Annotated in this window: 42 protein-coding genes; 33 read left to right on the top strand and 9 right to left on the bottom strand. The window is 71.2% G+C overall.

Going from position 1 to position 44,445, the window contains the following annotated elements:
* The 4 genes from ABGB08_RS46520 to ABGB08_RS46505 form a co-directional block, all read left to right on the top strand.
* Positions 1-585, top strand: a 585-nt coding sequence (locus ABGB08_RS46520; protein ID WP_347604318.1) for an acyl-CoA dehydrogenase family protein, incomplete at its 5' end; no start/stop codon positions are given.
* Positions 582-2,144: an AMP-binding protein gene (locus tag ABGB08_RS46515; protein WP_347604316.1), complete on the top strand. Its 1,563-nt coding sequence runs from the start codon at positions 582-584 to the stop codon at positions 2,142-2,144. The genes ABGB08_RS46520 and ABGB08_RS46515, both read left to right, overlap by 4 nt.
* Complete coding sequence (locus ABGB08_RS46510; RefSeq protein WP_347604314.1) at positions 2,141-2,530, top strand: OB-fold domain-containing protein; 390 nt, start codon at positions 2,141-2,143, stop codon at positions 2,528-2,530. Before ABGB08_RS46515 ends, ABGB08_RS46510 begins: the two co-directional genes overlap by 4 nt.
* Positions 2,527-3,672: a thiolase gene (locus ABGB08_RS46505; RefSeq protein WP_347604312.1), complete on the top strand. Its 1,146-nt coding sequence runs from the start codon at positions 2,527-2,529 to the stop codon at positions 3,670-3,672. Before ABGB08_RS46510 ends, ABGB08_RS46505 begins: the two co-directional genes overlap by 4 nt.
* Before the next feature lie 90 nt (positions 3,673-3,762).
* Here ABGB08_RS46505 and ABGB08_RS46500 read toward each other — a convergent pair whose 3' ends face one another.
* Positions 3,763-4,236 (bottom strand): MaoC family dehydratase, encoded by a 474-nt coding sequence (locus tag ABGB08_RS46500; RefSeq protein ID WP_347604310.1) that lies wholly within the window; start codon positions 4,234-4,236, stop codon positions 3,763-3,765.
* Between the two features lie 8 nt (positions 4,237-4,244).
* Positions 4,245-5,480: an acetyl-CoA hydrolase/transferase C-terminal domain-containing protein gene (locus tag ABGB08_RS46495; protein ID WP_347604308.1), complete on the bottom strand. Its 1,236-nt coding sequence runs from the start codon at positions 5,478-5,480 to the stop codon at positions 4,245-4,247.
* Between the two features lie 154 nt (positions 5,481-5,634).
* Here ABGB08_RS46495 and ABGB08_RS46490 point away from each other — a divergent pair, with 154 nt between their 5' ends.
* The 14 genes from ABGB08_RS46490 (at position 5,635) to ABGB08_RS46425 (ending at position 21,067) form a co-directional block, all read left to right on the top strand.
* Positions 5,635-6,522: a branched-chain amino acid ABC transporter permease gene (locus ABGB08_RS46490; protein ID WP_347604306.1), complete on the top strand. Its 888-nt coding sequence runs from the start codon at positions 5,635-5,637 to the stop codon at positions 6,520-6,522.
* Positions 6,519-7,376 (top strand): branched-chain amino acid ABC transporter permease, encoded by an 858-nt coding sequence (locus ABGB08_RS46485; RefSeq protein ID WP_155355735.1) that lies wholly within the window; start codon positions 6,519-6,521, stop codon positions 7,374-7,376. Before ABGB08_RS46490 ends, ABGB08_RS46485 begins: the two co-directional genes overlap by 4 nt.
* Positions 7,373-8,179, top strand: coding sequence for an ABC transporter ATP-binding protein (locus ABGB08_RS46480; protein ID WP_347604304.1), 807 nt, complete (start codon positions 7,373-7,375; stop codon positions 8,177-8,179). The genes ABGB08_RS46485 and ABGB08_RS46480 overlap by 4 nt, the downstream gene beginning before the upstream one ends.
* Positions 8,121-8,840: an ABC transporter ATP-binding protein gene (locus ABGB08_RS46475; protein WP_218041169.1), complete on the top strand. Its 720-nt coding sequence runs from the start codon at positions 8,121-8,123 to the stop codon at positions 8,838-8,840. The genes ABGB08_RS46480 and ABGB08_RS46475 overlap by 59 nt, the downstream gene beginning before the upstream one ends.
* A 12-nt stretch (positions 8,841-8,852) precedes the next feature.
* Positions 8,853-9,746 carry an SDR family NAD(P)-dependent oxidoreductase gene (locus ABGB08_RS46470; protein ID WP_347604302.1) on the top strand — a complete coding sequence of 298 codons (894 nt, stop codon included), beginning with the start codon at positions 8,853-8,855 and terminating at the stop codon, positions 9,744-9,746.
* Between the two features lie 86 nt (positions 9,747-9,832).
* On the top strand, positions 9,833-11,092 hold the full coding sequence (locus ABGB08_RS46465; RefSeq protein ID WP_347604300.1) for an LLM class flavin-dependent oxidoreductase: 1,260 nt from the start codon (positions 9,833-9,835) through the stop codon (positions 11,090-11,092).
* On the top strand, positions 11,089-11,883 hold the full coding sequence (locus ABGB08_RS46460; protein WP_347604298.1) for an alpha/beta fold hydrolase: 795 nt from the start codon (positions 11,089-11,091) through the stop codon (positions 11,881-11,883). The genes ABGB08_RS46465 and ABGB08_RS46460 overlap by 4 nt, the downstream gene beginning before the upstream one ends.
* Entirely contained in the window at positions 11,880-13,064 is a 1,185-nt protein-coding gene (locus ABGB08_RS46455; RefSeq protein WP_347604296.1) for an acyl-CoA dehydrogenase family protein, read from the top strand. Before ABGB08_RS46460 ends, ABGB08_RS46455 begins: the two co-directional genes overlap by 4 nt.
* Positions 13,065-13,073: 9 nt before the next feature.
* Positions 13,074-13,880, top strand: coding sequence for an SDR family oxidoreductase (locus ABGB08_RS46450; protein WP_347604294.1), 807 nt, complete (start codon positions 13,074-13,076; stop codon positions 13,878-13,880).
* 8 nt (positions 13,881-13,888) lie between these two features.
* The gene (locus tag ABGB08_RS46445; RefSeq protein ID WP_347604292.1) at positions 13,889-15,064 is read left to right on the top strand and encodes a thiolase family protein; all 1,176 of its coding nucleotides are present in this window, start codon (positions 13,889-13,891) and stop codon (positions 15,062-15,064) included.
* A complete protein-coding gene (locus tag ABGB08_RS46440; protein ID WP_347604291.1) occupies positions 15,061-16,038 on the top strand; it encodes an amidohydrolase family protein in 978 nt (325 codons plus the stop codon). Before ABGB08_RS46445 ends, ABGB08_RS46440 begins: the two co-directional genes overlap by 4 nt.
* Positions 16,035-17,582 (top strand): AMP-binding protein, encoded by a 1,548-nt coding sequence (locus tag ABGB08_RS46435; protein ID WP_347604289.1) that lies wholly within the window; start codon positions 16,035-16,037, stop codon positions 17,580-17,582. Before ABGB08_RS46440 ends, ABGB08_RS46435 begins: the two co-directional genes overlap by 4 nt.
* On the top strand, positions 17,579-18,469 hold the full coding sequence (locus ABGB08_RS46430; RefSeq protein ID WP_347604287.1) for an LLM class F420-dependent oxidoreductase: 891 nt from the start codon (positions 17,579-17,581) through the stop codon (positions 18,467-18,469). Before ABGB08_RS46435 ends, ABGB08_RS46430 begins: the two co-directional genes overlap by 4 nt.
* A 360-nt stretch (positions 18,470-18,829) precedes the next feature.
* Positions 18,830-21,067 carry a hypothetical protein gene (locus ABGB08_RS46425; RefSeq protein WP_347604286.1) on the top strand — a complete coding sequence of 746 codons (2,238 nt, stop codon included), beginning with the start codon at positions 18,830-18,832 and terminating at the stop codon, positions 21,065-21,067.
* Between the two features lie 408 nt (positions 21,068-21,475).
* On the opposite strand, the gene ABGB08_RS46420 is transcribed toward ABGB08_RS46425, so the two are convergent.
* Positions 21,476-23,824, bottom strand: coding sequence for an AAA family ATPase (locus ABGB08_RS46420; RefSeq protein WP_347604285.1), 2,349 nt, complete (start codon positions 23,822-23,824; stop codon positions 21,476-21,478).
* Positions 23,825-23,923: 99 nt separating this feature from the next.
* Between ABGB08_RS46420 and ABGB08_RS46415 the strand changes: the two genes are divergently transcribed.
* The gene (locus ABGB08_RS46415) at positions 23,924-24,274 is read left to right on the top strand and encodes a GntR family transcriptional regulator (protein WP_347604320.1); all 351 of its coding nucleotides are present in this window, start codon (positions 23,924-23,926) and stop codon (positions 24,272-24,274) included.
* A gap of 42 nt (positions 24,275-24,316) precedes the next feature.
* On the opposite strand, the gene ABGB08_RS46410 is transcribed toward ABGB08_RS46415, so the two are convergent.
* Together ABGB08_RS46410 and ABGB08_RS46405 are read right to left on the bottom strand one after the other, a co-directional pair.
* A complete protein-coding gene (locus ABGB08_RS46410; protein ID WP_347604283.1) occupies positions 24,317-25,069 on the bottom strand; it encodes an SDR family oxidoreductase in 753 nt (250 codons plus the stop codon).
* A gap of 52 nt (positions 25,070-25,121) precedes the next feature.
* Complete coding sequence (locus ABGB08_RS46405; RefSeq protein WP_347604281.1) at positions 25,122-25,598, bottom strand: YbaK/EbsC family protein; 477 nt, start codon at positions 25,596-25,598, stop codon at positions 25,122-25,124.
* Between the two features lie 151 nt (positions 25,599-25,749).
* Between ABGB08_RS46405 and ABGB08_RS46400 the strand changes: the two genes are divergently transcribed.
* The 3 genes from ABGB08_RS46400 (at position 25,750) to ABGB08_RS46390 (ending at position 28,337) form a co-directional block, all read left to right on the top strand.
* Positions 25,750-26,559 carry a L,D-transpeptidase family protein gene (locus ABGB08_RS46400; RefSeq protein WP_347604279.1) on the top strand — a complete coding sequence of 270 codons (810 nt, stop codon included), beginning with the start codon at positions 25,750-25,752 and terminating at the stop codon, positions 26,557-26,559.
* A 360-nt stretch (positions 26,560-26,919) separates the two neighbouring features.
* On the top strand, positions 26,920-27,378 hold the full coding sequence (locus tag ABGB08_RS46395; protein ID WP_347604277.1) for an SAV_6107 family HEPN domain-containing protein: 459 nt from the start codon (positions 26,920-26,922) through the stop codon (positions 27,376-27,378).
* Positions 27,379-27,920: 542 nt separating this feature from the next.
* Positions 27,921-28,337 (top strand): hypothetical protein, encoded by a 417-nt coding sequence (locus tag ABGB08_RS46390; RefSeq protein ID WP_347604275.1) that lies wholly within the window; start codon positions 27,921-27,923, stop codon positions 28,335-28,337.
* Positions 28,338-28,776: 439 nt separating this feature from the next.
* Here ABGB08_RS46390 and ABGB08_RS46385 read toward each other — a convergent pair whose 3' ends face one another.
* From ABGB08_RS46385 to ABGB08_RS46375, 3 genes are all read right to left on the bottom strand, one after another.
* Positions 28,777-30,009: an arginine deiminase gene (locus ABGB08_RS46385; protein ID WP_347604273.1), complete on the bottom strand. Its 1,233-nt coding sequence runs from the start codon at positions 30,007-30,009 to the stop codon at positions 28,777-28,779.
* A 144-nt stretch (positions 30,010-30,153) separates the two neighbouring features.
* Positions 30,154-30,369, bottom strand: a complete 216-nt coding sequence (locus tag ABGB08_RS46380) for a DUF3040 domain-containing protein (protein ID WP_155356149.1) — start codon at positions 30,367-30,369, stop codon at positions 30,154-30,156.
* 144 nt (positions 30,370-30,513) lie between these two features.
* Positions 30,514-31,008, bottom strand: a complete 495-nt coding sequence (locus ABGB08_RS46375; protein WP_155352052.1) for a transcriptional regulator — start codon at positions 31,006-31,008, stop codon at positions 30,514-30,516.
* 377 nt (positions 31,009-31,385) lie between these two features.
* Between ABGB08_RS46375 and pyrR the strand changes: the two genes are divergently transcribed.
* The 11 genes from pyrR to rpoZ all read left to right on the top strand — a co-directional run bounded on the left by pyrR (position 31,386) and on the right by rpoZ (position 42,887).
* Positions 31,386-31,964 carry a bifunctional pyr operon transcriptional regulator/uracil phosphoribosyltransferase PyrR gene (gene pyrR, locus ABGB08_RS46370; RefSeq protein ID WP_347604270.1) on the top strand — a complete coding sequence of 193 codons (579 nt, stop codon included), beginning with the start codon at positions 31,386-31,388 and terminating at the stop codon, positions 31,962-31,964.
* The gene (locus ABGB08_RS46365) at positions 31,961-32,887 is read left to right on the top strand and encodes an aspartate carbamoyltransferase catalytic subunit (protein ID WP_347604268.1); all 927 of its coding nucleotides are present in this window, start codon (positions 31,961-31,963) and stop codon (positions 32,885-32,887) included. Before pyrR ends, ABGB08_RS46365 begins: the two co-directional genes overlap by 4 nt.
* Entirely contained in the window at positions 32,884-34,170 is a 1,287-nt protein-coding gene (locus ABGB08_RS46360) for a dihydroorotase (RefSeq protein WP_155356152.1), read from the top strand. The genes ABGB08_RS46365 and ABGB08_RS46360 overlap by 4 nt, the downstream gene beginning before the upstream one ends.
* The gene (gene carA / locus ABGB08_RS46355) at positions 34,167-35,273 is read left to right on the top strand and encodes a glutamine-hydrolyzing carbamoyl-phosphate synthase small subunit (RefSeq protein ID WP_347604265.1); all 1,107 of its coding nucleotides are present in this window, start codon (positions 34,167-34,169) and stop codon (positions 35,271-35,273) included. The genes ABGB08_RS46360 and carA overlap by 4 nt, the downstream gene beginning before the upstream one ends.
* The gene (gene carB / locus ABGB08_RS46350) at positions 35,266-38,544 is read left to right on the top strand and encodes a carbamoyl-phosphate synthase large subunit (RefSeq protein ID WP_347604264.1); all 3,279 of its coding nucleotides are present in this window, start codon (positions 35,266-35,268) and stop codon (positions 38,542-38,544) included. The genes carA and carB overlap by 8 nt, the downstream gene beginning before the upstream one ends.
* A 16-nt stretch (positions 38,545-38,560) precedes the next feature.
* Positions 38,561-39,421: a dihydroorotate dehydrogenase electron transfer subunit gene (locus ABGB08_RS46345; RefSeq protein WP_347604262.1), complete on the top strand. Its 861-nt coding sequence runs from the start codon at positions 38,561-38,563 to the stop codon at positions 39,419-39,421.
* On the top strand, positions 39,411-40,370 hold the full coding sequence (locus ABGB08_RS46340) for a dihydroorotate dehydrogenase (RefSeq protein WP_347604260.1): 960 nt from the start codon (positions 39,411-39,413) through the stop codon (positions 40,368-40,370). Before ABGB08_RS46345 ends, ABGB08_RS46340 begins: the two co-directional genes overlap by 11 nt.
* Positions 40,367-41,071, top strand: coding sequence for an orotidine-5'-phosphate decarboxylase (gene pyrF / locus ABGB08_RS46335; protein ID WP_155352059.1), 705 nt, complete (start codon positions 40,367-40,369; stop codon positions 41,069-41,071). The genes ABGB08_RS46340 and pyrF overlap by 4 nt, the downstream gene beginning before the upstream one ends.
* Before the next feature lie 197 nt (positions 41,072-41,268).
* Positions 41,269-41,592, top strand: coding sequence for an integration host factor, actinobacterial type (gene mihF / locus ABGB08_RS46330; protein WP_155335391.1), 324 nt, complete (start codon positions 41,269-41,271; stop codon positions 41,590-41,592).
* A gap of 453 nt (positions 41,593-42,045) precedes the next feature.
* Positions 42,046-42,606, top strand: a complete 561-nt coding sequence (gene gmk / locus ABGB08_RS46325) for a guanylate kinase (RefSeq protein ID WP_347604256.1) — start codon at positions 42,046-42,048, stop codon at positions 42,604-42,606.
* 17 nt (positions 42,607-42,623) lie between these two features.
* The gene (rpoZ, locus tag ABGB08_RS46320; RefSeq protein WP_155335393.1) at positions 42,624-42,887 is read left to right on the top strand and encodes a DNA-directed RNA polymerase subunit omega; all 264 of its coding nucleotides are present in this window, start codon (positions 42,624-42,626) and stop codon (positions 42,885-42,887) included.
* Between the two features lies 1 nt (position 42,888).
* Here rpoZ and ABGB08_RS46315 read toward each other — a convergent pair whose 3' ends face one another.
* A complete protein-coding gene (locus ABGB08_RS46315; RefSeq protein WP_347604254.1) occupies positions 42,889-44,304 on the bottom strand; it encodes a S8 family serine peptidase in 1,416 nt (471 codons plus the stop codon).
* Between the last annotated feature and the right edge of the window lie 141 nt (positions 44,305-44,445).

The following is a 44,445-nucleotide window of genomic DNA, read 5'->3' as shown; positions in this document are numbered from 1 at the left end:
GGGGTGGGTGGGAGATCCACGCCAACCAACGGCGAAGCCGAACTCGTAGTCGAACGCCAGGACGCGGTCGACCCGCTCTACCCTCTCTACCGAGTCACCGGAACAGGACAACAGGTAAGCCTGGACGCCCCAGCCGTGGAACGGGCCTGGACCCGGATGGTGGCGGGCTCCGCCTGTCTGCTCACCGGTGTCAGCACCCGGCTGCTCGACATGACCGTGGCATACGTGAAGACCCGCCACCAGTTCGACCGGCCCGTCGGATCCTTCCAGGCGGTCAAGCACAAGCTGGCCGACGTCGCCACCGGCGTGGACCTGTCGCAGGCCGCGTCCTTCGCCGCCTTCCGCGACACCGGCGCCCCGGACGCCCAGGTACGGGCCGCCGTGGCCAAGGCGTACGCGGGGGAGGCCGCCCGGCAGGCAGACGTGGAGGCACTCCAACTGCACGGCGGGATCGGGTTCACCCTGGAGTACGGCCTCCAGTTCTGGCTGAAACGCGCGATGGCCCTCTCGGCCGCCTACGGCACCGCCCGCGAGCACCGACGATCACTCGCCGTGCGTTTGCTGGCCAGGGAAGCGGCCCGATGAACCTGGAAGAGCTGGGCTTCTGGCGGATCGCCCGCCGGTCCCCCGAGAACGTCGCGGCCGTCGAGCCGGACGGCACCACGGTGACGGCGGGCGACCTGCTGGCCCGGGTGAACCGGATCACCCGCCTGCTGCGCGACCTCGGCCTGACCGGCGGGGACCGGGTCGCGCTGGTGGCCGCCAACGAGGTCGCCGCGCTGGAGACCGTGCTCGCCTGCCACCAGGCCGGGTGGTACCTGGTGCCGGTCAACACCGCGCTCAGCGCGGCCGAGATCGCCCACATCATCGGCGACTGCGCGCCGGGCGCGGTGGTGACCTCCGCCCGGTACGCCGACACCGTCCGGGCCGCCCTCGACCAGGCGGGCGTCGACGCGGAACGCCGGTTCGCCACGGGACCCGCCGACGGCTTCCGCGTGCTGGCCGAGGCCGCCGCGCCGTACTCGGGGGAGTGGGCCGAGGACCGCGCGCCCGGCGCGTTCATGGCCTACACCTCCGGCACCACCGGCCGCCCGAAAGGGGTGCTCCGGGCGCTCGCCGCCGGTGACCCCGACGACGTCTACGCCGCCGGGTCGGCCTGGCAGCTGGGCATGTTCGAGGTCGAGCCGTTCGCGGACGGCACCCACCTGGTCACCTCGCCGCTGTCGCACACGGCGGTGAACGGGCTGGCGCTGGCCTCCCTGCACCTGGGGCACCGGGTGGTGCTGATGGAGCGCTTCGACGCCACCGGGATGCTCCAGCTCGTCGAGCGGGAGCGCGTGACCACCACGCACGTGGTGCCCACCCAGATGCACCGGCTGCTCGCCCTCGACCCCGCCGTGCGCGGGTCCTTCGACGTCTCCAGCATGCGCAACCTGATCCACGGCGCGGGGCCCTGCCCACCGGCGGTCAAGCGCGGCGTCATCGACTGGTTCGGCCCGGTGATCTACGAGTACTACGGGGCCAGCGAGGCCGCGGGCACGGTCATCTCCGCCCGCGAGTGGCTGGCCAGGCCCGGCAGCGTGGGCCGCGCTCAGCCGGGGGCCGCCGTGAAGATCATGGACGAGCACGGGCGTGCACTCGGCCCCGGCGAGCGGGGACGGGTCTACCTGGAGCTGGGCCCCCGGGCCTTCGAGTACCGGGGCGACCCCGAGAAGACCAGGTCCAGCGTCCTTGACGGCTGGGTCACCGTGGGCGACCTCGGCCACCTCGACGAGGACGGGTACCTCTTCCTGCTCGGCAGGACCGCCGAGGTGATCGTCTCCGGCGGGGTCAACGTCTACCCGGCCGAGGTGGAGGCCGCGCTGCTGGAACACCCCGGCATCGCCGACGCCGGGGTCGTCGGGGTGCCCGACCGGGAGTGGGGCGAGATCGTCTGCGCGGTCATCCAGCCCGCGGACGACGCCAGGGAACGGGCCGCCGCGCCCGGCTTCCGCGAGGAGGTCGTCGCGTTCTGCCGGGAGCGCCTGGCGGGCTTCAAGCTGCCCCGGCGCATCGAGATCGTGGCCGTCCTGCCGCGCGGGGCCAACGGAAAGCTTCGCAAACATCTGCTGCTGCCGGAGACCGACGGGAGGCCGACCGGGTGAGACCCCTGCCCCTGCCCACGCCCGACACCGCCGCGTTCTTCGCGGCCATCGACGCGGGCCGGCTCACGGTGCCCCGATGCGGCGCATGCGGCAGGTTCTTCCTGTATCCGCGCGCCTACTGCCCGTTCTGCACGTCCGGCCAGGTGGCCCTGGAGCCGGTCTCGGGGCGGGGCACGCTGGAGTCGTACGTGGTCAACCACCGGCCCGCGCCCGGCTTCGAGGAGGACGCGCCGTACGTCGTGGGGGTGGTCCGGCTGGCCGAAGGCCCCACGCTGTTCGCCGGCATCGAGGGCGAACCCGTCGTAGACGGCGAGCTCGAAGCGTTCTTCGAACCCCGGGGCGAGCGAAATGTCCTGAAATTTCGGATGAGGAAGGCGGCCGGATGAGCCTCCGTGGCAAGGTCGCGATCGTCGGCGCGGCCGAGACCGACCGCATCGGCAAGGTGCCCGACATGTCGGCGCTTGAGCTGCACGCCCAGGCGGCCGTCAACGCCCTGCGCGACGCCGGCCTCACCCCGGCCGACGTGGACGGGGTCGCCTCGGCGGGGGAGTCGCCCGTGGACGTGGCCGACTACCTGGGAATCCTCCCCGGCTACCTGGACGGCACCAACGTCGGCGGCAGCTCGTCCATGCTGCACGTGCGCCACGCGATGGCGGCCATCGCTTCCGGGCTCTGCACCACCGTCCTGGTCACCCACGGCGAGTCCGGGCGGTCCCGGGTCGGCATGGTGCCGTGGGCGCCCGCCCCGCAGTCGTCCATGGCGCAGTTCGAGGTCCCGCACGGCCCGATCGGCGCGCCCGCGCTCTTCCCGATCGGCGTGCGCCGGTACATGCACCTGTACGGCATGACCGAGGAGCAGCTGGCTACGGTCCCCGTCGTCCAGCGGCAGTGGGCGGCGCGCAACCCCCGCGCCAAGCTCCGCGACCCGATCACGGTGGCCGACGTGCTGGCCTCTCCGGTGATCGCCGACCCCATCCACCTGCTGCACTGCTGCCTGGTCACCGACGGCGGCGGCGCGCTGGTGCTCACCTCGGCCGAGCGTGCCCGCGACCACCGCGCGCCCGTCCACGTGCTGGGCGCGGGGGAGTCCAGCGAGTCCTCGGTCGTCTCGGGGCTGCGCGACCTGACCTCCTCCCGCGCCATCGAGCGGGGCGGGGCGGCGGCCATGCGGCAGGCCGGGATCTCGCACGGCGACGTGGACCACCTGATGATCTACGACGCGTTCGCGCACGTCCCGATCTACGGCCTGGAGGACCTCGGCTTCGTGCGGCGGGGTGAGGCGCCCGCGTTCATCGCCGACGGGAACACCGCGCCCGGCGGGCCGCTGCCGATGAACACCAACGGCGGCGGCCTCTCCTACACCCACACCGGCATGTACGGCATGTTCGCCATCCAGGAGTCGGTGCGCCAGCTGCGCGGAACCGCGCCGGCGCAGGTCCCCGGGGTCGAGGTCAGCCTGGTCACCGGAGTCGGCGGCATGTTCATGAGCTCGGGCACGCTGGTGCTGGGCAGTGCCCGAGCGCTCTGACCTATTAATTAGAAAGTCGTGATCTGGACGGCCGCGGCGGTGAATGGCCTGGTCGGCGGCTATGCGGCTGTCTATGGGACGGGTTTCTGGTTAATACTCGTCCGGGAGGAACTTGACCAGGGCGGTCCGCCGCGCCCGGCAGACCACGACGTCGTTCTGGTTGAGGCCCCGGTGCTCCAGGGTCACGATGCCCTGGCCTGGGCGTGAGGCGGACGGCCGCTTGTCGATGATCTCGCTCTCGCAGTAGAGGGTGTCCCCGATGAACACCGGCGCGGGGAAGGCGATCTCGCCGAAGCCGAGGTTGGCCACCGTGGTCTTCTGGGTCAGGTCGCCGACCCCGATCCCGCCCACGATGGCCAGCGTGAGCAGGCTGTTCACCAGCCGCTGCCCGAACTCGCTCTCGGCCGAGCGCACCGCGTCCAGATGCAGGGTCTGGGTGTTCATGGTGATGCTGCAGAACAGCACGTTGTCAGCCTCGGTGATGGTTCGGCCGGGTTCGTGCTTGAAGATGTCACCGACGTGCATCTCCTCGAAGTAGAGCCCGCGCCTGGTGTGTACGGTCACGCTTGTTCTCATTTCGTTAGTTCGGCCCGGTGATCGGGGTGGGCGACGTGGGCGAGCGACTCCGCGCGCTCGGCCGTGGTTTTGCCGCGCAGCCAGGCGACGCCGTACTCGGTCACGACCGCGTCGGGCGTGTGCCGGGGGATGGTGGTCGCGGCGCCGGGGGCCAGCGCGGGCACGATCCGGCTGTGTTTCCCGTCGGGGGTGGTGGAGCCCATGGCGATGACGGACAGGCCGCCGGGGGAGCCGTGGGCGGCCTCGGCGAAGTCGGCGGCGCCGCCGACCCCGCTGACCTGCCTGCCTCGTACGGTCTCGGCGTTGACCTGGCCCAGCAGGTCGACCTCCACGGCCGAGTTGACCGACACCAGGCCGGACAGGCCGCCCAGCCGGCGCGGCGCGTGGCCGGTCCGGCTGTCGAAGACGCCGATCGCCGGGTTGCCGTCGGCGAACTCCATCAGCGTGCGGGTGCCCATGAGCTCGACGGCCGAGACGGCGGGGCACGGCATCATGTCCAGCGGGCTGAGCATGCCGTGCTGGAAGAGCGCCACCATGGCGTCGGTGGCCATGCCGACCACGCGGACGCCGCGCAGGCCGCTCGCGGCCAGGCCGTGGATGAGGGATTCGGGGACCGTGCCGAGGCCGAACTGCAGCACGGGGCGGTCCGGCAGCAGGTCGAGCACGTGTGCCGCGATGCGGTCGCCGAGCGGGTCGCGGGCCGCCTCGTGGTATTCGCACATCGGGGTGTCGGCCTCAACCAGCGCGGTGAGTTCCGAGATGTGCACGGCGGTGTCGCCGTGGGTGCGGGGGACCAGCGGGTCCACCTCGGCGAGCACGACCGTGGCCCGGCTGACCGCCGCCCGGACGTAGCTGGCCGAGGGGCCCAGGTTGCAGTACCCGTTCCGGTCCGGCGGGGAGACCCGTACCAGCGCGGCGTCGGTCTGCCAGTGGTCGAGCAGGGCGGGGACGGCCGAGGCGCGGGCGGGGACGTACTCCGACAGACGCCGGGCGGGACCGTAGGGGTGCCAGGTGAGGTAGCGCAGGTGGCCATGGCGCACCGCGTCGAGGAACGGGTAGCCGCCCAGCTGCAGTCCCGAGTAGAGGGTGGGGGCGGGCAGCAGGTCCGCGGTCTCGCCGAGGGCGCGGAGCAGGGTCTCCGGAGTGCCGCAGCCGGGGGAGCCCACGACGCGGGCGTTCGCGGGGAGCAGGCGAATGGCCTTGCCCGGCGGGAGCGTGGCGGGAAGTGGCATGAAGGGCAGCCAATCGTCGTACGGGCAACGCCTAACCGTAGTGTCGGCCAGCTAGTGAAGCAAGTGCTTGATTTACCTTGACACGGATCGCGGCACGTGGATAGCTTCCGGTAAAGCGAGCGCTTGATTTGTGGTGTTCCTGGAGGCAGCGGTCGTGACACTCGTCATCCAACAACTCGTGAACGGCCTCGCCCTCGGCGCCGTCTACGCTCTCTTCGGCGTGGGTTTCGCGCTGATCCTCACCAAGATGGGCATCCTCAACGTCGCCCACGGCACCTTCGCCACCTGGGGCGCGTTAGTCGCCTACTTCGCGGTGGCCGAGCTGGGCCTGCCCTTCCCCCTCGCGCTGGCGGCCGGCGTGCTGGCCGCCGGGATCATCGGCGTGCTGACCGACCTGGTGGCCTTCGAGCCGCTGCGCCGCCGGGGCGCCGGCACGTTCGCGCCCATCATCTCCTCCATCGGGATGTGGATCGTGCTGCTCACCGTGGCGCAGGCGGTCGGCGGGGGCTCCGCGACCAGCTTCCCCGACCACGCGATCCCGGCCGGGCCGATCCGGCTGGGCGGCCTGGTGATCCTCCCGGCGCAGCTGCTCAACATCGCCGCCGCGCTGCTGGTCGCCTTCGGGCTGCATCTGGCGCTGGCCAGGACCCGGTTCGGCGCCGCCGTGCGGGCGATCTCCGCCGACCCGAGGTCGGCCACCATCGTCGGCGTCAACGCGGCCCGCACGCTCCGGGTGGTGGCCTTCACCGCGGCCGCCATCGCCGGTCTCGCGGGCGTGCTCGCCGGGCTCTCCTCCAACAACGTCTCCTTCGACCTGGGCGAGGCGCTGCTGCTCAAGGGCTTCGCGGCGGTGGTCGTCGGCGGGTACGGCGACATCCGCGGGGCCGCCCTGGCCGGTTTCCTGATCGGCATCCTCGAAGTGGTCAGCGCCCAGTACATCTCCTCGGGCTTCCGGGACGCGATCACCTTCGGGGTGCTGCTGGTGATCCTGGTGGCCCGGCCCCAGGGCATGTTCGGCGAGCGCCGGCTGGTGCGCGCATGAACCTCGCGGCCTGGAACACGACCCTGCAGTTCGCGGGGGTCAGCGCGCTCTTCGCGCTCAGCATCTACGCCTCCCTGTGGACCGGCGTGCTCAGCCTGGCGCCCGTCTTCTTCGGCGCGGTCAGCGCCTTCACCTTCGGGTGGGCCACGATGACGCTGGGGCTGACCCCGGTGGCGGCGCTGGCGCTCGGCGCCGTGGGCGGAGGGCTGCTCGGGGTGCTCACCGCCTTCCTGGTGCTGCGGCTGGAGAGCCACTACCTGGCGATGGCCACCATCGCGCTGGTCCTCATCGGGCGGGTGCTGGTGATCAACATGGAGGGCTTCACCGGCGGCGTGGCGGGCACCCTGGCCCCCGGCGACCTGGGGACCTGGTTCTGGTGCCTCGGCTGCCTGGGCGCCGCCGCGTACGTGCTGGCCCGGCTGCGCGGCTCCCGGTTCGGGCTGGCGGCCTCGGCCGTACGGGAGGATCCGGCCGTGGCGCAGTCGCTGGGGATCTCCCCGCGCGCGGTGCAGCTGGTGGGCTTCACGCTCTCCGGCGTGTTCGGCGGGGTCGCGGGCGTGCTCCAGGCGAGCTTCCTCCAGTTCATCGGCCCGGACACCTTCTACACGCACCTGGGCTTCACCACCCTGGCCGCCGTCGTCCTCGGCGGCGCCTACCACTGGCTCGGCCCGATCATCGGCGCCGTCGTCTTCACCGCCCTGCCCGAGCTGCTGCGCGGCCCGCTGGGCGAGTTCGACTCCATCGTCACCGGCCTGCTGCTGGTCGTGATCATCGTCTACCTGCCCAGGGGGCTGGTCGACCTACGGCGGTTCCGCCTGCTGCGCGGCCGCGGGAAGGCGGTGGTGTCGGAATGAGCCTCGCGATTGAGATCGAGGGACTGGTCAAGACCTTCGGCGGGCTGCGCGCGGTCGCCGAGGTGGACCTGCGCGTCCCGCGGCGGAGCATCTACGGCCTGCTCGGCCCGAACGGAGCCGGGAAGACCTCCGTCGTCAACATCATCAGTGGTTTCCTGGCACCGGACCGGGGCGTGATCCGGGTGCACGGCCGGGAGACGCACGGGCTGCCGCCGTACCGGATCGCCCGGGAGGGGGTGGCCCGCACCTACCAGAACATCCGCCTGTTCCCCGGCATGACCGTGCTGGAGACGGTCGCCACCGGCGCCTACCACCGGCGGCGTTCCACCATCCTGGGGGCCGTGCTGCTCAGCCGCGCCGAGCGCAGGGAGCGGGCCGAGGTCGCCGAGAAGGCGCTCGCGCTGATCGAGCGGGTGGGCATCACGGCCTCGCCCGGCGCGCTGGCCGAGACGCTCTCCTACGGCGACCAGCGGCGGGTGGAGATCGCCAGGGCGCTGGCCGCCGAGCCGCGGGTGCTGCTGCTGGACGAGCCCACCGCCGGGATGAACGACGCCGAGTCCCGGCAGGTCGGCGAACTGCTGCTGGGCCTGCGCGCGGAAGGGCTGACGCTGGTCCTGATCGAGCACAACATGCGGCTGGTCGAGGAGTTCTGCGACGAGGTCACCGTGATGAACTCCGGCGCCGTGCTCGCCGTCGGCACGCTCGCGGCGTGCCTGGAACAACCCGATGTCAGGGAGGCCTATTTTGGCAAGCGATCCGATGCTCGCCGTATCGAAACTCTGCGCCGCGCACGGCGTGGTTGAGGCCGTCCGCGACGTCGACGTCCAGGTGCCCAAGGGGGCGCTGGTGGCGCTGGTCGGGGCCAACGGCGCCGGCAAGACCACCACCCTGAACTCGATCGCCGGGCTGCACAAACCGTCCTCCGGCACGGTCCTGGTCGGCGGCCGGAACGTCACGGGCTGGCCCTGCCACCGGCTGGTCAGGGCGGGCGTCGCGCTGGTGGCCGAGGGCCGCCGGGTGGCGCCCTCGCTCACCGTGCTGGAGAACCTGGAACTCGCCGCGTACGCCAAGCGCCGCGACAAGGCCGACTTCCAGCAGCAGATCGGCCGGGTCTACGACCTGTTCCCCGTGCTGGCGGAGCGGCGCGGCCAGTACGCCGGGCTGCTGAGCGGCGGCGAGCAGCAGATGCTGGCGGTCGGCCGGGCCCTGATGACCCGGCCGGACGTGCTGGTCCTGGACGAGCCGTCGATGGGCCTGGCCCCCTCGATCGTGGACGTGCTGTTCACCACCATCTCCACGCTGCACGAGACGGGCTCCACCATCCTGCTGGTCGAGCAGAACGCGGAGCTGGCCCTGGCCGTCAGCGACTACGTCTACGTCATGCACCGGGGCCGGATCGTCGCCGAGGGCGAGCCGGACGAGCTGCGCTCGCGTCCCGAGATCATGACCGCCCTGTTCGGCTAGAAAGGCACTCCTGTGAACGAGATCAGACTGGACGGGCAGGTCGCCGTGGTCACCGGCGCCGGTCGCGGGCTCGGCCGCGCGCACGCGCTGCTGCTGGCCGCGCGCGGCGCGGCGGTCGTGGTGAACGACGTCGGCGCGGCGCTGGACGGCGTCGGCGCCGAGCTGACCCCCGCCGGGCAGGTGGTCAAGGAGATCACCGAGGCGGGCGGCAGCGCGGTGGCCGACGCCACCGACATCAGCACGCCCGAGGGCGCCCAGCGGGTGGTCGACCTCGCGGTGGAGACCTTCGGGCAGCTGGACATCCTGGTCAACAACGCCGGGATCCTGCGTGACCGGACGATGGCCAAGCTGACCCGCGACGAGGTGGACCCGGTCCTCGCGGTGCACCTGGGCGGGACCGTCTGGATGACCAAGGCCGCCTGGCCGGTATTCACCGAGCGGCGGTACGGGCGGATCGTCAACACCACCTCCGCCGCCGGGCTTTTCGGCAACTTCGGCCAGACCGCGTACGCGGCGGCCAAGGCGGCCATCGTCGGCGTCACCAGGACGCTGGCCCTGGAGGGGGCCCGCCACGGCATCGCGGTCAACGCCATCGAGCCGGGCGCGCGCACCCGGATGACCGAGGACCTGCTGGGCGAACTGGCCGACCGGCTCGACCCCGGGCTGGTCTCGCCGCTGGTGGTCTGGCTGGCCGACCCCGCCTGCGACGTCACCGGCGAGGTGTACAACGTGGGCGGCGGCCGGGTGGCGCGGGTGGTCGTCGCGCAGACGCCGGGCTACTTCTCCCGGTCGGTGTCGCCGGAGGAGATCCGCGACAACTGGCACCAGATCAACGACCTGACCGAGGCGACCGTCGTCGAGACCTTCCAGCAGGAGCTGGACCTGCTGGTACGGCAGCTGTCCTGAGCTCACCCGGCACGATGTAAAGCAAGCGTTCGATGTAAAGTAAAGCAAGCGTTTGATAAACTTCAGCCCCGGACCTAAGGACAAGCGTGAAGTTCACCTATTTCCACCTGATGCCCTTCGACGGGCTGCCAGAGGATTTCGCCCAGAAGCATCGAAGCGTCTGGGTCGACATCGACCCCCGCCTCATGGACGTGCGGCGCATCCACCACCTCTACAACGACTACCTGGACGAGCTGGAGCACGCGGCGCGTACCGGCTTCGACGCCATCGGCGTCAACGAGCACCACAGCAACGCCTACGGCCTGATGTCGAGCCCGAACATGATGGCCGCCTCGCTCGCCCGCCGCACCGCCGACACCGACGCCAAGATCCTGGTCATGGGCGACGCGGTGCCGCTGTACAACCCGCCCATCCGGATCGCCGAGGAGCTGGCCATGCTCGACGTGATCAGCGGCGGCCGCCTCATCACCGGATTCCCCCTCGGCAGCAGCCAGGACACCAACTACGCCTACGGCATCAAGCCCGCTACCGTGCGCGAGCGGTACTACGAGGGCTTCGAGCTCATCCTCAAGGCCTGGCAGTCCCAGGAGGTGTTCAGCCACAACGGCCGCTACACCAAGCTCCGCTACGTCAACCCCTGGCCGAAGCCGCTCCAGCAGCCGCACCCGCCGATCTGGGTGCCCGGCAGCGGCTCCCTGGAGACCATGGACTTCGCCATCCGGCGCGGCTTCCCCTTCTTCTTCCTCTCCTACTTCGGCACCGAGTTCTCCGGCTCGATGTTGCGCCGCTTCTGGGAGCGGGCCGAAGCCGCGGGCGTGGACGACAATCCGTACCGGGTGGGCATGTTCCAGCCGATCCTCGTCGCCGACACCGACGAGGAGGCCGAGCGCCTCTACGCCGACCACGTGAAGTACTTCTACCGCCGGTGCACCCACACCTACCCCGGCTTCGCCGAGGCCCCCGGCTACAAGAGCGTCGAGTCGCTTCGCGCGGTGCTCCCGCCGCCCGGCGCCAAGTCGACCGCACGGCCGGACAGCTTCCGCGCGGCCAGGGACTACGAGTGGGCGGACTTCATCAACCTCGGCATCATCATCGCGGGCAGCCCCAGCACGGTCCGGGAGAAGCTGGAGCACCTGTCGTCGACCAATCGCATCGGCAACTGGATCGCCCTGATGCACATCGGCGACATGCCGCGCGAGAAGGCCATGAACAACATCGAGCTGTTCGCCACCAAGGTCAAGCCCGGCCTGTCCGGGGTCTTCTCCCAGTACGAGCACCACTGGTGGCCCAAACCCATCCCCGGCTTCGAACCGGCGGCCGTGGCTCCCGTGGCGGTGGCACGATGAGGCACACCTTCGAAGGCCCGCACCAGGGCGACGTCACCGTCGTCGACGAGCACGGCACGCCCGGCGGCCCTGTCGTGGTCTACCTGCACAGCGAGTGGGGCGCGTTGGAGGAGCCCCCGCTCTCCGGCGAGCTGCTGGACGGCGCCCGGGTCCTGGTCGCGCACCTGCCCGGCTGGGGCGTCTCCACCTCGGTCCGCGCCGCGTCCAGCCTGCCCGACCTGGCCCTGACCCTGTGGTGGGCGCTGGACCGGCTGGAGGTGGGTGCCGTGCGCCTGGCCGGGCACGGGCTAGGGGCCACCTTGGCCGCCGAGATGGCCGTCGCCCAGCCCGCCCGGGTCGACGCCCTCGCGCTGATGGCCCCCTGGGGCATGTTCGACGAGGCCGACCCCGGCGCCGACATGTTCGCGCTGCTGCCCAGGGACCTCAACCCGCTGATCTACGCCGATCCGGAAGGCCCGGTGGCGGCCGCGCAGCAGCCCAGGCCCGCCGACGCGCACGAGACCGGGCTGGCCGTCATCCGCCGGGTCCAGGTGCTCGGGGCGGCGAGCAACTACCTGTTCCCCATCCCGGACACCGGGATCGCCGAGCGGCTCTACCGGCTCGCCGGGGTTCCCGTACTGCTGGTGTGGGGGGCGCGGGACGGCGTGGTGCCGCCCTCGCTGGCCGGTCTGTGGTCGGACCACCTGCCGCACGCGCGCAGCGAGGTCGTGGCCGACGCCGCGCACATGGTCCCGTACGAGTCGGCGGACGCGCGCAAGCTCGTCGGCGAGTTCCTCACGGGCGCCCCGTGAGCGGTGCCCTCGGGAGCGGCTTCGACGACCCCGACCACACGCTGATCGCCGAGGCGGTCCGCGAACGCTGCGCCGAGTTCCCCGACGAGTACTGGGCCGCCTGCGACGCCGAGCACCGCTTCCCGTGGGAGTTCTTCACCGCCATGGCCGAGGGCGGCTGGCTGGGGATCGCGTTGCCGGAGGAGTACGGCGGCGCCGGCCGCGGCGTCACCGAGGCGGCGATCCTGCTCCGCGAGGTCGCCGCCTCCGGGGCGGCCATGAACGGCTGCACGGCCCTGCACATGAACCTGTTCGGACTCCAGCCGGTGCTCAAGTACGGCAACGAGCGGCTCAGGAAGACCTTCCTCCCGCCGGCCGCCGAGGGCAGGCTGCACGTCGCCTTCGCGGTCACCGAACCGGACGCGGGCACCGACACCTCCCGCATCAAGACGGCCGCGGAACGGGACGGCGACAACTGGGTGATCTCCGGCCAGAAGATCTGGACCAGCAAGGCGCTGGAGTCCGACGTCGCGCTGATCCTGGCCCGCACCGCCCCCGCGCCACCCGGCGAGCGGCACAGGTTCGAGGGCCTCAGCCTGTTTCTGATCGACCTGGACCGCGAGCACGTCGACATCCGGCCCATCCCCAAGGCCGGCCGCAACGCCGTCGCCAGCTGCGAGACCTTCTACGACCGGCTGCCGGTCGAGGGCTGGCGGCTGGTCGGCGAGGAGGGGAGGGGCTTCAAGCACATCCTGTCCGGGCTCAACCCCGAGCGCATCCTGATCGCCGCCGAGGCGGTCGGGATCGGGTACGCGGCGCTGCGCCGCGCCACCGAGTACGCCCGGGTGCGTGAGGTCTTCGACCGGCCGATCGGCGCCAACCAGGCCATCAGCCACCCGCTCGCCGACGCCTACGCCCGCCTGGAGGCGGCCTGGCAGATGACCATGGTGGCGGCCCGCCGTTACGACGCGGGCCTGCCTTGCGGGGCCGAGGCCAACATCGCCAAATACCTGGCCGCGCAGGCCGGCTACGACGCCGCCGACCGGGCCGTGCAGACCCACGGCGGGCTCGGTTACGCCCACGAGTTCCACGTCGAACGCTACTGGCGCGAGGCGCGGATCATGCGGCTGGCCCCGGTCAGCCAGGAGATGTCCCTGAACTTCATCGCGCAGCAGGTGCTCGACCTGCCGCGCTCGTACTGAGGGGCTTTCATGGCTCTTGAGGGCAGGCTGGCCGGGCAGGTGGCGTACGTGCTGGGCGGTGGCAGCCACGGCCCGGCCCGCGACGGCGAGGCGCTCCCGATGGGCAACGGCCGGGCCATCGCGCTCCGCCTGGCCGCGGAGGGCGCCACCGTGGTCGTCGGCGACATCGACCTCGGCCGGGCCCAGGCCACGGTGGACGCGCTGGCCGGGCCCGGCCTGGCGGTGGCGGTGGACGCCGCCGACGCCAAGTCCTGCCAGGCCGCCGTGGAGACCGCGCTCGGCGCCTACCGGCGCCTGGACGTCGTGGTCTGCAACGTCGGCATCTCCGGCCGGGAGCCGATCAAGGCGCAGAGCCTCGCGGAGTGGGAGCACTCCGAGGCGGTCAACGTCCGCTCCCACTGGCTCACCGCCCAGGCCGCGCTGGAACCGATGCTGGACCGCTCAAGCGGCGCGTTCGTCTTCGTCGGCTCCACCGCCGGGCTGCTGAGCAGCCGCCGGTCGTTGTCGTACGAGGCGACCAAGGCCGCGCAGCTCGCCGTCATGCGGCACATCGCCGTCCGGTACGCCTCCCGCGGCATCCGCTCCAACGCGGTCGTGCTCGGCGTCATCGACTCGGCCCTGGTCCGGCGCGAGTTCGGGGCGGAGGGGGCGCCCGCGCGGGCCGCCGTGGTCCCGATGGGCCGGGAGGGCCGCCCCGAGGAGGCCGCCGCCGCCGTGGCCTTCCTCGCCTCCGCCGACGCAGCCTACGTGACCGGCCAGAGCCTGATCGTGGACGGCGGCGTCAGCGCCTCCTGGCCCAGCCCCCTGAAGGGATAGACGTTCCCATGCGAAACGACGTGGTGATTCGCGGGGTCGGCATGACCCCGTTCGGCAAGTTCCTCGGCTCCTCCATGAAGGACCTGGGCCGGCAGGCGGCCCAGGCCGCGCTGGCGGACGCCGGCATGGAGGTCGGCGACATCCAGGCGGTGTTCTTCGCCAACGCGCTCGCCGGTCTCATCACCGGCCAGGAGAGCATCAGGGGCGAGACCGTCACCTACCCCCTCGGGTTCGGCACCATCCCGGTGCACAACGTGGAGAACGCCTGCGCCTCCGGCGGCAACGCGCTGCACCTGGCGTGGCTGGCGGTCGCCTCCGGTATGCACGACACCGTGCTGGCGCTGGGCGTGGAGAAGGCCAATCACGAGGACCGTACCCGGACGTTCCGCGCATTCGGCGCGGGCATGGACGTGGAGGACGGGTTCGCGGTCGGCGACGGCGCGGGGGAGGACCGCAGCCCCTTCGTGGACCGGCAGGCGCGCCTGGCCAGGACGCTTTTCGGCGAGCGCGGCGTGAGCATGGCGGGCCTGGCCAGGGTGACCTCGCGGTCGCTGGAGAACGCCCGGCTCAACCCGATGGCGCACCGCAGGTTCGGCGGCTCCCCGGAGGACGTGCTGAAGGCCCGGGTGGTGGTGGATCCGCTCACCGTGCTGATGAGCTCCCCGATCAGCGACGGCGCGGCGGCTGTGGTGGTGACCCGGGCGGGTTCCTCGCCGCGCGACGTCAGGATCCTGGCCTCCCGGCTGGCCACCCGCCCGCCCAAGGGCGCCGAAGGCGCGCCCGGTGCCGCCAAGGCCGCGGGGCTGGCGGCGTACGAGCAGGCGGGGCTCGGTCCCGGGGACGTCGACTTCGCCGAGGTCCACGACGCCTCCGTCGCGTACGAGCTGCTCACCTGGAGCGAGCTCGGGCTCTGCGCGCCCGGCCAGGAGGAGGAGTGGGCCATGACGGGCGTCACCGAACGTTCGGGCGCGATGCCGGTGAACGTCTCCGGCGGCCTCGTCGGGCGCGGTCACGCCCTCGGGGCCAGCGGCCTCGCCCAGATCCACGACATCACCCAGCAGATCCGGGGCGAGGCGGGCGAGCTCCAGCTACCCCACGTACGCGCCGGTCTGGCCCAGATCGGCGGGGGCGTCATCGACTGGGAGACCGCCGCCTCCACCGTGCACATCCTGGCCGCCGGATGAACGTCGTCGACGGCCACATGCACATCCTGGACGCCTCCTGGCTGCCGGAAGGGCTGCGCCGGGCGTGGGCACGGCAGGCGGCAGGGCGTACCCATCCCGAACGGGACCCGGCCGAGATCTTCCATCGGGTCGGAATGGGCCAGAGCGACCCGGACGGCGCGCTGACCATCGCCGCCTTCGACCGGGCCGGGGTCGCCGCCGGGGTGATGCCGGTCGTGGACTGGACGATCGTCGGCCGCCCGGCGGGGGAGCACCTGCCCATCCGCGACCTGCACGCCCGCAACCAGGCGCTGGCCGACGCGGTCCCCGGCAGGCTCTTCTTCTGCGCGGGGATCGACCCCCGCCACCCCGACGCCGCCGGGATCCTGGACCACGCGGCCCGGATGCCCGGCTGCCGGGGGGTGAAGCTCTACCCGGCGGCGGGCTGGGACCTGGGCGACCCGGCCCACGCGTGGCTGTTCGAGCGGATCCTGGAGCTGGACCTGCCCGTGGTCGTGCACACCTCCCCGCTGGGCGGCGACCCGCTGCAGACCGTGCGCTCCCGGCCCGCCGAGGTGGCCGCCCTGCTGGCCAGGTACCCGGCGATGACCGTCGTCTTCGCGCACGCCGGTCTCGAGGCCTGGTGGGCGGAGGCCCTGGACGCCGCCACCGGCTGGCAGCGGGCCTACCTGGAGCTGTCGTTGTGGCAGCGCTGCGCGCTCGCCGACTACCCCGAGTTCCGCCGGCGCGTCGCCAGGATGCGCGCCCAGCTCGGGGCGCATCGGCTCATCTTCGGCTCCGACATCATCCGCGGCGACCGGTCGGACCCCCGGGGCGAGGAGCTCATGACCTGGATCGATAGGGTCGCCAGCCTGGCGGAGCCGTACGCAGGGGAGCCGCCCGTCCTGGCCGCGGAGGAACTCGCACTGTTTCTGGCCGCCAACGCGGTCCGTGTCTTTAACCTCAACGTCTTCAACCTCAAGGAGCTGTCATGAGCGACACGATGGGAGAGATCTTCGAGAAGGCCGGCCGACGCTTCGGCCCCCGCGTCGCGGCCGAGTCGCAGGGCGCCAGCCGTACCTTCGCGGAGGTGGTGGCGGCGGGGCGGCGGCTGGCTCATGCGCTGCGCTCGCGCGGGCTGGCGCCAGGGACCCATGTCGCCGCGCTCCTGGAGAACCGGATCGAGTCCCTCGAGGTCTACGTCGGGCTGGCCCTCGGCGGCTACCCCGTGGTGCACGTCAACGACCGGCTCACCGCCGAGGAGATCGACTACGTGCTGACCGACTCGGGGGCGCGGGCCCTGGTGCACACCGACGGGGTCGCCGCCACGGTCGCGCGCACCCGGTCGGCGGCCGGGCTGGCGGCGTGGCTGGCCATCGGCGGGGCTGGCGGCGAGTCCTACGCCGAGGCGCTGCGCGGGTCGAGCGACGAACCGCTGCCGCCCACGGCCACCCCTTCGGATATCGCCATCATCGGCTACACCAGCGGGACCACCGGCTTCCCCAAGGGGGCGCTCGCCTCGCACCGCGCCGTCGTGGGCTGCACCAAGCTGGTCCCGTACGCCTACCGCCTGCCGTTGCACGGGCACTGCGCCTTCCCGGGCGGCTGGTCCTTCGTGTCCGGCATCTGGGGCGTGATTTTTCCGCATTTCTACACCGGCGGCACGGTCTCCTTCATCCCCGGCGCCACCCCCGAGCAATGGGGCGCGCACATGGCCGAGCGCGGCTCCACCTTCACGCTTGGCCTCACCCCGCTGATCCCGGGCCTCCTGGAGGCGCTGCGGCTCTATCCGCAGGTTCTCGACACCCTCCTGTCCGTGCTGCACTCGGGCGGACCGCTCCCACCCGAACTGGCCGGGACGCTGGTGGACGTGATCGGCGACCGGCTGGTCGAGACGTGGGGCATGACCGAGGTGGTCGGGCCGATCACCATCACCAACCGCGCCGACTGGACCGGCCGCACCCAGGCCAAGGACATCTTCGCCTCGGTGGGCCGCCCGCTGCCCACGGCCGCGGTCCGGGTGGTGGACTCCGACCGCGAGCCGGTCCCCGTGGGGGAGGTCGGCGAGCTCGTCATCGAGTGCGACACCATGTTCTCCGGGTACCAGGGCCAGCCGGAGAAGACCGCCGAGGTCTTCAGCGACGGCGAGTACTACACCGGCGACCTGGGCTACCAGGACGAGGCCGGGTACTTCTACGTCACCGGGCGCTCCAAGGAACTGATCATCACCGGGGGCGCCAACGTGTACCCGGCGGAGGTCGAGCGGGTCCTGCTCACCATGGACTCGGTGGCGGACGCCGCCGCCTTCGGCCTCCCCGACGACCGGTGGGGTGAGGCCGTCTCGGTCGCCGTGGTGGTGAAGCCCGGGGAGACGCTCACGGAAGAGCAGATCGTGGAGTACGTCCAGGAGCGGCTCGCCTCGTACAAGAAGCCGCGGAGGATCTTCTTCGTGGCGGCGTTGCCCCGCAATTCCAGCATGAAGGTGATGAAACACGTGCTGCGCGAGTCGTTCCTGAACCCCGAGGGGAGCACGCTGTGAAGATCGGCATCAGTGAGTGGTACCCGGGGGCCGGTCCCCGCGCCGGGCGCTGGTCCATCGAGTCGGCCCAGCTCATCGAGGAACTCGGTTTCCACTCGGTGTGGCTGCCCGAGCACGTGGTCTTCATGCCGCGTTACACCTCCAAGTACCCGTACGAGCAGGCGGGCGCGGTCGAGGTCAACGCCACCAGGGGCGTGCACGACCCGCTCGTGCTGGCGGGTGCCATCGCCGCCGCCACCTCGCGGATCCGCATCGGCACGTACGTGATGGTCGTCCCGCAGCGGAACCCCGTCGTGACCGCCCGCCAGATCGCCACCGTGGACCAGCTCTCCGGCGGCCGCTTCAACTTCGGCGTCGGCGTCGGCTGGTCCGCCGAGGAGTACGCGGTCCTCGACGTGCCCTTCGAACGCCGGGGAGCCCGCATGGACGAATACCTCCGCGCCATGAAAGCCACCTGGTCCGACGACGACCTAACCGAATTCCACGGCGAGTTCGTCGACTTCCCCCCGCTGTACGCCTTCCCCAAACCGATCCAGCGCCCCCACCCCCCGATCATCGTCGGCGGCAACAGCCCCGCCACCCTCCGCCGCATCGTCGAACTCGGCGACGGCTGGGCCGGCTACAGCCAGAGCTACGACGACATCGCCCGCTTCACCGAAGAACTGGAGAGCCGCCTGGTCGCCGCCGGTCGTAGCCGCGCCGACGTGTCCCTGCGGGTCGGCCGCCGCGCCAAGGGGAAAACGGAGAAGGACTGGGAGGACGACGCCGTCTACATCCGCCGCTGCGCCGAACTGGGCCTCGACGAGGTGGTGGTCTCCCCGCGAATCGGCGACGACGCCTACGAACGCGACATGACCAGATACGCCGAGATCGTCGGCCTCCGCTGACCTCGCTGGTCTGGAAATATCGCTTGAGTTCGTCGGTGCCACGCTGGCCCCTCTAACCGCAGGACCCGAACGTATCTGCTGAATGCCTCCCCCGCCTTGGCGTCCGCTGTCTCATGATCTTGTACAGCGGCGTTTGGCCGAGACGAGCGCTTGTTCCTCGCGGGTTGAGGGTCTGCGGGTTGGTGTGCTGCTCCTGATCGGGCGTGGCGGATGGATCTTCGGATGGCGGTGGGTGGGTAGATCTTTTCACGGGGGCTGTGACCTGCGGTTTTGTCGCGGAGCGAGGCTAAATGTCGTAGCCGCCCGATAGCGTGAGGGTGGTTGTTCGGATCCGCCGAAGCCGAAAGGGGGGCGCCTTCCATGCTCGGTTCTCCGATCGAGGTGCGGGATCCCTCCCGTGCGGAGGGCGTCCGCGGACGCGAACTGCCCGCGTTCCTCAAAGGCACGGTGCTGGACCCTGACTACGTCCCGCCCCAGCGTCCCGCCGACGACACCTACGACGACGCGCACAGCGACCCATACGGCGACGCGGGGCAGCAGAACACTCCGCAGCAGAACACACGGCAGCAGTTCCTCCACGGCCGCTCCCCCGACTCTGGTCCTTCCCCCGATCCTGGCCGCTCCACCGATCCTGGCCGCTCCCCCGACTCTGGTCGTTCCCCCGATCCTGGTCGTTCCCCCGATCCTGGCCGCTCGGCCGACGCTGGTCGCTCGGCGGGGTCGGAGGCCTGGGGCGAGCCGGTGGAATCGGGGGTGCTGGTGGCCCAGTTCCGGCAGCTCGCGTCCCGGATTGCGGTGACCGACCTGCCCGAGGCCTGCGGGTTGTGCGTGGGCGAGACGGAAGACCTGCTGTTCGCCCAGGACCGGCTGAGCTCGGCGATCGCCGCCCGGGTGGGACGCGTCCACGCCACCGGTGAGGCCAAAAGCGCCGGCAGCGGCGGGCACGCCTCCACCGGGACCTGGCTGCGCGCCTCGGCGGGGATGACCGGTGCGGGCGCTTCCCGTCTGATCCGGCTCGCCATGCAGCTGGCCCGGCTGCCCCTGGTCCGGGACCGGTTCGCGTCCGGCACGCTGGCCGAGGGGTCGGTCGAGGCCATCAGTCAGGTCACCGCCCATCTGGACGATGCGCAGGCGGCGCTAGCCGAGCCAATCCTGCTGGACCTGGCCGACAGCGCCTCCCCGGCGGAGATTCTCAAGGCCGGGCGATACCTGCGGGAGCTGCTGGACCCCGGCACGCTGGAGGATGACGCCGACACCGACTACGCCACCCGTTTCCTGCTGGTGCGCCCGTCCAGTACTGGCGGTGTGGAGGGGGAGTTCCGGCTGCCGCGGGAGGCCGGTGCCCGGCTGCGCGAGTTCCTGGCCGCCTACGCCCGGCCGAAGGGCAAAGACGAGGACCGCCCGCTCCGGGTCCGCCAGGCCGACGCGCTGTCGGCGCTGCTGACCAGGAAGGTCACCACCGAACTGCTGGTCCTGGTCCGCGCCGAATCCCTCCCCACCGACCACATCACCGGCCACCCCACACAGGACCACCCCACCACCGGCCACCCCACCACCACCGGCCATCCCACGCATGACGCCGACTCCACCCATGCGGCGTCCGGCACGTCCACCAGGCCCGCCACGCCCGCTAAATCCGCACCGCCCGCCATACCCGCCACGGGGGCGCCTCCATCGCAGAGCACAGCCGGACGCGCCGACACCGCCGCGGCCGACGCAGTCGCGGCCGACGCCTCCGACGCCTCCGACGCCTCCGACGCCGACACCGCTGACGCCGACACCACTGGCTCCAGCGATACCCGGCCCGGGACACCTCAGGCCAGTGACCGCTCGACCTGCCGCGCGGCCGGTCCCCGCCACACTGAAGGCACGGCCTCAGCCGCAGCGGGTGCCAGCAGCGTGGGCACCGATTCAGCCGGGATAGGTGCCGACAGCGCGAGCACGGGTTCAGCCGGAGCAGGTACTGGCAGCGCGGGCACCGGTTCAGCCGGAGCAGGTACCAGCAGCACGAGCACGGGTTCAGCCGGGACAGGTGCCGACAGCATTGACACCGGTTCAGCCGGAGCGGGCCCCGGCAGCGCGGGCACGGGTTCGGCCGGGGCGGGTGTCGGCAGCACGGACGCGGGTGAGAGGCCGGTGAGTGATGCGTGCAGGACCTGTGGGCACGCGCCGGACCGGCTCGCGCCCGGACTGCTGATCGCCACCGGGCAACTGCTGCCCATCTCCGACGTCCACCGACTCGCCCACACCTCACGGCTGGTCCGCATGGTCGTCAACGCGCACGGACGCGTCCTGGACATGGGCCGCGCCGTACGCCTGGCCACCCCCGCCCAGCGGCAGGCCATCCTGGCCCGCTACGCCACCTGCTACCGCGAGGGCTGCCCCATCCCCGCCGACATGGCCGAAATCGACCACGTCCAAGGCTGGGCCGAGGGCGGCACCACCGACCTCGACCAGCTTGCCCCCGCCTGCACCTGGCACAACCGCGACAAAGCAACCCACCCCGACCGCTACCGCACCCGCCGCAACCACGACGGCACCTGGACCCTCCTCTACCACGGCAAACGAAACCGCTACACCGGACGACTCCGACACTGAACCCAACCAGCACGAGCGCGCCACCCACCCGAACTGGTACGAGCGCGCCATCTACCCGGGCCGGGAACCGTCCGTGTCGACTTTGCGTGTCGACTCTCGTTTGGTCGGCGCCGACTTCGTCGGGTCCTTCGGCGTTGACAGCGCGGATGCCCTCGTCCGGATCTGCGGGGGATCGCGGCACTAGATCGCCGTCACTCCTCGTCGTCGCCCCCGCCACCTTCCCAAGGGACAACCCAAGGGACAATGCCTCGCAGTTCTCCCCGGCGGTTGACCCTGCGGACTCCGTGAAGTTGTCAGGACTCCTCAATTTGGGCCGCGGGTTAAGGGCAAGCCCGAGAAGGGCGGGGAGGACGACGCGATTCTGGGGCTGGGGCGTTGCGCCGACGTACCAGCTGGGAGGTGATCCGGTCATCCGAGCCCGGTGTCGCGTTCGCGCACTGTGCGGGCTATTTCGGCGGGTGCCGGTCCTGGGTGCAGGATACCGAGCCGTTGCGTGGCCCTGGTCAGGGCCACGTACAGGTCATTGCGTCCCCGGGGGGAAGCGCTCAGGATCGCGGCCGGATCGGCGACCAGGACCGAGTCGAATTCGAGTCCTTTGACCTGTTTGACGCCCAGGACCACGATCGGGGCCGTCAGATCGGGGTGCGGGCCGAAGGCGGCGTCGGGGAGGGTGGCCTGGATCGCGGTGGCCAGTTCGGCGGTCCGGTCGTCGGGGACAATCACGGCGAGCCGTCCGTCGCCCAGCAGCGCCGCTTCCTGAGCGGTGTGGTGGGCAAGACGTTCGGGCAGCGCGCGTGCGGAGGTGCTCATCCGCCATGGAGGCATGCCGGTCTCCCGTACGGACTTCGGCGGCGCCATCTCGGGATCGAGACCGGCCAGAAGGTCGGCGGTCGCTGCCATGATCTCGGCGGGGGTGCGGTAGTTGACCGACAGCCGGGCCAGCCGCCACCGGTCGCCGACGTAGGGGTGAAGCACCCGGTCCCAGGACGTGGTTCCGGCCGCGTCCGAGGTCTGGGCCACGTCCCCGACGAGGGTCATCGACCTGCTGGGGCAGCGCCGCATCAGCTGCCGCCAGGCCATCTGGGACAGCTCCTGCGCCTCGTCCACGATCACATGCCCGTAGGTCCAGGTCCGGTCGGCGGCCGCCCGTTCGGCCACCGTGGCCTGCTCGACCTCGTGGTGGCGGTCGGCGAGGCCGCGCGCGTCCAGCAGATCCCCGGCTGCCAGCGTCTCCCGGGCCTCGTCGTCGCCGAACCGCGCGATGTCCAGAACCCCCTGGGCGTACTCGATGTGCCGGGCACGTTCACGTGCCGCTCGCGCCCGGACGGCCCGGTCGTCCACGCCGAGCAGCTCGGCGGCCTCGTCCAGCAGCGGCACGTCGGCCGCGCTCCAGCCGCCCGGCGCCCGGACCAGCGACGCCCGCTCGGGCTCGCTCAGCTGGGGGGCACAGGCGGCCAGCCGGTCCGGGTCGGCGAACAGATCTTCAAGCAGTCGCTGCGGTGTCAGCGCCGGCCACAGCGCGTCGATCTCCGCGCGCACGTCGGGATCCGAGGCCAGTTCTCGACGCAGATCGTCCTCGTCGTCGACGATCTCCCGGGGGAGCACACCCTCCAGGCCCGCGAGGTCGTCCCGCACGGCTCTGTCCACGTCTGCCTCGGCCAGGACATCGGCTATTTCGGCTTCGAGGCGGTCGGCCAGCCTGCGGGTCTGTTCGGCCAGACCACGCGCGAGATGATCGATGATCGCGTCGGCGAATACCGGTCGCGCCCGGTTGTGCGGCAGGCCCGAGGCGCGCGCTCGTGCCGCCGCCTGAGCGCGGGCATCGCGGTCCAAGCGCGACAAGACGCCGGGCGGCGCCTGTCGCTCGCGTACGGCGGCGGCCAGCACCTCGGCCATCACCGCCCGGCCCTTGACCTCCGCCGCCGGCGCGGGCTCCGCGCGGTCCGTGCTGACGCCGGGGAACAGTTCGGCGATGGTGGCGAGCAGCACGCCGGTCTCGCCCAGGCCGGGCAGCACCTGCCCGATGTAGCTGAGGAAGGTGGTGTTCGGTCCGACGACCAGCACGCCCTGGGCGGCCAGCCGGGGACGGTTGTAGAGCAGATACGCGGCGCGATGCAGGGCGACCGCGGTCTTGCCGGTGCCTGGCCCGCCCTGCACCACCAGCACCCCGCGGTGGTCGGACCGGATGATCGCGTCCTGTTCGGCTTGCAGGGTCGCCACGACATCGTGCATCCGCCCGGTCCGCCCGGCGTTCAGCGCCGCCAGCAACGCGGCCTCCCCCGCCAGCGTCTCCGCGCCGGGCGCCCCGCCGCCGTCGAGGACCTCGTCGTCCACGCTCACCACGCGGCGGCCGCGGGTCACGATGTGACGCCGCCGGTGTACGCCCTCCGGGACGGCGGTGGTCGCCACGTAGAACGGCCGGGCGGCGGGCGCTCGCCAGTCCACGAGCAGCGGATCGCCCTCAGGGGACGGCAGCCCGATGCGGCCGATGTAGTGCCGCCCGCCGCCGCTGAGGTCCAGGCGCCCGAAGCACAGGCCGTTCTCCGCCGCGTCGAGCCGCGCGAGTCTGCCGGAGTACTCGCTGAAGGCGGCGTCCCTTTCCGCCCGGGCCTGCGCCGTACCGCCGACGCCCCGCGATATCGCGGCCAGCCGGGCCGCCGTATCCGCGCGAAGTGTGTCGAGTCGCCGGTAGAGCATAGACACGTACGCGTCCTCGCGCCTGATCGGATTCCCGGCTTCCGGGTCTGGCAATGTCACGTTCCGCCCTCTTGTCGCTGGTCTGAGGCCAGTCAAGAGTGCGGCTGGGATTAACGGAAAAACAGTCTTGTTCTTGCGGGTACGCGTCAGCCGCCCTGTATCACCGCAGGTCAGAACAGCAGAACCTGGGTTGCCGGTGACCCGCAGCGCCACCACCATGGCCATGCTGCGGCGGGAGACCAATTGCCTTCGGCGCGGAACGTGGCCGCCGCCCTCGGCATCAACCTGCACACCGTCCTTCGCGGGTACCAGCAGCTACGCGAAGAAGGGCTGGTCGACCTCCGCCGTGGCCGGGCTGCCGTCATCACCGCTGCGGCCGACCAGGTGCGACTCCGGCTGACAGCGGCGGCCGAAGAGTTCGCCAGGGCCGCGCTGCACACCGGAACCTCCGACGAGGAGGCGGTCACCGCGGTCCGGGACGCGCTGCTCACCCTGCGAAACGGCGCCTGATCCTGATTGACCCGGTCCCCTCGTTCACCGTGACCGAGCGGGCTAGATCGAACGGTGCATGCCGCCGTCGACGGTGAAGGTCTCTCCGGTGATGTAACGGGCGGGGCCCGAGGCGAGGAAGACGATGAGGGCGGCGGCCTCCTCGGCTGTCCCGAAACGCCCGGCCGGGATGAGCTGCCGTGCGAAGTCCGCCTGGGCCTCGCGGGTGGGGAAGTGCGCGCGGATCTGCTCGCTGTCGATCCGGCCGGGGGCCACGCAGTTCACGGTGACACGGCGGTCCGCGACCGTGCGCGAGAAGCCCTTGGACCAGAGGACGCATGCCGCGATCGCGGACTGGGCGGCCGAGACCCCGAACGGCTCCAGGATGCCGACCAGGTTCACCACCCGGCCTTGACCGCCCGCCGCCAGCAGGGGCAGGAACTCCTCGGCCAGGCGCCGTTTGGCGTGGAAGTTGAGCTCGAACTGGCTCCGCCAGAGCGCCTCGTCGAGAGTGGCGCCGGCGGGTTCGGCGCGACCGGCGTTGTTGATCAGGATGTCGAGTCGGCCGAGGCGGTCGTTCACCTGGTCGCGCAGGCGCTCAGGGGCGTCCGGGCCGGTGAGGTCGGCCGCCAGGCAGAGGGGACGGAGACGGCCCTCGGCTTCGATCTCCGCCGAGAGGGTCTCCAGGGCATCCAGGCGGCGGGCGACCAGGACGACCTGGGCTCCCTCGGCGGCCAGCAGGCGGGCGGTGGCCTTGCCGATACCGGCGCTCGCGCCCGTGACCAGGGCGCAACGGCCCGCAAGCTCCAGATCCACGAAGCCACGGTAGATCCGGCGGCTCCGGTGAGTCAAGCAAATGCTTGATTTACTACTCGACCTCGGTGGGCGTGCCGTCGGTGAGTTTCAGCAGCTCGTCGTACGTGGTGGAGAAGACGGCGTGCGGGTGACCGGCGGCGGCCCAGATGGTCGGGTGCTTGGCCAGCCACGTGTCCACCAGGGTGCGGACCGGCGCCGGGTGGCCCAGGGGGGCGACGCCGCCGATGGGCTGGCCGGTGTGCTCGCGGACGAACTCCGGGGTGGCGCGGCGGAGCTTGGCGACGCCGATGGTGGTGGCGACCAGGTCGGTGTTGACGCGGTGGGCGCCGCTGGTGAGCACCAGCAGCGGGGCGCCCTCCGCGTTGAAGATCAGGCTGTTGGCGATCGCGCCGACCTCGCAGCCGAGCTGGGCGGCGGCGGTGGCCGCGGTGGGGGCTGATTCGCCGAGCACGACGGGCTCACCGGTTGCGCCCATTTCGCGGAGGATTGCGGCGATATGGGCGATGTTGGGGTGCAACTTTTCACTCATCCGCTAACTCTAAACAGTAAGGAAGGGCAGGAGGCTCGCGTTACGCCCCCATTGCCCCACCAGGGATCAAGTAGCTGTCAAGCGGGATCCAAGTACCTCGTGCGCTACTGTCCTTTGCCAAATGATGGTGAAAATGAGGGGGTTGATGTAGATGAGGGCTCGACGCCGTCATCTCGCCGCCGCGGCGCTGTTATCGGCGGCGGCCGTGGCGCTGACCGGTTGCGCTGTGACGGGTGCTGAGCACGCACGTCCGGCTGCGGTCAGCCTGGACTCTGGAGCGGTCCGATTGGTGTCGGCCTGGGAGCCGGCGCCGTTCATCGCCCCGGGCAAGACGCTCAAGCTGGGCGCGAAGGGGGCGGCGGTCAAGGCGCTCCAGACGCGGCTCAGAGAACTGAAATATCTCCCCGGCAAGATCGACGGCAGGTACGGCGGCGCCACCCAGGCCGCCGTCTGGGCCTTCCAGAAGGTCCAGGGCCTCAAGCCGTCCAGCACGATCACGGCCAGGACGTGGAACGCCCTGGAACAGCCGGTCCAGCCCAAGGTCCTGGTGCCGAACGGCAAGCCCAACCGGGCCGAGGTCAACCTGACCAAGCAGATCATGGTCCTCTATCGAGGCGGCCAGATCCGGCTGATCACCCACATCTCGTCCGGCAGCGGCGTGCCGTACGTCGAGTACGCGATGTGGAACGGCGAGCGCCAGCGGTTCTCCGGCGACGCGCGCACGCCCACCGGGAACTTCAAGACGACCTGGCGGCGCAGCGGCTGGCACAAGTCCTACCTGGGCCAGCTGTACAACCCGATCTTCTTCAACGGCGGCATCGCCTTCCACGGCGCGCTGTCGGTGCCGCTCTACCCGGCCTCCCACGGCTGTGTACGGCTGCCGATGCACGTCGCGGAGATCCTCCCGGGACAGCTGGGCACGGGTGTGCCCGTGCACGTGCGGGGCAAGTTCGCCCGCTGACGCATTTCGACGGCCCCGCATCTGTCCAGGTGCGGGGCCGTTTTCGTGCGCGGAGAGTGCCATTGATCGAACCCCTGTTCGGCGAAGTGCTTGACTTTGACCTTGGTCGAAATTATGTTCGAGGCGTGAGCGTGGGACTCGCGGCCTGCTCTCACCCAAGAGGGGCCTGCGCTCCCCGTCGTCGGCGGAGACGAGTGGGGGCGCGGCCCCGAAGCTTGGGCCGGACGGGGAGAGGGGAAGCTCCTCGTCCGGCCGGTGCAGCGACCTGGAGGAACCGCAGGCGGGAAATGTCGGTGGCGTCTGCGAGTCTGATTCCACCGGCGGAGATCGCCGGAGGCCACCAAGCCCTAGGAGGCTGGCATGACCGGACCGCACAACGGGCCCAGCAGCGGGCCCGGCACCGGGCCCAGCGGGCCCAAGGTGTCGCGGACCGTTCTCGCACACCTGACGGACGCCCGCGCCTGCCTGGCGGACGCGACCCTCGCGACATCCCCGGCGGAACGCTACATCAACGCCCACCTCGCGGCACTCCGCGCGGCCGCGGCGATCCTGGCCGCCCGCCCCCAGCCCATCGACGGCCGCCGCCGGCGGCTGCGCAGCGCCTGGGAGCTCCTGCCTGAGGCCCAGCCCGAACTCTCCCAGTGGGCCGCCTACTTCGCGATCAGCGCCAAGAAACGCGCCGCCGCCGAAGCCGGCCTCATCCACCTCGTCAGCCCCCACGACGCCGACGAACTCATCGCCGAAGCCGAGGGCTTCGTCACCATCATCGAATCCACCCTCGGCGTCGTCACCCAGCAAACCCTCCCCATGGCGGGTTGAAGAGAACACTGGCAGGCGGGCTAAGCCACCATCACCGTTATCCGGATCGCATCGAAAGAGTGGCATGTTCCGGACTACCAGGCGGGCTAAGCCACCACCACCGGCCATAACGCGACGGGCCACGCGCCCGGCCCGGCACTGACCGTTCCCTTCTCACAGGGATGCTCGCCGGTTCCTACCCTTCTTCACGACAACGTCGCCGGGCAGGTGACCGGTTTCGGCATGCCGTGCCGTGGGCGGTCTCCCGGATCGGGACCCGGTCTGCGGCGGGCAGGCGGAGGGGTGGTCCGGTCCAGGGACCGCGCTGCCGTCTGCTCGTGACCATTGGAGGGGAGGGCGACAACGTCTTCCTCGATGGCCGGGATGGAGGAGCTGCCGGGCGCTGGGGGATGTTCGATGATGATCCCTCGGTGGAACGGGTGGAACGGGTGGAACGGGTGGAACGGGTGGAACTGGATGGGGGAACAGGGCGGAACGTGGTGTCACGTCTGAGGAGTGAAAGCAGCCGACTGTGTGACTCGAAAGAGGGCTGGGACACTTCGATGACAGAACCCCGAGTATCCGCATCCAATCTCAAGCGTGGCTTCTTAAGGCGCGGCCTGGTCGCGACCGTGCTGGTCGCCGGCGCGATCGCGCTCGGTGGCGGACCGGCCTACGCGCTTCCGCCGACCCCGGGACATCCGGACGAGGGCGGTGACTTCCTGACGGTACTGACCTTCCACGACGGGCTGGGTGGACCCGCGATCGGCCAGACCTGGTTCGGATGCCCCGGCGTGCCGCAGCAGTCGTGGGGCACGACCACCGGCATCACCACCATCGACTTCCTGTCCTGCACCGCTACCGGGGACCCAAGGATCCCGGACTGGGACGACGAGATCCCCTTCCCGCTGCCTCCGCCGCCGGACCCCGAGCTCCCGCCGGGGGGCCCGCCCGGCTGCACCCTTTGCCAAGAGCCCTAACCCGCGAGCGGTCGTGGCCAGGGGCACGGTCGAACTGGTTGAGCCCGATGCCGATGCGTGTGCTGGGCATGGACGAGACCGGTTCGGCCGGCCCCGGTGGCGCGGCGCGGCCGTGGTCCTCGCGGCGGGCGGCACGCTGGGCGGCCTGGAGCTCGCGCCGCTGAAACTTCGACGACGTGGCCCGACGGGCACCATGGCCGGATCCGCTGGGTGCGGATCCGGTCCGCAGGAAACCTTCTAGGCGAAAGCCCGGTTAGGGTGCCGTCGGGAGCACCTCATACAGCGGGGGCGGCCGCGGCCGATTCGCGACCGCTTGCGAAGAGCCCTAACCCGCGGGCGGGTGTGGCCAGTGGTGCGGTCGGACCGGGTCGAGTTCGAGCTGATGCGCGTGCTGGGCATGAACGAGGCCCGATTCGGCTGGCGCTGGTGGTGAGGTCGGTTAGATGCCGTCGCGTTCGAGAGGGCAGCTCATGCAGCGGGGGCCGCCGCGGCCGCGGCCGAGTTCGCTGCCGCGGATGGTGATGACCTCGATGCCGTGGGAGCGCAGGTAGTTGTTGGTTGTGGTGTTGCGCTCGTAGGCGATGACCACGCCGGGGGCGATGGCCAGGACGTTGCAGCCGTCGTCCCACTGCTCCCGTTCGGCGGCGTGCACGTCCTGGACGGCGGTGAGGACCGTGATGTCGGGCATGTCGAGAGCGCGGGCGATGGCCTGGTGCATGTCCTCGGCGGGGTGGTCGGTGACCTTGAGCTCCCGGTCGGTGGCGCCGGGTTCGATCGTGTACGACGGCAGCATGCCCAGGGCCGCGTACTTGGTGAACACTCCGGCGTCCACGTTGGTCAGCACTGTGTCCAGGTGCATGAACGCCCGCGCCTTCGGCAGGTTCAGCGCCACGATCTTCCGGGCCGAGCCGGCGCGGAACAGCTTCTGGGCGAGCATTTCGACGGCCTGGGGCTGGGTGCGCTCACTCATCCCGACCAGGACCGCGCCCCGCCCGATGACCAGGACGTCGCCACCCTCGATGGTGGCGGGGGCCATCGGGGTGCCCTCGTTCCAGACGTGGAAGGCGGTGCCGTACCCAGGCGCGAACTTGGGGTGGAATTTGTAGATCGCTTCCATGTTGACCGTTTCGCGGCGGCGGGCCTTCTTGCGCATCGCGTTGATCGAGACGCCGTCGTAGATCCAGCACGAGGTGTCCCGGGTGAACAGGTGGTTGGGCAGCGGCGGCAGCACGAAGTCGTCCGGGCCGAGGGTGTGGAACGCCAGCGACTTGGGGTCGCAGCCCAGCTCCATGATCTCCCGCTTGGTGATGCCGCCCGTCAGGTACGGCGCGAGCGCCTTCTCGTCGAGCGCGTCCAGGGCGTCACGGATGGCGTCGGTGGCCAGCGGCCCGAACCAGCGCTCGTCGACGCTGGCGTCCAGGATGTGCTTCCTGGCCTCGGGGATCGTGATCGTCTCCCGGAGCAGGTCCAGCAGCGGGAGCACCGTGACGCCGCGCTCCCGCAGCACCAGCTGGAACTCCTGATGCTCCTCGATGGCGCGCTGCACCCACAGTACGTCGTCGAAGAGCAGGTCATCCTTGTTGCTGGGGGTGAGCCGCTTCAGCGAGAGGTCCGGCGTGTGCACCAGCACCTGGTGGAGCCGCCCCACCTCGGAATCCACCTGAAAAGTCATGATCCCCCCGGCGCGAAGCACATGCGGCAATCGGGACCTGCCCGGCACAAGGGGTCACAAACCGCGAACCCACATTGCCCACGGCGATGGCGGGGGCGGGCGGAGCCCGGGGGAAACGAAGGGAGGGTGGGTGGGAGAGCCGCCCTATTTCGAGGTGGTGACGGTGTAGAGGAGCGCGCAACCGGCCAGGATCACAGCCAGGGCGATGATCGGCCAGGCCTGGGGCCGGGATGGGAGCATCTCGGCGTGCACGGTGCCGGTGCCGTGGCCGGACAGGCGATCGGCCAGGGCCGGATCCTCGGCGCGCACACGGCGTGCGATCTCATCGAGCACGCGTCGCTCGCGCGTAGACAGCCCCATGTCTGCTTCCTCCTAATAAATCTGGTAGAAGGAAGTTTTATCGCCCTTTGCCCTATTTTTCCAAGACGGCAGCGGGTAGATCTTCGGCGGCTCCCTCCAGCGGCCAGGCCGCCGGAGGGACGCGAGCCGAGGGAAGCGGGCGGGTCAGAAGGACTCGACCGCCCGGCGAGCCTCGGCGTCCAGCACACCCCAGCTGATGAACTCCTCGGTCAGCTCCGACGGCGACTTGTCGTAGATGACCGCGAGCGAGCGCAGGTCCTCCTGCCGGATGCTCAGCACCTTGCCGTTGTAGTCCCCGCGCTGCGACTGGATCGTCGCGGCGTAGCGGGCCAGCGGCCCGGCCTTGTCCTTCGGCAACTGGGAAAGCCGCTCCAGGTCGATGACCAGCTTCGGCGTCGGCAGCAGCGGGGAAGGCGCGGCGCCCCCGGGCAACAGCTCCGAGACGGGCACCCCGTAGAAGTCCGCCAGCTCGGCCAGCTTCTGCACCGTGACCGCACGATCCCCACGCTCGTACGATCCGACGACGACGGCCTTCCATCGCCCCCGGGACTTCTCTTCTACCCCATGCAAGGACAGACCCTGTTGGGTGCGGATGGCGCGGAGTCGCGCGCCCAGCGACTTGGCGTAGTCAGACGGCATCGTATGGCCCCCGGCTTTCTATGTCTGTTCTTAGGTTGATTGTGCGTCCTTGTACCGAATGCACTAACCACCGGGGCTGTACCTGGGGGCAGGCACCTTCGGTGACCACTGCGTCGGGTTTTACCCAGGAAGGTCGCGAGTTGTGGTTACGGACAGTGACGGTAAAGCCGTGACCGGGAAAGGTCAAGTCGATTGGGAAAAGATGGCCAAACAGTGCTCTCCCCGACAACCGAGCCATCCTCGGGTTTCGGGCGAGGGTGGTTCGATGCCCGCTGGGGCCTATCGTCCCAGGCCATCGGCGGGAGCCTGGTAGTGTTCTAGCGCCTGACACCCTTTTAAGACCCGTCCTGTGAGGCGGGAAAGGCGGTGATTTTTTCATGTCCGATGCCCAAAATCCCCCGGTTTCTGGGGGGGATCTGGCGCGAGCGGTCCTGGAAGGACCCGACATCCACCGGGCCTTGACCCGGATCGCGCACGAGATCCTGGAGCGCACCAAGGGCGCGCAAAGTGTCGTCCTGCTGGGTATCCCCACCCGTGGCGCGACCCTGGCCCGGCGGCTCGCCGAGCGCGTCGCCCAGTTCGAGGGGCGCAAGGTCCCGGTCGGCGCCGTGGACATCACGATGTACCGCGACGATCTCCGGCTCAAGCCCGCCCGGCCGCTCGGCCACACCGACCTGCCGCCCGGCGGGATCGACGACAAGATCGTGGTCCTGGTGGACGACGTGCTGTTCTCCGGCCGTACCGTACGGGCCGCGCTGGACGCCCTCAACGACCTCGGCCGCCCCCGCGCGGTCCAGCTGGCCACCCTGGTCGATCGCGGTCACCGCGAGCTGCCCATCCGGGCCGACTACGTCGGCAAGAACCTGCCGACCGCCAAGAGCGAGAAGGTCCGGGTCTTCCTGGAGGAGATCGACGGCCGCGACGCGGTGCTGCTGGTCAGGGAGGGGGAGCGGTGAAGCACCTGATCTCCGCGGGCGACCTCGGCCGCGACGACGCCCTGCTCATCCTGGACACCGCCGAGGAGCTGGCCCGGGTCTCCGAGCGCTCCATCAAGAAGCTGCCGACGCTGCGCGGCCGCACGGTGGTGAACCTGTTCTTCGAGGACTCCACCCGCACCCGCATCTCGTTCGAGGCCGCCGCCAAACGCCTGTCCGCCGACGTGATCAACTTCTCGGCGAAGGGCTCCAGCGTCTCCAAGGGCGAGTCGCTCAAGGACACCGCGCTCACCCTGGAGGCCATGGGCGCCGACGCCGTGGTGATCCGGCACAGCGCCTCCGGCGCCCCGCACCGCCTGGCCAACTGGGTCCGCGGCAGCGTGGTCAACGCCGGGGACGGCACCCACGAGCACCCCACCCAGGCCCTGCTGGACGCGTTCAGCATGCGCCGCAGGATGGGCCGCCTGGAGGGCCTCAAGGTGGCCGTGGTCGGCGACATCCTGCACAGCAGGGTGGCCCGCTCCAACGTGCTCCTGCTGGCGTCGCTCGGCGCCGAGGTCACCCTGGTCGCCCCGCCCACCCTCCTCCCGGTCGCCGTGGAGAACTGGCCCTGCCTGGTCTCCTACGACCTGGACGCGGTGCTCCCCAAGTCGGACGTGGTGATGATGCTCCGCGTCCAGCTGGAACGCCAGAACGCCGCCTTCTTCCCGTCCGCCCGCGAGTACAGCCGCCGCTACGGCCTGGACCGCGACCGGTTCGCCAAGCTGCACGACGACGCCATCGTCATGCACCCGGGCCCGATGAACCGCGGCATGGAGATCTCCGCCGAGGTCGCCGACTCGCCGCGCTCGACCATCGTGGAGCAGGTCGCCAACGGCGTGACCGTCCGGATGGCCGTGCTCTACCTGCTGCTCGGCGGCGCGATCGGGGGAGAAGTCCAGTGATCATCAGAAACGCCCGCATCCTCGGCGGCGACCCCGTCGACCTCAGGATCGACAGCGGCCTGATCGCCGAGATCGGCCCCGGCCTCGGCGGCGAGACGGTCTTCGACGCCGACGGGCTGCTCGCCCTGCCCGGACTGGTGGACCTGCACACCCACCTGCGCGAGCCGGGCCGGGAGGACGCCGAGACGGTCGAGACCGGCACCCAGGCCGCCGCCCGCGGCGGCTACACCGCCGTGCACGCGATGGCCAACACCTCCCCGGTGGCCGACACCGCCGGGGTGGTCGAGCAGGTCTGGCGGCTCGGCCAGGAGTACGGCCACTGCGACGTGCAGCCGGTCGGCGCGGTCACCAGCGGCCTGGACGGCAGGCAGCTGGCCGAGCTGGGCGCGATGGCCGACTCGGCGGCCCGGGTCCGGGTCTTCTCCGACGACGGCAAGTGCGTCTCCGACGCGGTGCTGATGCGCCGCGCGCTGGAATACGTCAAGGCGTTCGACGGCGTCGTGGCCCAGCACGCCCAGGAGCCCCGCCTCACCGAGGGCGCCCAGCTGAACGAGGGCGAGGTCTCCGGGCGGCTCGGCCTGGCCGGCTGGCCCGCCGTGGCCGAGGAGGCGATCATCGCGCGGGACTGCCTGCTGGCCGCCCACGTCGGCTCCCGGCTGCACGTCTGCCACGTCTCGACCGCCGGCTCCGTGGAGATCATCCGCTGGGCCAAGTCGAAGGGCTGGGACGTCACCGCCGAGGTCACCCCGCATCACCTGCTGCTCACCGACGCCTGCGCGGAGAAGTCGCCGGTCGGGCCGTACAACCCGATCTACAAGGTGAACCCGCCGCTGCGCACCCGCGACGACGTGCGGGCGCTGCGGGAGGCGCTGGCCGACGGCACGATCGACTGCGTCGCCACCGACCACGCGCCGCACCCGGTCGAGGACAAGGAGACCGAGTGGGCCGCCGCCGCGATGGGCATGATCGGCCTGGAGACGGCGCTGAGCGCGGTGCAGGAGGCCATGGTGGAGACCGGCCTGCTCGACTGGGCGGCGGTGGCCGACCGGATGTCCTCCCGGCCCGCGCGGATCGGCCGGCTGGCCGGGCACGGGCAGCCGGTGGAGGTCGGCTCGGTCGCGAACATCACGCTGTACGACCCGTCCGTCCGCGCGCTGGTGGATCCCGGCGCGATGGCGTCCAAGAGCAGAAACACCCCGTATGAGGGGATGACCCTGCCCGGCCGGGTGGTGGCGACCTTCCTGCGGGGCAGGCCGACCGTTCTGGAAGGGAAACTCGTATGAGTCCTGCGCTCCTGGTCTTGGAAGACGGCAGAGTCTTCGAGGGCGCCCCTTACGGAGCCGTGGGCGAGACGTTCGGCGAGATGGTCTTCAACACCGGCATGACCGGATATCAGGAGACCCTCACCGACCCGTCCTACCACCGGCAGATCGTCGCGATGACCGCGCCGCACATCGGCAACACCGGCGTCAACGAGGAGGACCCCGAGTCCGGCCGCGTCTGGGTGGCCGGCTACGTGGTACGCGAGCCCGCCCGGGTGGCGAGCAACTGGCGCGCCACCACGTCCCTGGAGGACTACCTGCGCCAGCAGGGCGTGGTCGGGATCGCCGTGCGCGGCACCAGGGCGCTCACCCGCCACCTGCGCGAGCGCGGCGCCATGCGGGCCGGGGTCTTCTCCGGCGACGCGCTCGCGCCCGTCGCCGAGCTGGTCGAGCGGGTACGGCGTTCGCCCGCCATGCTCGGCGCCGACCTGTCCGCCGAGGTGAGCGCGATAGAGCCCTACGTCGTCCCGGCCGTGGGGGAGAAGCGGTTCACGGTCGCCGCCGTGGATCTGGGCATCAAGGCGATGACCCCGCAGCGGATGGCCGAACGCGGCTGCGAGGTGCACGTGCTCCCGGCCACCGCGACCGCCGCCGAGATCCTCGCCCTCGACCCCGACGGCGTGTTCTTCTCCAACGGCCCCGGCGACCCCGCCACCGCCGACGGTGCGGTGGCCGCGCTGCGCGGCGTGCTGGCGGCGGGCAAGCCGTTCTTCGGCATCTGCTTCGGCAACCAGATCTTCGGGCGGGCGCTCGGGCTCGGCACGTACAAGCTCAGGTACGGTCACCGCGGCGTCAACCAGCCGGTCCAGGATCGCCGCACCGGCAAGGTGGAGATCTCGGCGCACAACCACGGTTTCGCCGTACAGGCGCCGCTGGACGGGCCTTTCGACACGCCGTACGGGCGGGCCGAGGTGAGTCACGTGAACCTCAACGACGGCTGCGTCGAAGGGCTGCGGCTGCTCGACTATCCGGCGTTCAGCGTGCAGTACCACCCCGAGGCCGCCGCGGGGCCGCACGACGCCGCCTATCTCTTCGACGAGTTCTGTGAGGTCATGGGTGCCTAAGCGGACGGATATCGAGTCGATCATGGTGATCGGCTCCGGGCCGATCGTGATCGGGCAGGCCTGCGAGTTCGACTACTCGGGCACCCAGGCGTGCCGGGTGCTGCGGGCGGAGGGCTTCCGGGTCATCCTGGTCAACAGCAACCCGGCGACGATCATGACGGATCCGGAGTTCGCCGACGCGACCTACGTGGAGCCGATCACCCCCGACATCATCGAGCAGATCATCGCCAAGGAGCGCCCGGACGCGCTGCTGCCCACCCTGGGCGGCCAGACCGCGCTCAACGCGGCCGTCGCGCTGCACGAGTCGGGCGTGCTGGCCAAGTACGAGGTCGAGCTGATCGGCGCCAACTTCGAGGCCATCCAGGCGGGCGAGAACCGGGAGCTGTTCAAGGGCATCGTGGCCAAGGTGGCGGCCGAGCGCGGCCTGAACGCCGAGTCGGCGCGCAGCGTCATCTGCCACACCATGGCCGACTGCCTGGCGGCGGCCGAGGTCCTCGGCTACCCCGTGGTCGTGCGGCCCTCGTTCACGATGGGCGGCGCCGGCTCCGGGTTCGCCCACGACGAGGCGGAACTGCGCCGGATGGCGGGGGCGGGCCTGGACGCGTCGCCGACCACCGAGGTGCTCCTGGAGGAGTCCATCCTCGGCTGGAAGGAGTACGAGCTGGAGGTCATGCGGGACCGGCACGACAACGTGGTCATCGTCTGCTCGATCGAGAACGTGGACCCGATGGGCGTGCACACCGGCGACAGCGTGACCGTGGCGCCGGCGATGACGCTGACCGACCGGGAGTACCAGAACATGCGGGACGTGGCCATCGCGGTCATCCGCGAGGTCGGCGTGGACACCGGCGGCTGCAACATCCAGTTCGCGGTGGACCCGGAAACCGGGCGCATGATCGTGATCGAGATGAACCCCCGGGTGTCGCGATCCAGCGCGCTCGCGTCGAAGGCGACCGGCTTCCCGATCGCCAAGATCGCGGCGAAGCTGGCGATCGGGTACACGCTCGACGAGGTCCCCAACGACATCACCAAGGAGACCCCGGCGTCGTTCGAGCCGTCGCTCGACTACGTGGTCGTCAAGGTGCCGCGGTTCGCGTTCGAGAAGTTCGCGGGGGCCGATCAGACGCTGACCACGCACATGAAATCGGTCGGCGAGGCCATGGCGATCGGTCGCTCGTTCCCGGAAGCCCTCCAGAAGGCCCTGAGATCGCTGGAGAAGAAGGGATCCTCGTTCAGCTGGTCAGGAGGACCTGGAACGAAGCAGGAGCTCCTGGCGGCCTGCCGAACCCCACATGACGGGCGGCTGCGCACGATGCAGCAGGCGATCAGGGCGGGCGCGACCATCGAGGAGCTGTACGACGCGACGAAGATCGACCCCTGGTTCCTCGATCAGCTGATGCTGCTGCACGAGATCGCCACCGGGATCGTCGATCTCGACGAGCCCACCCTGCTGCGCGCCAAGGAGCACGGGTTCAGCGACGTGCAGATCGCCGAGATCCTCGGCATCGACGAGATCCGGGTCCGCGACCTGCGGCACGCGCTCGGGCTGCGGCCGGTCTTCCACACCGTGGACACCTGCGCGGCCGAGTTCGAGGCGCGCACGCCGTACCTCTACTCGACCTACGACGAGGAGAGCGAGGTCCCCGCGGGGGACCGGCCCAAGGTGATCATTCTGGGCAGCGGGCCGAACAGGATCGGGCAGGGCATCGAGTTCGACTACGCGTGCGTGCACGCCTCCTTCGAGCTCAGCCGGGCCGGATTCGAGACCGTCATGGTCAACTGCAACCCGGAGACGGTCTCCACCGACTACGACACCTCCGACCGGCTCTACTTCGAGCCGCTCACCCTGGAGGACGTCCTGGAGGTGGTGCACGCCGAGCTCAAGACCGGGCCGGTGGCCGGGGTGATCGTGCAGCTCGGCGGGCAGACGCCGCTCGGGCTCGCCCAGGCGCTCAAGGACGCGGGCGTGCCCGTCGTGGGCACCTCGCCCGAGTCCATCCACCTGGCCGAGGAGCGCGGCGCGTTCGGCCGGGTGCTGGCCGAGGCCGGGCTGCCCGCGCCCCGGCACGGCACCGCGCTCACCGTCGCCGAAGCCCGCGACATCGCCGGGGAGATCGGCTATCCGGTGCTGGTCCGGCCGTCGTACGTGCTGGGCGGGGCCGGGATGGCCATCGTGTACGACGACGAGACCCTCGCGTCCTACATGTCCAAGGCCGCCACCGACCACCCCGTGCTGATCGACAAGTTCCTCGACGACGCCATCGAGATCGACGTGGACGCGCTCTACGACGGGACCGAGCTCTTCCTCGGCGGCGTCATGGAGCACATCGAGGAGGCCGGCATCCACTCCGGCGACTCGGCGTGCGCGCTGCCGCCGATCACCCTCGGCGGGCACGACATCAAGCGCATCCGCGCGGCCACCGAGGCCATCGCCCGCGGCGTCGGCGTGCGCGGCCTGCTCAACGTGCAGTACGCGCTGGCCGCCAACGTGCTCTACGTGCTGGAGGCCAACCCGCGCGCGAGCCGTACCGTGCCGTTCGTGTCCAAGGCCACGGCGGTGCCGCTGGCCAAGGCGGCGGCCCGGATCATGATGGGCGCCACCGTCGCCGAACTGCGCGCCGAGGGCATGCTCCCGGCCGAGGGCGACGGCGGCACCCTGCCGCTGGACGCGCCCATCGCGGTCAAGGAGGCCGTGCTGCCGTTCGACCGGTTCCGCGGCGTGGACATCGTGCTCGGCCCGGAGATGCGCTCCACCGGCGAGGTGATGGGCATCGACGAGTTCTTCGGCACCGCCTACGCCAAGTCCCAGGCCGCCGCGTACGGCGGGCTGCCCACCACCGGGCGGGCGTTCGTGTCCGTGGCCAACAAGGACAAACGCGCCATGATCTTCCCGGTGAAGGCGCTCGCCGAGCTCGGATTCGAGATCCTGGCCACGGAGGGTACGGCGGAGGTGCTGCGCCGTAACGGCGTCCGTGCCAAGATCGTGCGAAAGCAGAGCGAAGGCGCGGGCCCGGGAGGTGAGCCGACGATCGTGCGGCGCATCCTGGACGGCGAGGTGGATCTCATCGTCAACACCCCGTTCGGCAGCCCCGGCCAGTCCGGGCCGCGGCTGGACGGCTACGAGATCCGCACCGCGGCCGTGCTGCGCGGCATCGCCTGCATCACCACCGTGCAGGGGCTGGCGGCCGCCGTACAGGGCATCCAGCACATCCTCAGAGGGGACGTGGGCGTACGGTCGCTGCAGGAGCACGCGCGGCGGCTGCGAGGCTGAGCCGAGGAGTTTACGAGTGGCCGGGACGCCGGTGCAGGTGACGGGCACGGTGCTGACGACGCGCCGGGTCGACGCGTACCACGCGCTGACCGTCGTCGCGCCGGGCATCGCCGACCGGTTCCGCCCCGGCCACTTCGTCACCGTCGCCGTCGGCGGCCCGCAGACCTCCATGCTGACCCGGCGCGCCTTCGCCGTGCACGACGTGAAGTCCGACTACGGCGGCACGGTGGAGTTCGTCTTCGCCGTGCGCGGCCCCGGCACGGCCTGGCTGGCCGACCGCAAGGCCCGCGACGCGCTCGACATGGTCGGCCCGCTCGGCCGCCCCTTCCCGCTCCCGCGCGACCCCGCCACCTGCCTGCTGGTCGGCGGCGAGTACGGCTCCGCCCCCCTGTTCGCCCTCGCCGACGCGCTGCACCAGCGCAACTGCCGGGTCGACTTCGTGCTCGGCGCGGCCAGCTCCGACCGGGTGTTCGGCGCGCTGCGGGCCCGCCGGATGGGCGAGACCACCACGCTGACCACCCAGGACGGCTCGCTCGGCATGCGCGGCTCGGTCGTGGACGTGCTGCCCGCCGTGATCGCCGACACCCGGGCCGACGTGGTCTACGCGTGCGGCCCGATGCCCATGCTGCGCGGGGTGACCGCCGTCTGCGTGGAGTTCGACATCCCCGTCCAGGTCTCGGTCGAGGAGGCCATGGCCTGCGGGATCGGCGTCTGCATGACCTGCGTGGTGCCGGTGATCGGCGACGACGGCGCGACCCGGATGGTCCGGGTCTGCACCGAGGGGCCGGTCTTCCGGGGCGAGCGGGTGCGCTTCGACGACGTTGGCACGATCCCGTTCGACGCGCTGGGCGCGCCGGGGGGCGATCGTGGCCGTTGACATGCGCGCGTACCTCGCGCACGTCGAGCTGCCCAATCCGATCCTGGCGGCGGCGGGCTGCGCCGGGACCGGCCGGGAGCTGTCGGCCTTCGCGGACGTGACCCGGTTCGGGGCGCTGACCACCCGGTCCATCACGATGGCCCCCAGAGCGGGCCGTCCGACCCCCAGGATGGCCGAGACGCCCTCCGGCATGCTCAACGCCGTCGGGCTGCAGGGACCGGGCGTGGAGGCCTTCCTGGCCCGCGAGCTGCCCTGGCTGGCCGAGCGCGGCGCCAGGACCGTGGTCTCCATCGGCGGCGGCAGCGTGGCCGAGTACACCGCGCTGGCCCGGCGGCTGGCCGACGCGCCGGGCGTCACCGCCGTGGAGATCAACCTGTCCTGCCCCAACGTGGAGGACCGCGGCCGGGTGTTCGCCCGCGACGGCGGCGCGGCGGCCGAGGTCGTCGCCTCGGTGCGCGCCGCGATGCGCTACGACGTGCCGGTGGTAGCCAAGCTCGCCCCGGACGTGGCCGATGTGGTCGCCATCGCCCGCGCCTGCGTGGACGGCGGCGCCGACGCGCTCGCCATGATCAACACGCCGATCGGGATGAGCATCGACGTGGACACCATGCGCCCCGCGCTCGCCGCCGGGACCGGCGGGCTCTCCGGGCCCGCCATCCGGCCGCTGGCGGTCCGCTGCGTCTGGCAGGTGCACGCGGCCTTACCCGGGGTGCCCCTGATCGGCATGGGCGGCGTCACGTCCGGCCGGGACGCCCTTGAGCTCGTCCTGGCGGGCGCCTGCGCGGTCGCCGTGGGCACGACCCTGTTCCATGACCCGTACGCCTGCCCGCGCATCCTGCGGGAGCTCGAGGAACTCCTGCACGAGCGCGGCTTCGACCGGCTGGCCGACGCCGTCGGCCTGGCCCACCGCCCCGCCCACCGAAATGATCTTGAGGAGAGCCCGCTGTGACCCCCGCACCCATCGCCGTCGCCCTGGACGCACCCGACCTGGAGACGGCGGCCCGCTGGGCGAGCCTGGTCACGCCGCACGTCTCGACCGTCAAGGTCGGCCTTGAGCTTTACCTGAGGTACGGCCCGGACGTGCTCGCCACGGTTCGCGGAGCCAGCGGTGTCCGGATTTTTCTGGACTTGAAGCTGCACGACATTCCCAACACCGTCGCCGGGGCCGCGCGCGCGGTCGCCCGGCTCAAGCCCGCCATCCTCACCGTGCACGCCACCGGCGGCCCGGCCATGATCCAGGCGGCGGTGGAGGCCGCCCCGCAGACCCAGATCGCCGCCGTCACCCTGCTCACCTCGCTGTCGGAGGCCGATCTGGCCCGCACCGGCATCCAGGGACCCGCCGGGGACGCGGTCCGGCGGCTGGCCGCCCTCGCGGTCGGCGCCGGGGCCCAGGCGCTCGTCTGCTCCCCCCGCGAGGTCGCCGCGGTGCGCGCCGAGGTCGGCCCCGGCGTCACATTGATCACGCCGGGGGTACGGCCGGCCGGAGCCGACACCCAGGATCAGGCAAGGGTAGCGACTCCCGAGGCCGCCATCGCCGACGGGGCCGATCTTCTCGTCATCGGGCGCCCGATCACCGGTTCTCCGGACCCCGGCGCGGCCGCCGCCGGGATCGCCGCGGCGCTGCGCCGGACGGCCCTTTCGCGGCCCTGAGGCGTTCATCAGGCGAGGCTTGCTTCCGTAGCTGATAGGGCCGTTTTCGTAGACAGTCCGTTAGATCATGACTACGGAGAGTAGTTTATTGGACTTTGTGGGGACAGAAATAGGTCTTGACGTTGCCTGATGGGGCAAAGACCAGCTACTTTCCCATCCCGTCCGAGTACATCGACAGAAATTCGAGGTGACCCGGCGTGGCTCTTCCTCCCCTGACCCCCGAGCAGCGCGCCGCAGCACTTGAGAAGGCTGCCAAGGCCCGCAAGGAGCGTGCTGAGGTCAAGAACCGGCTCAAGCATGGCGCGGTATCTCTGGCCGAGGTGCTGAAGGATGGGCAGACCGACGACGTCATCGGCAAGATGAAGGTCTCGGCTCTGCTGGAGTCGCTCCCTGGCGTGGGCAAGGTCCGCGCCAAGCAGCTGATGGAACGTCTTGGTATCGCCGAGTCCCGCCGCGTGCGGGGCCTCGGCGCGAACCAGCGCGCCTCCCTGGAGCGCGAGTTCGGCGGCGCCGAAGGCTAGGCGTACGCTGTCGGTCATCCTGCGGGAGGCCCTGGCGGAGATTCCGCGTGGGGATTCCCGTTGGGGTGGCCGAGCTCACGACACGGGGGGCATTGAGTGACCGGTTCGTTCTGGCCTGAAAGCGGTCCGGCCCATAAGGCCGCAGCGTCCGGCGGGCCCTGGACAGGTTGCCAAGAAGCCGCAGAAAGCCCCGGCGGTTTTCAGGCCGGGGATGAATGCGGTCCTCGTCAGGGCTGTCCCAGTGAACCTGGGACAGCCCAAGCGCAGAGCGTGTATAGTGCTGTGCGTCCGAAAGGGTCTACCGCCGGACTGGCGGGATGTGATGCCTGTGGAGACCATGTAAGACCGGGTGAGGCAACTCCGATCCCGGCGAGCGTCACTGAAGCAGGAAAACTCACCCGCGAGGGTGGGAATCCCCGGCCTTCGGCCCGGGGCGGAGGTCAAGGTGACTCCATGCCTCAAACCCGCCTGACGGTCCTGTCCGGACCGTCCGGTGTGGGCAAGTCCACGGTCGTCGCCGAACTCCGGCGGGCACACCCGCAGGTGTGGCTGTCGGTCTCGGTGACCACCAGGAAGCCCCGCCCGGGCGAGACCCACGGCGTCGAGTATTTCTTCGCCGACGACGCCGAGTTCGACCGCCTGATCGCCGCCGGCGAGCTGCTGGAATGGGCGGAGTTCGCGGGCAACCGCTACGGCACCCCCCGGGCCGCCGTGCTCGACCGCCTCGCCACCGCCACGCCCACCCTCCTGGAGATCGACCTCCAGGGCGCCCGCCAGGTCCGGGGCAGCATGCCCGACGCCCTCCTGGTCTTCCTCGCTCCCCCCTCCTGGGAGGAACTCGAACGCCGCCTCCGCGGCCGCGGCACCGAACCCCCCGACGTCATCGCCCGCCGCCTCGAAGCCGGCCTCGTCGAGATGGCCGCCGAGAAGGAGTTCGACGTGACGCTGGTCAACACATCGGTCCAGGACGTGTGCCAGGCACTGATAGCCTTGATGGCTGAAGCTGACAACTAGCTAGGGGACTCCACGACGTGACCACCAGCGCGGCCTACTCCGAAGGCATCACCAACCCGTCCATCGACGCGCTCCTCGACGTGGTCGACAGCAAGTACAGCCTGGTCATCATGGGCGCCAAGCGGGCCCGCCAGATCAACGCCTACTACAGCCAGCTCGGCGAGGGCCTGCTGGAGTACGTGGGCCCGCTGGTCGAGACCCACGCCCAGGAGAAGCCGCTGTCCATCGCGCTGCGCGAGGTCAGCGAAGGTCTGCTGACCTCGGAGCCCATCGAGGGCTGAGTCAGCTTTCATCCTGGCCGGTGAGCAGTCCGGCGGCGCGCATGGCGTCGGTGAGCGGCGCGAGCGTGCCTCCGCCGGGGTCCGCAGGTGACAGCGGGCCGGTGGCCGCGCTGTAGGCGACCGGCAGCGGCGTGTGCGTGCCCCACGGCGCGACTCCCACGGCCACCGCCGCGTCGGGTATCCCGGCGCCGGTCAAGCGCGGATCCAGGTGCGGGAGCGGACGGCAGGACGCCTTGATCACCTCGAAGAGCCGATCCACCCGAGTGCTGTCCCTGGTGATCTGCGGCCGTCCGGATTCCGGGCGGAACATCGGATGGTGCGCGAGCACCAGCGCCGCGACCGCCGCCACATGCGCCGCCGCCGTCGCGGTGCCGCTGAGCGGGCCGTAACTGGTGGGCGGCAGGCCCGAGATGATCGCCACCCCGGGCGCGCTGCAGTCCAGCCCCGGTCCGCCGTTGCTGAACCGGGCGGGGAAGAGACCTTCCGGGCTGGGCGCCGCGGCCAGCTGGGTGATCTCGGCGCTGTCGGCGGGGAACGTGCCGAGTTGCCCGATCGCGCCCACGGACAGCACGCCCGGCAGCGCCGCGGGGTGGTGGATCGGGCCCGCGGCGTCACCGGCGGCGGCCACGCAGGCGACACCGCTGCGCCGCGCTTCGTCTATCTTGGCGGCCACCAGCGCGGACGGCTCCGGGATCGCGCAGGCGATCAGCGCGACATCGATCTGCTGCTCGACGCAGAAGTCGAGCGCCTCGATCAGATCGGCGGCCCACCCGCCCGGCGTGACCCGGCACACGTGCACCTCGGCGTCCGGCGCCAAGCCCACCACCCCGGTCCCGTCGTCGCGGCCCGCGATCAGCACCGCGTGGTGGGTACCGGTCCCGATGTGGTCCTCCTGCCAGCTCTTGTCGTCCTGGCCGACGATGTCGCGGCCCGCGGGGATCCGCTCGGTGAGATCCGGATGTCCGGCCGCCACGCCAGAGTCGATCAGCGCGATCCGGGTGGCATGTCCTCGGTAGCTCGGCGGCAGCCGGTCGAAGCCCATGACCCGTCGCCCCCACGAGTCGAGCGGGCGGTCGGGGAAGTCCGGGTGCGTTGTGGTGATCCGCGGGCAGACGGTCAGGTTCGCCTCGTTGACCAGCAGCTCCGGGCGGGGCACCCGGACCGGCCAGCAGCCGCGCGCGGGGTGGACGATCAGGGCCGTCGCGGTGGTCATCGCCTCCAGCGGCACTCTCGCCTCGGCGCGGCCGCTCGCGTCGGTGAACACGGTCGTGGGGAACGCGGCGCCGATCAGGCTGACCGCCGCGCCCTCGATCGGGCGGCCCGCGTCGTCGGCCACCTCGAAGGCGATCTCAGCGCCTAGCGCCGGTGCGGCCGGGGCGGGGACGGCGCGATCAGCAGGGCGCGGGGACGGAACCACGAGGATGGCGGGGGCGGGCGGAGCCCGCGGGTAAGCAACGGGCGGGGTGGGGAGCCGCGGTGCTGTGCGGTCGCTTCCTCTGGGTGTTCACGGGGGATGGCGGGGGCGGGCGGAGCCCGAGGGTAAGTAGAGGGCTGGGTG

This window comes from Acrocarpospora sp. B8E8 (genome assembly GCF_039871605.1).
Lineage (GTDB): Bacteria > Actinomycetota > Actinomycetes > Streptosporangiales > Streptosporangiaceae > Acrocarpospora > Acrocarpospora macrocephala.
The sequence above is the reverse complement of the archived record's forward strand: the minus strand, read 5'-3'. Positions and strand labels throughout refer to the sequence as shown.

Coding starts and splice junctions, on each gene's coding strand:
- carA (WP_347604265.1), top strand. CDS start 34,167: ATGAGTCCTGCGCTCCTGGTCTTGGAAGACGGCAGAGTCTTCGAGGGC.
- ABGB08_RS46425 (WP_347604286.1), top strand. CDS start 18,830: ATGCTCGGTTCTCCGATCGAGGTGCGGGATCCCTCCCGTGCGGAGGGC.
- ABGB08_RS46375 (WP_155352052.1), bottom strand. CDS start 31,008: ATGCCGTCTGACTACGCCAAGTCGCTGGGCGCGCGACTCCGCGCCATC.
- ABGB08_RS46380 (WP_155356149.1), bottom strand. CDS start 30,369: ATGGGGCTGTCTACGCGCGAGCGACGCGTGCTCGATGAGATCGCACGC.
- ABGB08_RS46495 (WP_347604308.1), bottom strand. CDS start 5,480: ATGCCACTTCCCGCCACGCTCCCGCCGGGCAAGGCCATTCGCCTGCTC.
- gmk (WP_347604256.1), top strand. CDS start 42,046: ATGCCTCAAACCCGCCTGACGGTCCTGTCCGGACCGTCCGGTGTGGGC.
- ABGB08_RS46445 (WP_347604292.1), top strand. CDS start 13,889: ATGCGAAACGACGTGGTGATTCGCGGGGTCGGCATGACCCCGTTCGGC.
- ABGB08_RS46400 (WP_347604279.1), top strand. CDS start 25,750: ATGAGGGCTCGACGCCGTCATCTCGCCGCCGCGGCGCTGTTATCGGCG.
- ABGB08_RS46480 (WP_347604304.1), top strand. CDS start 7,373: ATGAGCCTCGCGATTGAGATCGAGGGACTGGTCAAGACCTTCGGCGGG.
- ABGB08_RS46385 (WP_347604273.1), bottom strand. CDS start 30,009: ATGACTTTTCAGGTGGATTCCGAGGTGGGGCGGCTCCACCAGGTGCTG.
- ABGB08_RS46435 (WP_347604289.1), top strand. CDS start 16,035: ATGAGCGACACGATGGGAGAGATCTTCGAGAAGGCCGGCCGACGCTTC.
- ABGB08_RS46450 (WP_347604294.1), top strand. CDS start 13,074: ATGGCTCTTGAGGGCAGGCTGGCCGGGCAGGTGGCGTACGTGCTGGGC.
- ABGB08_RS46440 (WP_347604291.1), top strand. CDS start 15,061: ATGAACGTCGTCGACGGCCACATGCACATCCTGGACGCCTCCTGGCTG.
- ABGB08_RS46485 (WP_155355735.1), top strand. CDS start 6,519: ATGAACCTCGCGGCCTGGAACACGACCCTGCAGTTCGCGGGGGTCAGC.
- ABGB08_RS46460 (WP_347604298.1), top strand. CDS start 11,089: ATGAGGCACACCTTCGAAGGCCCGCACCAGGGCGACGTCACCGTCGTC.
- ABGB08_RS46405 (WP_347604281.1), bottom strand. CDS start 25,598: ATGAGTGAAAAGTTGCACCCCAACATCGCCCATATCGCCGCAATCCTC.
- ABGB08_RS46515 (WP_347604316.1), top strand. CDS start 582: ATGAACCTGGAAGAGCTGGGCTTCTGGCGGATCGCCCGCCGGTCCCCC.
- ABGB08_RS46390 (WP_347604275.1), top strand. CDS start 27,921: ATGACAGAACCCCGAGTATCCGCATCCAATCTCAAGCGTGGCTTCTTA.
- ABGB08_RS46395 (WP_347604277.1), top strand. CDS start 26,920: ATGACCGGACCGCACAACGGGCCCAGCAGCGGGCCCGGCACCGGGCCC.
- pyrR (WP_347604270.1), top strand. CDS start 31,386: ATGTCCGATGCCCAAAATCCCCCGGTTTCTGGGGGGGATCTGGCGCGA.
- ABGB08_RS46505 (WP_347604312.1), top strand. CDS start 2,527: ATGAGCCTCCGTGGCAAGGTCGCGATCGTCGGCGCGGCCGAGACCGAC.